The sequence below is a fragment of the Streptomyces sp. cg40 genome (assembly GCF_050320165.1).
GTDB lineage: Bacteria > Actinomycetota > Actinomycetes > Streptomycetales > Streptomycetaceae > Streptomyces > Streptomyces hokutonensis.
In genome coordinates, this window is the sequence record NZ_CP190128.1 from 7039438 (window position 1) to 7097108 (window position 57671).

General features: G+C 69.8%; 50 protein-coding genes and 2 tRNA genes (2 of these 52 only partly in view). 40 read left to right on the forward strand and 12 right to left on the reverse strand.

The window, feature by feature from the left end:
• On the reverse strand, positions 1–745 hold the 5' portion of the coding sequence (locus tag ACQHII_RS31680; protein WP_427922477.1) for an ROK family protein. 467 nt of this gene lie to the left of the window's left edge; the window shows 745 of its 1212 coding nt (coding positions 1–745); the start codon lies at positions 743–745; its stop codon lies off the left edge, out of view.
• Between the two features lie 394 nt (positions 746–1139).
• Between ACQHII_RS31680 and ACQHII_RS31685 the strand changes: the two genes are divergently transcribed.
• Positions 1140–1721: a biotin transporter BioY gene (locus ACQHII_RS31685; RefSeq protein WP_427922478.1), complete on the forward strand. Its 582-nt coding sequence runs from the start codon at positions 1140–1142 to the stop codon at positions 1719–1721.
• Positions 1722–1877: 156 nt separating this feature from the next.
• Here ACQHII_RS31685 and ACQHII_RS31690 read toward each other — a convergent pair whose 3' ends face one another.
• Both ACQHII_RS31690 and ACQHII_RS31695 read right to left on the reverse strand, forming a co-directional pair.
• Complete coding sequence (locus tag ACQHII_RS31690; RefSeq protein ID WP_427922479.1) at positions 1878–3200, reverse strand: FAD-binding oxidoreductase; 1323 nt, start codon at positions 3198–3200, stop codon at positions 1878–1880.
• 110 nt (positions 3201–3310) lie between these two features.
• Positions 3311–4051 (reverse strand): LPXTG cell wall anchor domain-containing protein, encoded by a 741-nt coding sequence (locus tag ACQHII_RS31695; protein WP_427922480.1) that lies wholly within the window; start codon positions 4049–4051, stop codon positions 3311–3313.
• Positions 4052–4280: 229 nt separating this feature from the next.
• On the opposite strand from ACQHII_RS31695, the gene ACQHII_RS31700 reads away from it, so the two are divergent.
• Entirely contained in the window at positions 4281–6041 is a 1761-nt protein-coding gene (locus ACQHII_RS31700) for a protein kinase domain-containing protein (RefSeq protein ID WP_427925453.1), read from the forward strand.
• A gap of 6 nt (positions 6042–6047) precedes the next feature.
• On the opposite strand, the gene ACQHII_RS31705 is transcribed toward ACQHII_RS31700, so the two are convergent.
• Positions 6048–7490, reverse strand: coding sequence for an amino acid permease (locus tag ACQHII_RS31705; protein WP_427922481.1), 1443 nt, complete (start codon positions 7488–7490; stop codon positions 6048–6050).
• Between the two features lie 119 nt (positions 7491–7609).
• Between ACQHII_RS31705 and ACQHII_RS31710 the strand changes: the two genes are divergently transcribed.
• Positions 7610–8095, forward strand: coding sequence for a ribose-5-phosphate isomerase (locus ACQHII_RS31710; protein ID WP_427922482.1), 486 nt, complete (start codon positions 7610–7612; stop codon positions 8093–8095).
• Positions 8096–8162: 67 nt separating this feature from the next.
• Complete coding sequence (locus tag ACQHII_RS31715; protein WP_427922483.1) at positions 8163–8978, forward strand: Fpg/Nei family DNA glycosylase; 816 nt, start codon at positions 8163–8165, stop codon at positions 8976–8978.
• 7 nt (positions 8979–8985) lie between these two features.
• Here ACQHII_RS31715 and ACQHII_RS31720 read toward each other — a convergent pair whose 3' ends face one another.
• Positions 8986–10245 (reverse strand): GNAT family N-acetyltransferase, encoded by a 1260-nt coding sequence (locus ACQHII_RS31720; protein WP_427922484.1) that lies wholly within the window; start codon positions 10243–10245, stop codon positions 8986–8988.
• A gap of 162 nt (positions 10246–10407) precedes the next feature.
• On the opposite strand from ACQHII_RS31720, the gene ACQHII_RS31725 reads away from it, so the two are divergent.
• Positions 10408–11607, forward strand: coding sequence for a PP2C family protein-serine/threonine phosphatase (locus ACQHII_RS31725; RefSeq protein ID WP_427922485.1), 1200 nt, complete (start codon positions 10408–10410; stop codon positions 11605–11607).
• On the forward strand, positions 11604–12059 hold the full coding sequence (locus ACQHII_RS31730; RefSeq protein WP_427922486.1) for an HD domain-containing protein: 456 nt from the start codon (positions 11604–11606) through the stop codon (positions 12057–12059). Before ACQHII_RS31725 ends, ACQHII_RS31730 begins: the two co-directional genes overlap by 4 nt.
• Here ACQHII_RS31730 and ACQHII_RS31735 read toward each other — a convergent pair.
• On the reverse strand, positions 12056–13195 hold the full coding sequence (locus ACQHII_RS31735) for an acyltransferase family protein (RefSeq protein ID WP_427922487.1): 1140 nt from the start codon (positions 13193–13195) through the stop codon (positions 12056–12058). The two genes, ACQHII_RS31730 and ACQHII_RS31735, sit on opposite strands and share 4 nt — an antisense overlap.
• 305 nt (positions 13196–13500) lie before the next feature.
• Between ACQHII_RS31735 and ACQHII_RS31740 the strand changes: the two genes are divergently transcribed.
• Both ACQHII_RS31740 and ACQHII_RS31745 read left to right on the forward strand, forming a co-directional pair.
• On the forward strand, positions 13501–13695 hold the full coding sequence (locus ACQHII_RS31740; protein ID WP_427922488.1) for a hypothetical protein: 195 nt from the start codon (positions 13501–13503) through the stop codon (positions 13693–13695).
• Complete coding sequence (locus ACQHII_RS31745; protein ID WP_427922489.1) at positions 13695–13895, forward strand: hypothetical protein; 201 nt, start codon at positions 13695–13697, stop codon at positions 13893–13895. Before ACQHII_RS31740 ends, ACQHII_RS31745 begins: the two co-directional genes overlap by 1 nt.
• Positions 13896–13949: 54 nt before the next feature.
• Here ACQHII_RS31745 and ACQHII_RS31750 read toward each other — a convergent pair.
• A tRNA-Gly gene (locus tag ACQHII_RS31750) sits at positions 13950–14023 on the reverse strand.
• A gap of 176 nt (positions 14024–14199) precedes the next feature.
• Between ACQHII_RS31750 and ACQHII_RS31755 the strand changes: the two genes are divergently transcribed.
• The 5 genes from ACQHII_RS31755 to clpX all read left to right on the forward strand — a co-directional run bounded on the left by ACQHII_RS31755 (position 14200) and on the right by clpX (position 18884).
• Positions 14200–14276, forward strand: a tRNA-Pro gene (locus ACQHII_RS31755).
• A 194-nt stretch (positions 14277–14470) separates the two neighbouring features.
• Complete coding sequence (gene tig, locus ACQHII_RS31760; protein ID WP_427922490.1) at positions 14471–15853, forward strand: trigger factor; 1383 nt, start codon at positions 14471–14473, stop codon at positions 15851–15853.
• Between the two features lie 249 nt (positions 15854–16102).
• Entirely contained in the window at positions 16103–16705 is a 603-nt protein-coding gene (locus tag ACQHII_RS31765; protein ID WP_093631861.1) for an ATP-dependent Clp protease proteolytic subunit, read from the forward strand.
• Between the two features lie 50 nt (positions 16706–16755).
• Positions 16756–17436: an ATP-dependent Clp protease proteolytic subunit gene (locus tag ACQHII_RS31770; protein ID WP_403648108.1), complete on the forward strand. Its 681-nt coding sequence runs from the start codon at positions 16756–16758 to the stop codon at positions 17434–17436.
• A 161-nt stretch (positions 17437–17597) separates the two neighbouring features.
• Positions 17598–18884, forward strand: coding sequence for an ATP-dependent Clp protease ATP-binding subunit ClpX (clpX, locus tag ACQHII_RS31775; protein ID WP_019065572.1), 1287 nt, complete (start codon positions 17598–17600; stop codon positions 18882–18884).
• 92 nt (positions 18885–18976) lie between these two features.
• On the opposite strand, the gene ACQHII_RS31780 is transcribed toward clpX, so the two are convergent.
• Positions 18977–19951 carry a hypothetical protein gene (locus ACQHII_RS31780; protein ID WP_427922491.1) on the reverse strand — a complete coding sequence of 325 codons (975 nt, stop codon included), beginning with the start codon at positions 19949–19951 and terminating at the stop codon, positions 18977–18979.
• Positions 19952–20086: 135 nt separating this feature from the next.
• Here ACQHII_RS31780 and ACQHII_RS31785 point away from each other — a divergent pair, with 135 nt between their 5' ends.
• The 14 genes from ACQHII_RS31785 (at position 20087) to ACQHII_RS31850 (ending at position 38428) form a co-directional block, all read left to right on the forward strand.
• Positions 20087–22711, forward strand: a complete 2625-nt coding sequence (locus ACQHII_RS31785; protein WP_427922492.1) for a valine--tRNA ligase — start codon at positions 20087–20089, stop codon at positions 22709–22711.
• Between the two features lie 105 nt (positions 22712–22816).
• The gene (folC, locus tag ACQHII_RS31790) at positions 22817–24304 is read left to right on the forward strand and encodes a bifunctional tetrahydrofolate synthase/dihydrofolate synthase (RefSeq protein ID WP_427922493.1); all 1488 of its coding nucleotides are present in this window, start codon (positions 22817–22819) and stop codon (positions 24302–24304) included.
• A 6-nt stretch (positions 24305–24310) separates the two neighbouring features.
• A complete protein-coding gene (locus tag ACQHII_RS31795; protein WP_427922494.1) occupies positions 24311–24676 on the forward strand; it encodes a DUF4233 domain-containing protein in 366 nt (121 codons plus the stop codon).
• A gap of 78 nt (positions 24677–24754) precedes the next feature.
• Positions 24755–25168, forward strand: a complete 414-nt coding sequence (gene ndk / locus ACQHII_RS31800) for a nucleoside-diphosphate kinase (RefSeq protein WP_019065567.1) — start codon at positions 24755–24757, stop codon at positions 25166–25168.
• Between the two features lie 276 nt (positions 25169–25444).
• A complete protein-coding gene (locus ACQHII_RS31805) occupies positions 25445–26464 on the forward strand; it encodes a rod shape-determining protein (RefSeq protein ID WP_019065566.1) in 1020 nt (339 codons plus the stop codon).
• Between the two features lie 169 nt (positions 26465–26633).
• The gene (gene mreC / locus ACQHII_RS31810; protein WP_262058170.1) at positions 26634–27575 is read left to right on the forward strand and encodes a rod shape-determining protein MreC; all 942 of its coding nucleotides are present in this window, start codon (positions 26634–26636) and stop codon (positions 27573–27575) included.
• Positions 27576–27594: 19 nt separating this feature from the next.
• Positions 27595–28263: a rod shape-determining protein MreD gene (gene mreD / locus ACQHII_RS31815; RefSeq protein ID WP_427922495.1), complete on the forward strand. Its 669-nt coding sequence runs from the start codon at positions 27595–27597 to the stop codon at positions 28261–28263.
• Positions 28264–28357: 94 nt separating this feature from the next.
• Positions 28358–30622 (forward strand): penicillin-binding protein 2, encoded by a 2265-nt coding sequence (mrdA, locus tag ACQHII_RS31820; protein WP_427922496.1) that lies wholly within the window; start codon positions 28358–28360, stop codon positions 30620–30622.
• A complete protein-coding gene (gene rodA / locus ACQHII_RS31825) occupies positions 30619–31815 on the forward strand; it encodes a rod shape-determining protein RodA (RefSeq protein WP_427922497.1) in 1197 nt (398 codons plus the stop codon). Before mrdA ends, rodA begins: the two co-directional genes overlap by 4 nt.
• A gap of 88 nt (positions 31816–31903) precedes the next feature.
• Positions 31904–33424, forward strand: a complete 1521-nt coding sequence (locus ACQHII_RS31830) for a CHAD domain-containing protein (RefSeq protein WP_427922498.1) — start codon at positions 31904–31906, stop codon at positions 33422–33424.
• 87 nt (positions 33425–33511) lie between these two features.
• Complete coding sequence (locus tag ACQHII_RS31835) at positions 33512–35485, forward strand: TIGR03960 family B12-binding radical SAM protein (RefSeq protein ID WP_427922499.1); 1974 nt, start codon at positions 33512–33514, stop codon at positions 35483–35485.
• Positions 35486–35854: 369 nt separating this feature from the next.
• On the forward strand, positions 35855–36250 hold the full coding sequence (locus ACQHII_RS31840; protein WP_427922500.1) for a hypothetical protein: 396 nt from the start codon (positions 35855–35857) through the stop codon (positions 36248–36250).
• Between the two features lie 418 nt (positions 36251–36668).
• Positions 36669–37511, forward strand: a complete 843-nt coding sequence (locus ACQHII_RS31845; protein WP_427922501.1) for an enoyl-CoA hydratase/isomerase family protein — start codon at positions 36669–36671, stop codon at positions 37509–37511.
• Between the two features lie 50 nt (positions 37512–37561).
• On the forward strand, positions 37562–38428 hold the full coding sequence (locus ACQHII_RS31850) for an alpha/beta fold hydrolase (protein ID WP_427922502.1): 867 nt from the start codon (positions 37562–37564) through the stop codon (positions 38426–38428).
• A 55-nt stretch (positions 38429–38483) separates the two neighbouring features.
• Here ACQHII_RS31850 and ACQHII_RS31855 read toward each other — a convergent pair whose 3' ends face one another.
• The gene (locus ACQHII_RS31855) at positions 38484–39461 is read right to left on the reverse strand and encodes a GlxA family transcriptional regulator (RefSeq protein ID WP_427925454.1); all 978 of its coding nucleotides are present in this window, start codon (positions 39459–39461) and stop codon (positions 38484–38486) included.
• Positions 39462–39616: 155 nt separating this feature from the next.
• Here ACQHII_RS31855 and ACQHII_RS31860 point away from each other — a divergent pair, with 155 nt between their 5' ends.
• Positions 39617–40468, forward strand: coding sequence for an MBL fold metallo-hydrolase (locus ACQHII_RS31860; RefSeq protein WP_427922503.1), 852 nt, complete (start codon positions 39617–39619; stop codon positions 40466–40468).
• A 62-nt stretch (positions 40469–40530) separates the two neighbouring features.
• Here ACQHII_RS31860 and ACQHII_RS31865 read toward each other — a convergent pair whose 3' ends face one another.
• Positions 40531–41472, reverse strand: coding sequence for a hypothetical protein (locus tag ACQHII_RS31865; protein WP_427922504.1), 942 nt, complete (start codon positions 41470–41472; stop codon positions 40531–40533).
• 300 nt (positions 41473–41772) lie between these two features.
• Here ACQHII_RS31865 and ACQHII_RS31870 point away from each other — a divergent pair, with 300 nt between their 5' ends.
• Positions 41773–42912: a glycosyltransferase gene (locus tag ACQHII_RS31870; protein WP_427922505.1), complete on the forward strand. Its 1140-nt coding sequence runs from the start codon at positions 41773–41775 to the stop codon at positions 42910–42912.
• Positions 42913–43000: 88 nt separating this feature from the next.
• Here ACQHII_RS31870 and ACQHII_RS31875 read toward each other — a convergent pair whose 3' ends face one another.
• Both ACQHII_RS31875 and ACQHII_RS31880 read right to left on the reverse strand, forming a co-directional pair.
• Positions 43001–43876, reverse strand: a complete 876-nt coding sequence (locus ACQHII_RS31875) for a hypothetical protein (protein WP_427922506.1) — start codon at positions 43874–43876, stop codon at positions 43001–43003.
• 85 nt (positions 43877–43961) lie between these two features.
• A complete protein-coding gene (locus tag ACQHII_RS31880; protein ID WP_427922507.1) occupies positions 43962–44510 on the reverse strand; it encodes a cysteine hydrolase family protein in 549 nt (182 codons plus the stop codon).
• Between the two features lie 116 nt (positions 44511–44626).
• Here ACQHII_RS31880 and ACQHII_RS31885 point away from each other — a divergent pair, with 116 nt between their 5' ends.
• The 11 genes from ACQHII_RS31885 to ACQHII_RS31935 all read left to right on the forward strand — a co-directional run.
• Entirely contained in the window at positions 44627–45271 is a 645-nt protein-coding gene (locus ACQHII_RS31885; RefSeq protein ID WP_427922508.1) for a TetR/AcrR family transcriptional regulator, read from the forward strand.
• Positions 45264–45743 carry a GNAT family N-acetyltransferase gene (locus tag ACQHII_RS31890; protein WP_427922509.1) on the forward strand — a complete coding sequence of 160 codons (480 nt, stop codon included), beginning with the start codon at positions 45264–45266 and terminating at the stop codon, positions 45741–45743. The genes ACQHII_RS31885 and ACQHII_RS31890 overlap by 8 nt, the downstream gene beginning before the upstream one ends.
• A gap of 69 nt (positions 45744–45812) precedes the next feature.
• Complete coding sequence (locus tag ACQHII_RS31895; RefSeq protein ID WP_427922510.1) at positions 45813–46877, forward strand: hypothetical protein; 1065 nt, start codon at positions 45813–45815, stop codon at positions 46875–46877.
• A gap of 46 nt (positions 46878–46923) precedes the next feature.
• The gene (locus tag ACQHII_RS31900) at positions 46924–47703 is read left to right on the forward strand and encodes a TIGR03936 family radical SAM-associated protein (protein ID WP_427922511.1); all 780 of its coding nucleotides are present in this window, start codon (positions 46924–46926) and stop codon (positions 47701–47703) included.
• Positions 47704–47965: 262 nt separating this feature from the next.
• The gene (locus ACQHII_RS31905) at positions 47966–52063 is read left to right on the forward strand and encodes an Rne/Rng family ribonuclease (RefSeq protein ID WP_427922512.1); all 4098 of its coding nucleotides are present in this window, start codon (positions 47966–47968) and stop codon (positions 52061–52063) included.
• A 228-nt stretch (positions 52064–52291) separates the two neighbouring features.
• On the forward strand, positions 52292–52612 hold the full coding sequence (gene rplU / locus ACQHII_RS31910; RefSeq protein ID WP_007381993.1) for a 50S ribosomal protein L21: 321 nt from the start codon (positions 52292–52294) through the stop codon (positions 52610–52612).
• A gap of 14 nt (positions 52613–52626) precedes the next feature.
• Positions 52627–52881 carry a 50S ribosomal protein L27 gene (rpmA, locus tag ACQHII_RS31915; protein WP_007381992.1) on the forward strand — a complete coding sequence of 85 codons (255 nt, stop codon included), beginning with the start codon at positions 52627–52629 and terminating at the stop codon, positions 52879–52881.
• Positions 52882–52985: 104 nt separating this feature from the next.
• Positions 52986–54422, forward strand: coding sequence for a GTPase ObgE (gene obgE / locus ACQHII_RS31920; protein WP_427922513.1), 1437 nt, complete (start codon positions 52986–52988; stop codon positions 54420–54422).
• Positions 54423–54616: 194 nt separating this feature from the next.
• A complete protein-coding gene (locus ACQHII_RS31925; RefSeq protein ID WP_427922514.1) occupies positions 54617–56176 on the forward strand; it encodes an alkaline phosphatase D family protein in 1560 nt (519 codons plus the stop codon).
• 87 nt (positions 56177–56263) lie between these two features.
• Positions 56264–57427, forward strand: a complete 1164-nt coding sequence (locus tag ACQHII_RS31930; RefSeq protein ID WP_427922515.1) for a hypothetical protein — start codon at positions 56264–56266, stop codon at positions 57425–57427.
• Between the two features lie 150 nt (positions 57428–57577).
• Positions 57578–57671 carry the beginning of an SDR family NAD(P)-dependent oxidoreductase gene (locus ACQHII_RS31935; protein ID WP_427922516.1) on the forward strand. 1400 nt of this gene lie beyond the right edge of the window, so only the first 94 of its 1494 coding nucleotides appear in the window; its start codon is at positions 57578–57580; the stop codon falls past the right edge of the window.

Genomic DNA, 57671 nt, shown 5'->3' on the forward strand with positions numbered 1-57671 from the left:
CGGCCTGCGAGCGGGGACCGTGGTGCACCTCGTCGTTGGTGGCGAAGGCCGCGTCGACCACGTTGCCGACGAAGAGATGCAGCACGCTGCGGCTGCCGCGGGCCCGCCCGAAGAGGCGCTCACCGTTGACCAACGCCCTTGCGTGGCCGTCCACATGGACCGGGAGACCGGTGCGGGCGCCGAGGATCTCGCGCACGGGCACCTCTCGCCAGCCGAGCAGGGGATGGTCGACGATGGTTCCGGAGTCCCGGTCGACCCAGCCGCCGGCGGCCACGCCGACGCCGAGCGGAAGGGCACCGGACGCGTCCGCGAGCAGGGCGTCCAGCCCTTCGGCGGCCCGTGCCAGCACGCGTGCGGGGTCGGTGGTGTCGTGTCCGATGCGCCGCTCGGCCAGCACCCGGCCCCGCAGATCGAGCAGGGCCACCGTCGTATAGGGCACGGCGACATGGACCCCGCCCACGATGAACCGTGAGTCGTCCAGGTCGACGGGCACATGGGGCCGGCCCACACCTCCGGATCGTTCGGGTGTGGCGGACTCATGGATCAGGCCGAGTCCGGCGAAGCGGGCGCAGTAGTCGGTCACCGACGCGGGGGACAGTCCGGTCAGCCGGGCGATGGTCGAGCGGGCCACCGGCCCGTGCTCCAGCACGGACCGCAGGATGACACTCGCGTTGGTGCGCCGCCGGTCGCTGTCGGCGGCGCGGGGTACGGGGGAGCGCAGAAGGGGTGCCGCGTTACGGGGCATGGGGATCTTCCTCGGGAACAGGTCCGACAGTGCGCCGTTCTACGATTCGAGGCGCACCGGATCCGCTCCGCCCGCCTCAGGGGCGGTAACAGGTCGCCGCGGCCTGGCGTCGCAGGTCGACATAGCGACGCGACGCGAAGTTCCGGGCCTGGGCAACCATGCGGTCGAAGCTAGCAAAACGGTCCACCGCTGCCCAGACGGTGACCGGTGTGCGAGACGGCACGGGGTCCGCGTGACCGGCATCACGCCCGATCGTGTGTAGCGGGCATCCTTTGTCCGGAGCCCACCAAGTCCGCGCCGAAGCCTTTGTCGGGCGCTGACGGTGATCGGCCGAAGGGCCCTGGGATAGCGTCACCGAGTCCCCCTGTACCCCCGTCAACCTGCGGAGTTCCCCTTGAGTACCGCCGTCGCCACCGCCCGCCCCGGACAGGTCCTCGCCGATCTGCTGCCCGCCTCCCGCGTCCGGGACATCGCCCTCGTGCTCGGCGGCGCCGCGCTCACCGGCCTCGCCGCCCAGCTCTCCGTGCCCGTGCCGGGCTCCCCGGTCCCGGTCACCGGCCAGACCTTCGCCGCGCTCCTCGTCGGCACGTCCCTCGGCGCCGGCCGCGGCTTCCTCTCGCTCGCGCTGTACGCGCTGCTCGGCCTGGCCGGCGTGCCGTGGTTCGCCGGCGGCACCCACGGGAGCGGCGCCTCCTTCGGCTACATCGTCGGCATGCTGCTCGCCTCCGCCGCCGTCGGCGCCCTGGCCCGCCGCGGCGCCGACCGCTCGGTCCTGCGCATGGCGGGCACGATGATCCTGGGCGAGGCGATCATCTACGCCGTCGGCGTCCCGTACCTCGCGGTCAGCCTCGACCTCTCGACGAGCGCCGCGATCGCCGCCGGCCTCACCCCCTTCCTCCTCGGCGACGCCCTGAAGGCGGCCCTGGCGATGGGCGCGACCCCGACCGCGTGGAAGTTCGTCAACAAGCGGCGGTAGTGCCTGTGCGGCGGAGCAGGTCGCAGGAAAGCATCGGCGTCTGATCGGCGCCGGAGAGCGGGGTCCGGTGCGCGTCCAACTGCAAGGCGGCGGAGGACGCCGACGCCCTCAGTGCGCCCTTGCCGCTGGACGCCATCGCGACCGCGTGGAAGTTCGTCAACAAGCAGCGGTAGGGCCGTAGTTCCGCCGGAAGAGGTTCGCCGGGTCGTACTGCGACTTCAGCCCGGCGAGCCTCTTCCGCGTCTCCGCGTCGTACAGGCCATCGGTCCGGTCACCGGCCCCGAACGCGAAGTTGAGCGCCCGGCCGAGCGTCACGGGCGCGAGCAGGGCGAAGGCCGGGTCGAGCCGGGCGCGGGCGGTCGCCCGGTCGCCGACCGCCAACAGCCGTACCAGGAAACGCCCTTCGCGGTACGGCACCGAGTTCGGCGCGGACTTCGCGAGGGCCCCGCCGAGATGATTGACCTGGACGACACACATACCGGGCGCGTCGGGACCGACGAGGGCCAGCACCTCACCCACCCGCGCCACCTCCAGCTCGCTCAGCACCGCGCTGTCGCCGTAGTACGCGTGCGGCTCCGGCGGATCACTGTGGATCGTGTGACTCTCGGCGTACGGCATCTCCCGCAACGAGTCCGCGAGCACCGGCCCGAACTCCCGCAGCGGGGCGACGACTTGATCGCCGTCGGCGCCCGTGTACGCGATCCGCACGGAGAGGACGTACCGCCCGCGCAGGTGCGGCGGCAGCGCCGGGACGTCCGGGTACGGCACGGCGGCGAAGGACGAGGTCAGCCCGTCCGGCACGGTCCGCGTCCACTCCTCGTACGCCCGCAGCAGGGCGGTGGGATCCACCTCCCGCCCGTCGAAGGCGAGCGAGCCGCCGTAGAGCGTCCGCACGGGGACGAGGCCGATCTCCAACTCCGTGACGACACCGAAGGCATGCCCGCCGCCGAGCAGCGCCCAGTACAGGTCCGGCTCCGACTCCCTTGTCACCCGCCGGAGTCGACCATCGGCCGTGACGACGTCGAGCGAGCGCACATGGTCGGCCGCGTACCCGAACTCCCGTGCCAGGATGCCGAGTCCACCGCTCACCGTGTACGACACGGCACCCAGGCCCAGCGACGACCCGTTCAAGGGCGCCAGCCCGTACGGCTCCGCCGCCGCCACGACCTGCGCCCACCGCACACCCGCCTGGACCCGGACGGTCCGTGCCCGCGGATCGACCCGTACCCCGTCCATCCGCCGCGTACTGATCAGCACCCCGCCCTCCGATCCACCCGGCATCCCGTGCCCGGTGGCCTGCACCCCGACCGGCAGCCCGGCGCCGGCCGCGTACCGTACGGCGGCGATCACGTCGTCGGCCGAGGCCGCGCCGAAGACCACGGCGGGGCGCTGGGCGAACCCGGTCTGGAATCCGGCGAGTTCGGCGTCGTAGCCGGGGTCGGTGGGGCGGAGGGTGAGGGGCTGTGTGCGCTGGCTCATGCGGTCATGCTGGCTCCATAACCTGACAGGTGCCGTCAGGCTTTCCGGGGGAGGCCGGCAGGAAGGGCCGGGTGCTCCCGCGACCCGGCCCTTCCCTGTCCGAGCTCCCCTCAGCCCCGCTCGGCCTGCCGCCTCGGCGGTCGCTGCGACCAGTACAGGCCCGCCGCGCCCGCCGCGATCAGTGCCGCCCCGGCCGCGCCCAGCGGCAGCACGTCACTGCCGACGCCGGTCTTGGGCAGGGTGTCGCCGCCCGGCGCCACCGGCTTGTTGTCGGTGCCGAGCAGCAACGGCGTGGCCGGGGCGTTCGGCGACGGGTTCGTCGTACCGAACGGGACCGGGCCCTGCTGCCAGAACGTCTTCTTGCCGTCGGCGGACATCACCGGCAGACAGATCTTCCCGGCCTTGCTCAGGTCGTACGTCGCGTCGACGGCGTACGACTTCGACTTCCCCGCGGCGAGCGTGCCGACGGGGCACTTGAATCCGCTGTTCGAACCTGGCGGCAGATCCTTTGCGGCGATCGCCGAACAGCCCTGCACGCCATTGACCTTGAGGCCGTCGAAACCGACGACCAGGAGATTGAGTTCGCCGCTCTCCTTGGTTCCCTCGTTCTTCACCGTGGCGGTGATGGCCGTCTTTTTCGAACTGTTGTCGACAGAAATCCTCTCCGGCAGGAGCGTGGTCAGTTTCACACCCGCCGGTGCCGCGTCCATCGCCTTTCCGCCCTTGCTGCTTCCCGGTCCCTGGTCGTCCGCCGAAGCGGTGAAGGAAAGGATCATCACCGCCGAGAAAGATGCCGTGAGCAGCGATCCTGTGATGGCCGTCGCGATGGCCGTAGCGCGACGAGAACTCATGTTCGTCCCCCTTGCGTTCCCCTGTATCCCCCTGGACTGCGCCTGAATTCGCAGTACTTGAAGAGGTACCACAAGATTTCTCCGCACTATGCTGGTACGGCATGAAGTGTGACCATTGTGGGGGTGCAGCGGATTGCCGGGGAATACGGGGAACTTGAGGGACGGCGGAACTCCGGGGCTATTGGTGACCGGGCGATATCGGCTGGTCGAAAGCATCGGCCAGGGGGGAATGGGGCGGGTGTGGCGGGCCGCCGACGAAATGCTCGACCGGCAGGTCGCGGTCAAGGAGATGCGCATCGACGGCCTCGACCCGGAGGACACCCGCACCCGCCGCGAGCGCACCCTGCGCGAGGCCAGGGCCACGGCGCGGATCGACCATCCCAACGTCGTACGGGTCTACGACGTCGTGGACGAGGGCGAACGCCTGTGGATCGTCATGGAGTTGGTGGCCGGCCGCTCGCTGGAGCGGATCATGGCGGAGGACGGTCCGATCGGCCCGCGCGAGGCCGCCCGCATCGGGCTGGGGCTGGTGGCGGCGCTGCGGCAGGTACACGCGGGAGGCGTCCTGCACCGGGACATCAAACCCGGCAACGTACTCGTCGAGAGCCGTGCGCGGCGCGTCGTGCTCACCGACTTCGGCATCGCCGCGATCCAGGACGCCAAGGCGCTCACCATGGTCGGCATGCTCGTCGGCTCGCCCGACTACATGGCACCCGAGCGGATCTCCGGCCGCCCGCAGGGACCGCCCTCGGACATCTGGTCCCTGGGCGCGACCCTCTGCGCGGCCCTCGGCGGCCGCTCCCCGTTCTCCCGCGACACCACCCTCGCGACCCTGCACGCGGTGCTCTACGAGGAGCCCGAACTCCCGCCCGCCGCAGGCCCGTTGCGGGAGGTGCTGGCCGCGCTGCTGGAGAAGGAGCCGTCGGTCCGGCCGGGGTTGGAGGAGGTGGAGGAGGCGCTTGCCCCGGTCGCGTTTCCGACGGAGGCCGAGAAACTCGGTGCAGTGGAAACGCGGTTGGTGGCGGAGCCCGAGAGGCCGGAGGGACCCGAGGCCCATCAGGAGTCGCCCACTCCGGTCTTCCTGGAGCCGTCGCTGATCAGGGCGGCACGGGATCCCCGCGTCCACGAACCCGCCCCCGAACCCCACCCCGATCCCGAGCCCCACCCCGATCCCGCCCCGCCCGTCGAGAACCCGATACCGACCCAGCGTCCGGCGGCGGCAGGCGTCTCCCTCGCACGCGCCGAGCGCCCGGTACCACCGCAGCCGGCCCACAGCCCACGCCGGGACCTGGGCCCCCACCCGGCCCGGCTGCCCGGCCCCGCGCAGCCGTTCACCACCCGCTCCCGCTCCCGCCGCCGTACCGGACTGATCGCCGCAGCGGCCGTGGCCGTGGTGGGCGCGGTGGTCGCGGCGATCCTCGTGAACGGGAACGGCTCGTCCGACGACACGGCCACGGGTGCGCAGTCGAAGGCGTCGACCAGCGCCTCGTCGACTCCGACCGAACCCTCCGCCTCCGCCACCCCGTCCCCCTCGCCCACCGTCGAAGGCACCTCCCGCCCCCCGAGCCTGCCCCCGGGCACGCACCAGGAGGCGGGCGGGTTCGCGTGGGCGACGCCCGCCGGCTGGCGGCGGGATCTGAAGACGGGCGCCGAGGTCCACTACACGTCACCGGACGGCGGCCAGGAACTCGTGGGCAAGTCCTCCCTCGCCCGCGGCGATCTGATGCAGACGTGGGAGGCCTCGGAACGGAACGCCCACCAGGGGCAGGACTACCGCAAGATCCGGCTCGCCGGCACGACGTTCCGCGGCTACCCGGCGGTGGTCTGGGAGTACACCTTCACCCTCAAGGGCACCCCCTGGCACGCCCGGCTGCTCGGCTTCGACGCGGACGGGAAGTCGTACCAGATCAACACCTGGTACCGGCCGGACGTGGAGACCCAGGCCGTGAAGACCTACGACAGGGTCAAGAACAGCTTCGTCGTCCTGTGAACTCCCTTAACCCACCGACACCTTGTCCGTGTCGGTGTCCGATGCGGCGACCGCGGCCGGCCGCCCGCCCCGCACCCGCTCCTTGACGACCGAGACCGCCACCACGGCCAGCGCGACCAGCAGTGACAGCAGGACCGTCGTACGGCCGCTGCTCTCGCCCTTCGTGTCGGTGAGCATGTAGCCGAGGACGAACACGATCAGGGCGATCGTCGCCCAGGTCAGATACGGGTACAGCCACATCCGTACGACGAGCTTCTCCGGCGACTCGCGCTCGATGATCCGGCGCATGCGCAGCTGGGACGCGCAGATCACCAGCCACACGAACAGGGCCACCGCACCCGAGGAGTTGACCAGGAAGAGGAAGACGGTGTCCGGGAAGGCGTAGTTGAAGAACACGGCGACGAACCCGAAGACGACCGACGCGACGATCGCCGCCATCGGTACGCCGCGGGAGGTCGTCCGGGCGAACGCGGCCGGGGCGTCGCCGCGGCCGCCGAGCGAGAAGGCCATGCGGGAGGCCGTGTAGAGGCCGGAGTTGAGGCAGGACAGCACCGAGGTCAGCACGATGAAGTTCATGATCTGGCCGGCGTGCGCGATACCTAGGGAGTCGAGCGCGGCGACGTACGAGCCCTGCTCCTTGATCGAGGGGTCGTTCCAGGGGAGCAGGCAGACGACGACGAGGATCGAGCCGAGGTAGAAGACGCCGATGCGCCAGATGATGCTGTTGGTCGACCTGGTGACCGCGCGCTGCGGGTCCTCCGACTCGCCGGCGGCCAGCGTCGCGATCTCGCTGCCCATGAAGGAGAAGACGACCAGCAGGACACCGGTCAGGATCGCGCCGGGGCCGTTCGGCAGGAAGCCGCCGTGGTCGGTGAGGTTGCCGAGGCCTGCCTTGTCGGTGTGGGCGCCGGGCAGTACGCCGAAGACCGCGAGCGCGCCGACGACGATGAACGCGCCGATCGCCACGACCTTGATCCCGGCGAACCAGAACTCGAACTCGCCGTAGGAGCCCACCGATACGAGGTTCGTGGCGGTCAGTACCACCATCACGAGCAGGGCCCAGCCCCACTGCGGTACGGCGGGGATCCAGCCTTCGAGGATCTTGGCGCCGGCGGTCGCCTCGACGGCGAGCACGACGACCCAGAAGAACCAGTACAGCCAGCCGATCGAGAAGCCGGCCCAGCGGCCGAGCGCGCGGTCGGCGTGCGCGGAGAACGAGCCGGACGTGGGGTTCGCGGCCGACATCTCACCGAGCATGCGCATCACCAGCACCACGAGCGTGCCGACGAGCGCGTAGGAGAGCAGGATGCCGGGGCCCGCGGTCGCGATGCCGGAACCGGACCCGACGAACAGACCGGCGCCGATGACGCCACCGATCGCGATCATCGACAGATGCCGGTTCTTGAGACCTGCCTGGAGGCCGGAACCATCGGTCTTGGGGGCAGTCATGGGGGGAGTTCCTTCACACCGGGTGCTGTGTCGCACACGCGATCACGTGCGAGGGCTCGTACGAGGGGTGCGCGAGCCCCCGGGCTGCTGCCCCGAAACAGGCATGTCACACTCGACCCATGCGCGTGTATCTCGGCTCCGACCATGCGGGCTTCGAACTCAAGAACCACCTCGTCGAGTGGCTGAAGGAGGCGGGGCATGAGCCCGTCGACTGCGGGCCGCACATCTTCGACGCACAGGACGACTACCCGCCCTTCTGCCTCCGCGCCGCCGAGCGCACGGCCGCCGACCCCGAGGCCCTCGGCATCGTGATCGGCGGCTCCGGCAACGGCGAGCAGATCGCGGCGAACAAGGTCAAGGGTGTCCGTGCGGCCCTCGCCTGGAGCGAGGAGACCGCGTCGCTCGGCCGGCGGCACAACAACGCGAACGTCGTCGCGGTCGGCGCGCGGATGCACTCGCGCGACGAGGCGACGAAGTTCGTCGAGACGTTCGTGTCCACGCCGTTCTCCGAGGACCCGCGGCACATTCGGCGGATCGACATGCTGACGGAGTACGAGACGACGGGCGAGCTGCCGGAGATCCCGGCGCACCACCCGCAGCAGTAGAAGGCTTTTCGAGGCCCACCCGTCGAGTGACCGAGGCGGGTGGGCGGGTGGGAAAGGAAATGCGGTAGTGCCAGAGGGGCACACGATTCATCGGCTGGCGCTGGACTACGGCGGTCGTTTCAGCGGCGGTTCCGTGCAAGTCACCAGTCCCCAGGGCAAGTTCAGTGACGCCGCCGCGCTGCTGAACGGTTCGGAACTCACCCGCACCGAAGCCCACGGCAAGCACCTGTTCCTCGGCTTCCGGGACGCCGACTGGATCCACATCCACCTGGGCCTGTTCGGCAAGGTCAACTTCGGCGACGCCCCGGCGCCCCCGCCCACGGACACCGTCCGCCTGCGCCTCGCGAACGACACGTCGTACGTCGATCTCCGCGGCCCCACCACCTGTGCCCTGATCACGGACACCGAGAAGCGGGCGATACACGACCGCCTCGGCCCCGACCCCCTGCGCCCGCCGGCCGACACCGACCCGGGCGCGGCGTACCGGCGCGTCTCCCGCAGCCGTACGACGATCGCGGCCCTGCTCATGGACCAGAAGGTCATCGCCGGGGTCGGCAACGTCTACCGCGCCGAGGTCCTCTTCCGGCACGGGATCGACCCGTACCGCGCGGGCAAGGACATCACCCCCGCCGAGTGGGACGCGATCTGGGCCGACCTGGTCGGCCTGATGCGCGAGGGCGTCCGCAACAACCGCATCGACACCGTCCGCCCCGAGCACACCCCCGAGGCGATGGGCCGCCCGCCGCGCGTGGACGACCACGGCGGCGAGGTCTACGTCTACCGCCGCGCCAACCAGCCCTGCCATATCTGCGGCAGCGAGATCCGCACCGCCGACCTCGCCGCCCGCAACCTGTTCTGGTGCCCCAACTGCCAGCGGGCGTAAGGCGGTTCTAGAACCCGTGCGGCAGCCAGGGCGCGACCGCCGACGCGAAGGCCAGTGACGCCTCCGCCAGCGCGCCCGCCCGCAGCTCCCGCACCCGGCCGGCCCCCGCGAGGGACGCGAGGGAGAAGCCGCCGAGATACACGGACCCCAACTCCCGTACGGACAGGGCGAGATCGGCCGGCTCCTCGGTCCGCTTGCAGGACGCGCCCTTCGCGTCGCCGGTGAGCCGCCAACGCCCCTCGTTCCAGGGGCAGAAGGCGTCCTCGACCTCGAACACGACGTCCACCGGCGTCTGGTAGGTCCGCGCCTCCAGCGCGGCCCCCAGGTCCACCAGCCGTACGTGCAGCGAGTCCTGCTGCCGCAGCCCGCACCGGCGGAGGTCGGAGACGAGATGCTGCCAGGAGTCGTCCACGGGACGGCTGCGCAGCGACAGCTTCGACGTCAGGTCGATGCCGAAGAGGAATCGCCACAGCGCCGCGTACGCCGCCGGATCCAGCGCCTCCAGATCGCGCAGCAGGACCTCGCCCTTGGGGACGGAGTCCTCCCACTCGGGCTTCACGAAGTAGCGCGCGTAGCCCACGACTTCGTCCTCGCGCTCCGCGATCACGCACTGCAGCGGTGACGTGCCCTGCCGCTCGCTCTCCGGGTCCAGCAGCGGCAGGTTCTCCCACCCGGGCCGCCGCGCGAGCATCCCCGGCCGCCCGGCCACCTGCCGCGCGTACACCGCCTCGCACTGCTCGCGCACGGCGCCGGGGTCGGCGTAGCGCAGCCGTACGTCCTCCGTGCCCGGCGGCACCGTCAGCCGCACCCGGGCGGTGTCGATCTCGGCGCTGCCGCGCAGCGTGGCGATGCCGTAGCCGAACCGGCCGTAGATCGCGGGCTCGGAGGCCGTCAACACGGCGAGTGGCTCGCCCCAGGACCGTACGTCGTCCAACTGCCGCCGCATCATGGACGTCAGGAGGCCGCGGCGCCGATGGGTGGCGGCCACGCTGACCATCGTGACGCCCGCGGCCGGCACGGAGGCGCCGCCGGGCACGGTCACCCGGAAACTGAACGCGCCCGCCGTGCCCACGCACGCGTCGCCGTCCCAGATGCCGAGGGAGCGGTCGACCTCGGTGAGCCCGTCCCACAGCTCACGTTCCTCGGCCGACTCGGGAGTCCCGCCGAACGCCGTGATCAGGGCGTCGTACCAGGTGTTCCACTCGTCCCGCCGCAGCACCCGCAGCTCGGTCCGGTCGGCCCGCGTGTTTCTCGCAACAGTCCCCATGGACCATGCCTATCAGCGCATTGCGGGACGAGCCAGGGAATTTCCGCCGGGTGGCCGCACAGGGGCTTCTGGTGAAGTTCACTGTGAAGTTGAACCTCGCAGGGGGGACAAGTGGGACCTCCCGTGCCAAGCGGCTGGTCGGATGGATAGGGTCCCGAACTAATGGCAGCAGGACGAGAGCGGCGCGCGGAGGCCGACACGTTCATGGCCCGGTTGAGGAAGCTGGTTCACCGGGTCCGCACCGGCCTGCGCAGAAGTGCCGTCGACTACTTCCGCGGGGACGGCTCGGACTGGGTCGCGCTGGCCGGACTGCTGCTCACGATCCCGGTGATCGCGGCCACGACCCTCGCCAACGCGGTGTGGTTCTCACCGGCCGCGCTGGTCCTGCCGATCGTCGCGGGCGGCCTGCTGCTGCGGCCCGCGAGCCTGCTCGGGCTGTACGCGGCGGCGGCCACCGCCCTGATCGTGGAGTCGGTGAAGCTCGGCCCGTACACCGAGGGCCCGGCGCGGGTGACCCCGGGCGTGGTGCTCGTGGTGGCCGCGTGCGGCTTCTTCGGGCTGCTGATCGCCCAGTTCCGCAGCCGGGTCGGCGTGCCCTGGCGGCGCGGCGGCACCATGCTCTTCGACCTGCGCGAACGCATCCGGGTGCAGAGCAAGCTTCCGCAGCTGCCGCAGGGCTGGCACCGGGAGATGGCGCTGCGGCCGGCGGGCGGGCAGTCGTTCTCGGGGGACTTCGTCGTCGCGGCCCGGACGAACGGTGGTCGGACCATGGAGGTGGTCCTCACCGACGTCTCCGGCAAGGGCATGGACGCGGGCTCCCGCGCCCTGCTCCTGTCCGGCGCCTTCGGCGGCCTGCTCGGCTCCCTGCCCCCGCACGCCTTCCTGCCCGCCGCCAACGGCTATCTCCTCCGCCAGGACTGGGACGAGGGCTTCGCCACCTCGATCCACCTCGTCCTGGACCTCGACTCCGGCGACTACGAACTCTTCTCCGCCGGACACCCGCCGGGCCTCCAGCTCAGCGCGGGCAGCGGCCGCTGGGAGGAGAAGGCGGCGGAAGGGCCCCTGCTGGGGGTCTACGACGGCGCCCAGTTCGACCCCGTGAAGGGCTCGCTGCGCCCCGGAGACGTGCTGATGCTCTTCACGGACGGCCTGGTCGAGACCTCCGACCGGGACATCGTCGAGGGCATCGACCGCCTCACCGGCGAGGCCGACCGCTATGTCGCCGGCGGCTTCCACGGCGCCGCCTGGCACCTCATCGAGGCGGTCGCCAAGGACGTCAACGACGACCGCGCCCTGCTCCTGGTCTGCCGGGAAGGTCCTACGGCGTCGGCCTCGGCGTCGGCGCAGGGGCTGTCGACGTGACCCCGCTCCTCACGGTGGCCGAGGTCGAGGCCATCGCCCGCGCCGCGCACGAGGGCCAGACCGACAAGGCGGGCCGGCCCTACGCCGAGCACCTGAGGGCCGTGGCAGAGGGCGTGCGGGCGCGGGGCGGGGACGCCGAACAGATCGCGGCGGCCTGGCTGCACGACTCCGTGGAGGACGACGCGCTCACCGGGCGATGGCTGGACGAGGCCGCGCTGACCCGCCGTACGAAGGACATCGTGCTGGCGCTCACCAAGCGGCCGGGGGAGACCCCGGAGGCGTACGCCGGGCGCGTGCTCGGGACCCCCGGCGCGCTCCTGGTGAAGGAGGCGGACCTGGCGCACAACGCGGACCCGGCCCGCCTCGCCGTCCTCGACGAGGCGACCCGGGCCCGCCTGACCGAGAAGTACGCACGGATGCGCGCACTTCTCGGACTCGGCGTCCCCGACTAGGCGTTGGCCTTCTCGCGTACGACGGGCCGCGCGAACTGCGCCCGGTCGCGGGCCGGTTCGGCCGCGTCCCGCCGGAACGCCCACTCCATGCGCGGCTCGACCGCGAAGCGGAACACCCGTCGTACGGGCGGGGTGCACAGCAGGGTGACGGCGGTGACGGCGAGGGCGCTCACGAGGAGCACGCCGAACGGCCGGTGCAGCCAGGTGTGGTGGAACAGGCCCGCGTAGCCGGCGCCCTTGATCAGGAAGCCGTGCAGCAGATAGCCGTACAGCGTGCCCGCGCCGAGCGCCGTGAACCACGTCCGCCGGCCCGGCACCCAGGAGTAGAAGCCGGCCGTCAGCAGCAGCGAGCAGGCGAACATCAGGAGCATCATCACCGGCCCCGCCCACCAGGGCGCGCCGAACTCCTGCGCGGAGTCGTGGTGGTAGAACCAGCCGGCGTTCATCCGCGGCACCGCCCAGTAGCCGACGGCGAGCGCGCTCACGAACACCGGCACGGCCAGCACCCGCACCGCGCGCCGGCGCACCCACCGGAAGTGCTCGGGCCGCAGGACCAGGCCGAGCACGAAGTACGGCAGGAACTGCGCCAGCCGCTGGAGGTCGAAGTCGTCGGTCATGTCCGGGGTGCAGGAGGCGAGCATGGCGATGCCGAGCGCGAACGGCAGCGGGTGGCGGAGCAGTTTCCAGATCGGGGTGGTCAGCCGCCAGATGAACAACGCGCAGAGGAACCAGGTGAGATACAGCGGGTCGAGGAGGGTGATCTTCTGGTGCGGGTCGTCGTTGGCGTACCGGCTGAAGAGCGAGTAGGCGATCTCGAAGACGACGTACGGCACGGCGACACCGGTGAGGAGCCGCTTCAGGCGGTCGGGGCGGAGGTCGAAACTCCGGGAGAAGTAGCCGGAGATGACGATGAAGGCCGGCATGTGGAAGCTGTACACGACCATGTACAGGCCCTGGAGCGCTCTGTCGCCGCCCTTGAGGGGCTCCCAGGAGTGCCCGACGGCGACCAGCAGGATCGCCAGGTACTTCGCGTTGTCGAAGAACGCGTCGCGGTGTCTGGGCAGTTCGTTCTGTTCGTACTGTTCGTTCTTTTTGCTCTGTTCGTTCTGGCCCGAAGGCGTGGCAGCGTGGAACATCTGAGGCACCTTAGCGTTGCCTGTGGGAATCGGTGAAACCATCGGACGCGCGTCCGAAAAGTTTCTGAGATGTCATGATTCATCCCGAACAAAAGGCGCAAACAGCCGTACCGGGAACGCCTGTTCGTGTGCTGCCGCCAATCATTCGAACGACCTGCGAACGTTCCTCTTCCGAACCTTTGCTACCTACGATGCGTCACCCGCCGCATAGATGGGCCGGGTTGGTGGCACGATGGTTCTGGCGGGGGTGCGCGCGGTGGCGTCCCCGGGCCGGGAGAGCGGACCGACCGAGGGTGTGATCAGTTGTGGCCATTTCACTGTCTGTGGTGCTGCTGTTGGCGATCATCCTGGTGGTGTTGATCCGAGGGGGATCGATCAAGACCGGGCCGGCCATAGTCGCCATCCTCTTCGGCTTCTTCCTCGCCTCGACCGGCATGGCACCGTCCATCAACCGGTTCATGAACTCGATAGCGGAGACGATCAACTCGATCAGCTTCTGATGGGGCACCGCTTCACGAGGCAGTCCGCGGGCGCCATGTTCGCGGCCGTCGCCGCCTTCCTGCTCACACGTGACGCCACGTTCGGCTACTTCCGGCACGCGCTGCCCGACTGGGCGTACCGTGCCACGGCACTCGCCGGCCTCGCCGCGGCGGCCGTCGCCTACGGCCTCGCCACGCTCTGGCTCCGCCGCCTGCCCTGAGACGAGTCAGGACCAAGTCCGAGGAATCGCCCTCCGACCTGGCCCTGAGTCATCTGGAGCGGGCGACGGGAATCGAACCCGCGTAGCTAGTTTGGAAGACTAGTGCTCTACCATTGAGCTACGCCCGCACACGACGCGCCGCAGGTCAGACGACCGCGGCACAGAGAGCATCGTAGCGGGTCGGGTGCCCTCGGCGCACACCGCCTCTTCCGTGCCCCGCCCTCTGCCCCGCCCCGCACCCCGGCGCTCGTGAAATGCGGCGGCTCCACTGCCTGCGGGCATGTACCCTACGTGTCGCACCAGACGGGGTGTGGCGCAGCTTGGTAGCGCGTCCGCTTTGGGAGCGGAAGGCCGTGGGTTCAAATCCCGCCACCCCGACCACCTGCCGGACCTCCGGGACCGGTACCACACCAGTACCTCGCGCGATCGCCTTTTGGGGCGTCCAGCCGCTGCGGCTACTATGCAAGCTGCGCGCCCGTGTGTCTCTCACACTCTGAAGTCCTCCGGGCGACCAGAAACCGCCGGACCTGTCTGGGTCCGCAACCCAAGAAGTCAGCCCCCAAGGAGACCGAACCGTGAAGAGCGCCGTGGAGACCCTGAACCCGACCCGGGTTCGGCTCAGCATCGAGGTGCCCTTCGAGGAGCTCAAGGACAGCCTCGACGCGGCGTACAAGAAGATCAACCAGCAGGTCACGGTGAAGGGCTTCCGGAAGGGCAAGATCCCGGCGCGCGTCATCGACCAGCGGTTCGGCCGCGGTGCGGTTCTGGAGGAGGCGGTCAACGACGCGCTCCCGAAGTTCTACACCGAGGCGGTCAACGAGGCGGAGCTCAACCCGCTCGGCCAGCCCGAGGTCGACATCACGGAGCTGAAGGACGGCGAGACGCTGAACTTCACCGCCGAGGTCGACATCCGCCCGGCCATCGAGATCCCGGACTACTCGGGCATCGAGGTCGAGGTCGACGCCGTCGAGGTCAGCGAAGAGGACATCGACAAGTCCGTCGAGCAGCTCCGCGAGCGCTTCGCCTCGACCTCCCCGGTCGAGCGCGCCGCCGCCGACGGTGACGTCGTCACCCTCGACCTGGAGGCCAAGGTCGACGGCGAGGTCCTGGAGGACGGGGTCGCCGAGGGCGTCTCCTACACCATCGGTTCCGGCGAGCTCCTCGACGGCATCGACGAGGCCGTCACGGGCCTGGAGGCCGGTGGCGAGGCCACCTTCGCCTCCGAGCTCAAGGGCGGCTCCGCGGCCGGCCAGGAGGCTCAGGTCACCGTCAAGGTGAGCCAGGTCGCCGCTCGCGAACTCCCCGCGCTGGACGACGAGTTCGCCCAGCTCGCCTCCGAGTTCGACACCCTGGAGGAGCTGCGCGCCGACAGCCGCAAGCGCCTCGAGAACATGAAGCAGTACGACCAGGCCACGCAGGCCCAGGAGCGCGTCCTGGACAAGCTGCTGGAGCTCGTCGAGGTGCCCGTCCCCGAGAAGCTCCTTGAGGACGAGATCAACACCCGCAAGCACAACCTGGAGCACCACCAGCTCGGCCAGATGGGCCTCGACCTCGAGAAGTACCTCGAGATCCAGGGCAAGACGGCCGAGGAGTTCGACGCCGAGACCAAGGAAGCCGCGGTCAAGGGCATCAAGACGCAGTTCGTCCTCGACGAGCTCGTCAACAAGGAGAAGCTGAACGTCAACCAGGAGGAGCTCACCGAGCACCTCATGCGTCGCGCCGCCTCCTCCGGCATGTCCCCCGACCAGTTCGCCCAGGCCGTCGTCGAGGGCGGCCAGGTTCCGCTCCTGGTCGGCGAGGTCGCCCGCGGCAAGGCCCTGGCCGTCGTGGTCGAGGCCGCCACCGTGAAGGACACCAACGGCGAGATCGTCGACCTCGACGACGAGGACGAGACGGAGGCCGCCATCGAGACGGTCGAGACCGTCGAGGCCGCCGCCGAGGAGCCCGCCGAGGCGTAGGCGCGGCACGCAAAGGCACACAGGGGCCCCGGGGACATCGCACCCCGGGGCCCCTGCCCTTACCCGGGGTCTCACCAGCGCGGTACATGCGCTGACAGCGAACAGTTCCCTTTGCGGGATTCCCCGAAGGGACCCGCGCGTTAGGGTCCATGAATACGAGGGCAGGGGAGTCCCCGTTGCCCCCGGCAGTACACGTGAGACGGCCCGGCGCCGTCGTAAAGACGAGCAGGTGGATACGTGACGAATCTGATGCCTACAGCCGCCGGCGAGCCCTCTTTCGGTGGCCTCGGCGACCAGGTCTACAACCGACTGCTCGGTGAGCGGATCATCTTCCTCGGCCAGGCGGTCGACGACGACATCGCGAACAAGATCACCGCACAGCTCCTCCTCCTTGCCGCCGACCCCGACAAGGACATCTACCTCTACATCAACAGCCCCGGCGGCTCGATCACGGCCGGCATGGCGATCTACGACACCATGCAGTTCATCAAGAACGACGTGGTGACCATCGCCATGGGCCTCGCCGCCTCCATGGGCCAGTTCCTCCTCAGCGCGGGCACCCCGGGCAAGCGCTTCGCCCTCCCGAACGCCGAGATCCTGATCCACCAGCCCTCCGCCGGCCTGGCCGGTTCGGCCTCCGACATCAAGATCCACGCGGAGCGGCTGCTGCACACCAAGAAGCGCATGGCCGAGCTCACGTCCCAGCACACGGGACAGACCATCGAGCAGATCACCCGCGACTCGGACCGCGACCGCTGGTTCGACGCGCTGGAGGCCAAGGAGTACGGCCTCATCGACGACGTGATCCCCACGGCCGCCGGTATGCCGGGCGGCGGCGGCACCGGGGCCTGAGGCCCCAGGACAGCCCCCAGCCGACCGCCACAGCCCCCAGGAGAGAGACAGTGAACAACTTCCCCGGCAACGGCCTGTACGACCACGCACGCGCCGAATACACGGCCCCCGCCGCCGAGTCCCGTTACGTGATCCCGCGCTTCGTGGAGCGCACCTCGCAGGGCGTGCGCGAGTACGACCCGTACGCGAAGCTCTTCGAGGAGCGCGTGATCTTCCTCGGTGTCCAGATCGACGACGCGTCGGCCAACGACGTCATGGCGCAGCTGCTGTGCCTGGAGTCGATGGACCCCGACCGTGACATCTCGATCTACATCAACAGCCCGGGCGGCTCCTTCACGGCCCTGACCGCGATCTACGACACGATGCAGTTCGTGAAGCCCGACGTCCAGACGGTCTGCATGGGCCAGGCCGCGTCCGCCGCCGCCGTCCTGCTGGCCGCCGGTACGCCGGGCAAGCGCATGGCGCTGCCGAACGCCCGCGTGCTGATCCACCAGCCCTACAGCGAGACGGGCCGGGGCCAGGTCTCCGACCTGGAGATCGCGGCCAACGAGATCCTCCGCATGCGCGGTCAGCTGGAGGACATGCTGGCCAAGCACTCGACGACCCCGCTGGAGAAGATCCGCGAGGACATCGAGCGCGACAAGATCCTCACGGCCGAGGACGCCCTGTCGTACGGCCTGATCGACCAGATCATCTCCACCCGGAAGATGAACAACGCCGACGTCCGCTGACGCGGACCCTGTATCGTCCACCACCCCTCGGCACGGTCCACGTGGAAGTGAACCGTGCCAAGGGGGGCCCGAACGGGGGGCCCGGCAAGGTACCGTCGGACATAAGGCAGCACCAGGAGCCGCTGTACCCAGGCGGCTCCCAGGCGAAGGGGAAGCACACCGTGGCACGCATCGGTGACGGCGGCGATCTGCTCAAGTGCTCGTTCTGCGGCAAGAGCCAGAAGCAGGTCAAGAAGCTCATCGCAGGGCCCGGTGTGTACATCTGCGACGAGTGCATCGACCTCTGCAACGAGATCATCGAGGAAGAACTCGCGGAGACGAGCGAGGTGCGCTGGGAGGAACTGCCCAAGCCCCGCGAGATCTACGAGTTCCTCGAGGGGTACGTGGTCGGTCAGGAGTCCGCCAAGAAGGCGCTCTCCGTCGCGGTGTACAACCACTACAAGCGCGTCCAGGCCGGTGAGAACGGCGGCGGCCAGAGCCGCGAGGACGCCATCGAGCTGGCGAAATCCAACATCCTCCTGCTCGGCCCCACGGGCTCGGGCAAGACCCTCCTCGCACAGACCCTGGCCCGCATGCTGAACGTGCCGTTCGCGATCGCCGACGCGACCGCGCTCACGGAGGCGGGCTACGTCGGCGAGGACGTCGAGAACATCCTGCTGAAGCTGATCCAGGCGGCGGACTACGACGTCAAGAAGGCCGAGACCGGGATCATCTACATCGACGAGATCGACAAGGTGGCTCGTAAGAGCGAGAACCCCTCGATCACCCGTGACGTCTCCGGCGAGGGCGTCCAGCAGGCCCTGCTGAAGATCCTGGAGGGCACCACGGCCTCGGTCCCGCCGCAGGGCGGCCGTAAACACCCCCACCAGGAGTTCATCCAGATCGACACGACGAACGTCCTGTTCATCGTGGGCGGCGCCTTCGCGGGCCTGGAGAAGCTCATCGAGTCCAGGGCCGGCGCCAAGGGCATCGGCTTCGGGGCGACGATCCGCTCCAAGCGGGAGCTCCAGTCCAAGGACCAGTTCGAGGACGTCATGCCCGAGGACCTGGTCAAGTTCGGCATGATCCCCGAGTTCATCGGGCGCCTGCCCGTCATCACCTCGGTGCACAACCTGGACCGCGAGGCCCTGCTCCAGATCCTCATCGAGCCGCGCAACGCACTGGTGAAGCAGTACCAGCGCCTCTTCGAACTCGACGGCGTGGAGCTGGACTTCGAGCGCGAGGCCCTCGAAGCCATCGCCGACCAGGCCATCCTCCGCCAGACCGGAGCGCGCGGCCTGCGCGCCATCATGGAGGAAGTCCTCCAGGGCGTCATGTACGAGGTCCCGTCCCGCAAGGACGTGGCCCGCGTGGTCATCACGGCGGACGTCGTCCTGTCGAACGTCAACCCGACCCTCATCCCGCGCGACGCACGCGGCCGGGGCCCGGGCGAGCAGAAGACGGCGTAACCACGGCAGTCCCGCATACGCGAGGGGCCCCGGTCAGTCCAACTGACCGGGGCCCCTTCGTAGTTGGAGCCTCTTGAACCGTGTCTACGCCATCAGGCCTTGACCCGGACGTCGTTGCGGAGCTTCGCGGCCAGGGCTGCCGTGCTCTCGACGGTTCCGCCGTTCCCCGCGGCGAGTTCGGCGATCCCGAACGCGCTGACGACGGCGACGGTGCTGTGGTCGCCCCAGATGCACATCGGCAGCTTGATGGTCTTCGCGGCACCGGCGGCGGTGCTCGACGAGTCGTTGTTGGCGATCTCGGCGACCTGGCACTTCATGATGCCGTTGGAGAAGCCCGCCGGAGTGACCTTCTCCGGGCTGCCGACCAGCTTGCCGTCGTTGCTGTCGCTGCCCTGGTCCTTCTCCGACTCCGTCTTGACCTTCGCGAACATGGCGTCCACGACGGCCTCCGGGTCGTCGATCGTGCCGTACACCCCGTCGAAGGAGAGGGTCTTCTGCGCCAGGCCGCTGCCGTTCTCGTAACCGGCGCTGACCTCCACGGGGTTCTTCACGCCCCACTTCTCGAAGTCGGCCTTGTCGTCGTCGGTCATCGAGCTCGCGGAGTCGGCGTCGCTGTCCGACTTCTTGTACGTCCCGTTGAGGACCGTCGCCGGCGCCGTCAGCTTGTGCGCGCCGTCGTCGGCCACACCGCCACTGCCGCCGCTCCCGCCCCCGATCACGAAGTACGCGCCGACCGCGACGGCGGCCACGACCGCCACCGCGCCGATGACCAGCCCCGTCCGCTTCTTCCCGCCGCCGGGCGCCGGGGGCTGCGGGACGCCGTACGGCGGCTGCCCGTAAGGCGGTTGCTGCCCGTACGGCGGCTGCGGCTGGCCGTAGGGGGTCTGCGGGGGCTGCTGCGGGTAGCCGTAACCGGGCTGGGCGGGCGGTTGCTGGGGGTAGCCGTAGCCGGGCTGGGGGGCGCCCTGCGGCGCCTGCTGCGGAGGCGGACCGTAGGGACCCGGCTGGCCGTACGGCCCGGGCTGCTGCGGCTGCCCGTCGTACGGGCCCGGCTGGTTGTAGCTCATTCTGGGTTCCCCTCCAGATACTTATGTGTTCCCGACATCCTGGCTCAGTCACAGGAACCGCACGGCATCGGGGGTCGCACCGTTACAGAACAAACGCGTTTCGGGACACCCCCGCGACACCCCTAAACTGGGCCCGTGACCGAGAACGCTCATCAGCAGCCATCAGCGCCCGACTCCGAACTGCCGACCCAGTACGCGCCGGCCGACGTAGAGGGGCCGCTGTACGAGCGCTGGGTGGAGCGGGGTTACTTCGAGGCGGACGCGAAGAGCGAGAAGCCGCCGTACACGATCGTCATCCCGCCGCCGAACGTCACGGGCAGCCTGCACCTCGGGCACGCCTTCCAGCACACGCTGATGGACGCGCTGACCCGTCGTAAGCGCATGCAGGGCTTCGAGTCGCTGTGGCTGCCGGGCATGGACCACGCGGGCATCGCCACGCAGAACGTCGTCGAGCGCGAACTCGGCAAGGAGGGCAAGTCCCGCCACGACCTGGGGCGCGAGGCCTTCGTCGAGCGCGTCTGGCAGTGGAAGGACGAGTACGGCGGCAAGATCCTCGGCCAGATGCGCCGCCTCGGCGACGGCGTCGACTGGACCCGCGAGCGCTTCACCATGGACGAGGGCCTCTCCCAGGCCGTCCAGACCATCTTCAAGCGGCTCTACGACGACGAGTTGATCTACCGCGCCGAGCGCATCATCAACTGGTGCCCGCGCTGTCTCACCGCGATCTCGGACATCGAGGTCGAGTACCAGGACGACGACGGCGAGCTCGTCTCCATGAAGTACGGCGAGGGGGACGACACCATCGTCGTCGCCACGACCCGCGCCGAGACGATGCTCGGCGACACCGCCGTCGCCGTCCACCCCGACGACGAGCGTTACAAGCACCTCGTCGGCCGGCACATCAAGCTGCCGCTCACCGACCGCACCATCCCGGTCGTCGCCGACACCCACGTCGACCCGGAGTTCGGCACGGGCGCCGTCAAGGTCACGCCCGCCCACGACCCGAACGACTTCGCCATCGGCCAGCGCCACGACCTGGAGTCGCTGACCGTCATGGACGAGCGCGGTGTCATCACCGTCCACGGCCCCTTCGAGGGCCTGGACCGCTTCGAGGCCCGCTCCGCGATCGTCGCCGCCCTGCGCGCCGACGGCCGGATCGTCGCCGAGAAGCGACCGTACGTCCACTCCGTCGGCCACTGCTCGCGCTGCAAGACGACCATCGAGCCGCGCCTGTCCATGCAGTGGTGGGTCAAGGTCGCCCCGCTCGCGAAGGCGGCCGGCGACGCGGTCCGCGACGGCCGCGTCAAGATCCACCCCCAGGAGATGGAGAAGCGCTACTTCGACTGGGTCGACAACCTCCACGACTGGTGCATCTCACGGCAGTTGTGGTGGGGCCACCGCATCCCGGTCTGGTACGGCCCGGACGGCGAGGTCGTCTGCGTCGGCCCCGACGACGAGCCGCCCACCGGCGAGGGCTGGACCCAGGACTCCGACGTCCTGGACACCTGGTTCTCCTCCGGCCTGTGGCCCTTCTCGACCCTCGGCTGGCCCGAACAGACCCCGGATCTCAAGAAGTTCTATCCGACCGACGTCCTGCTCACCGGCCACGACATCATCTTCTTCTGGGTCGCCCGGATGATGATGTTCGGCCTGTACGCGATGGACGGCGAAGTCCCCTTCAAGACCATCGCGTTGACGGGTCTGGTCCGCGACCAGTTCGGCAAGAAGATGTCCAAGTCCTCGGGCACGGCGGTCGATCCGCTGGACTGGATGAACGCGTACGGCTCGGACGCCGTCCGCTTCACCCTGGCCCGCGGCGCCAACCCCGGTACGGACGTCCCGATCGGCGAGGACTGGGTCCAGGCGTCCCGCAACTTCGCCAACAAGATCTGGAACGCCACGCGCTTCGCGCTCATGAACGGCGCGACGATCGAGGGCGAACTCCCGCCCGCCGAGCGGCTGTCGGCGACGGACCGCTGGATCCTCTCCCGCCTCAACAAAACAATCTCCCAAGTCGACGCGCTCTACGACGACTTCCAGTTCGCCAAGCTCTCCGACGCGCTGTACCACTTCGCGTGGGACGAAGTCTTCGACTGGTACGTCGAGTTGTCGAAGACCACGTTCATGGCGGGCGGCGAGCCCGCGAAGGTCTCCGGCCGCGTTCTCGGTGAAGTCCTCGACGTCACCCTGAAGTTGCTGCACCCGATCGTCCCGTTCGTCACGGAGACCCTCTGGACGACCCTCACGGGCGGCGAGTCGATCGTCATCGCGGACTGGCCGAAGGACAGTGGCTTCCGGGACGACGCGGCCGAGAAGGAGATCGAGACCCTCCAGCAGGTCATCACCGAGGTCCGCCGCTTCCGCGCCGACCAGGGCCTCCAGCCCGGCCAGCGCGTCCCGGCCCGCCTCACCCTGACCGGCACGGCCCTCGCCCCGCACGAGGCCGCGATCCGCCAGCTCCTCCGCCTCCAGCCGGAGGGCGACGCCTTCGCGGCGACGGCGACCCTCCCGGTCGGCGGCGCCACGGTCGCCCTCGACCTCTCCGGCACGATCGACGTGGCGGCGGAGCGCAAGCGTCTGGCCAAGGACTTGGCCGCCGCGGAGAAGGAGAAGGCCCAGGCAGCGGCCAAGCTCGGCAACGAGGCGTTCCTGGCCAAGGCCCCGGACAACGTGGTCGACAAGATCCGCGGCCGCCTGTCCAAGGCGGACGAGGACATCGACCGCATCAAGGCCCAGCTGGAAAGCTTGCCTCAGCAGTAGCCAACCCAGGGGCGCGGGGAACTGCGCGACCAGCCACACTCCTCCCCGCGCCCGCCAACCAGGACCAGCCACCCCCATCCTTCGGCGCACCCCTAAACTGGCCCTGTGACTGACAGCGACCCGTTCGACGAGATCATCGAGGCCGAGACAGACCGCGACCCCGACCTCGCGGTCATCGAGGCCGGCAGCCGAACCCTCCGCGCCCAGGGCACCGGCGCCCCTCAGGCCGACGTACCCGGTCGCCCCGAAGACCCCCAGGTGGACGCCGCCCTGCGCGAGGTCGAGGCAGAGCTGGCCACCCGCTGGGGCGAGACGAAGCTGGAGCCGTCGGTCAGCCGTATCGCCGCGCTGATGGACGTCCTGGGAGACCCCCAGCGCTCGTACCCCTCGATCCACATCACCGGCACGAACGGCAAGACCTCCACGGCCCGCATGATCGAGGCCCTCCTCGGCGCCTTCGAACTCCGCACCGGCCGCTACACCTCCCCCCACGTCCAGTCGATCACCGAGCGCATCAGTCTCGACGGCGCCCCGATCTCCGCCGAGCGGTTCATCGAGACGTACCACGACATCAAGCCGTACATCGAGATGGTCGACGCCCAGCAGGAGTTCCGGCTGTCGTTCTTCGAGGTGCTGACGGGGATGGCGTACGCCGCCTTCGCGGACGCGCCCGTCGATGTCGCCGTGGTCGAAGTGGGGATGGGCGGCACCTGGGACGCCACCAACGTCATCGACGCGGATGTAGCCGTGGTCACCCCCATCGATCTCGACCACACCGACCGCCTCGGCGAAACGACCGGTGAGATCGCGACCGAGAAGGCCGGCATCGTCAAGCAGGACGCGACCGTGATCCTGGCCCAGCAGCCGGTGGACGCGGCGCAGGTGCTGCTGAAGAAGGCCGTCGAGGTGGACGCGACCGTGGCCCGTGAGGGTCTGGAGTTCGGGGTCGTGTCCCGGCAGGTCGCCGTCGGCGGCCAGCTGATCAACCTGCGCGGTCTCGGCGGCGAGTACGAGGAGATCTACCTCCCCCTCCACGGTCCGTACCAGGCGCACAACGCGGCCGTCGCCCTCGCCGCCGTGGAAGCGTTCTTCGGGGTGGGTGCCCAGCGACCCGATCCGCTCTCGATCGACACGGTCCGGAAGGCCTTCGCGTCCGTCAGCTCGCCGGGAAGGCTGGAGGTGGTGCGGCGGTCGCCGACCGTCGTGCTCGACGCGGCGCACAACCCCGCGGGCGCCCGTGCAACCGCGGAGGCGGTCGCCGAGGCCTTCGACTTCAGCCGGCTGATCGGCGTGGTCGGGGCCAGCGGCGACAAGAACGTGCGCGGGCTGCTCGAAGCCTTCGAGCCGCTGTTCGCCGAGGTCGTCGTCACCCAGAACTCCAGTCACCGCGCGATGGACGCGGACGAGCTGGCCGCGATCGCCGTCGAGGTGTTCGGCGACGAGCGGGTGCAGGTCGAGCCGCGGTTGCCGGACGCGCTGGAGGCGGCGATCACGCTGGCCGAGGAGGACGGCGAGTTCGCGGGCGGCGGTGTGCTGGTCACCGGTTCCGTCATCACCGTGGGTGAGGCCCGACTGCTTCTCGGGAGGGGCTGAGTTTCCGTGCGTACGCTCTGTTCTTCGACGTTGCTCGGCGAGTTCTTCGTGATCGGTTTCGCCGGTCTGGTCGCCATGAAGGACCCGGATCTGACCACGTCCACGGTGTGGACGGTGTGCGGGATCGCGATGTTCCTGTCGGTCGCGCTGTGCGGAGTGGTGACCCGGCCGGCCGGCATCGCGCTCGGCTGGGCGCTCCAGATCGCGCTGATCGCGGCGGGCTTCGTGGTGCCGTCGATGTTCTTCCTCGGGGTGGTCTTCGCGGCCCTGTGGTGGGCGTCGGTGCACTACGGCCGGAAGATCGACGAGGCGAAGGCGAGGTTCGCGGCGCAAGCGGCGCAGGCCGCCCCCACTACACCTGACGCTGCGTAACGGACGCATGGACACGCCCTGTAGCCTCGGGTTTGTCGTGAGCCGCCCCGCACCATCATGATCAGAAGGAGTCCCGTCGTGACCCAGCGCACCCTCGTCCTGCTCAAGCCCGACGCCGTACGTCGTGGCCTGACCGGCGAGATCATCAGCCGGATCGAGCGCAAGGCCGACTGGCGGATCACCGCGCTGGAGCTGCGCACCCTGGACCAGGACACCCTGGAGCAGCACTACGGCGAGCACAAGGGCAAGCCCTTCTACGAGCCGCTGGTGGAGTTCATGGCCTCCGGCCCGGTCGTCGCGCTGATCGTCGAGGGCGAGCGGGTCATCGAGGGCGTGCGCGCGCTGGCCGGTCCGACCGACCCGATCGCCGCCGCGCCGGGCTCGATCCGCGGGGACTTCGGTGTGATCGTGCGGGAGAACCTGATCCACGCCTCGGACTCGGAGGAGTCCGCCGAACGCGAGGTGAAGATCTTCTTCCCGGGACGTTCCTGAATCTCCATCAGTAACCCACATGCCTGACCAGGGGCGGCCGCGATTTTCCGGCCGTCTCTTGGCATATGCGTGCCGATCGGGGGAACGAGTGCCCCCGTTGGGCCGTCTCCACAAGCGAGGCCGCGCCTCACATGCTGACAATGGCGAAGACCCTCGCGCAGTGTTCGTGATGGCGCGTCTACGATGGAAGCCTTCACGTCACTGCACCCACTTCGCCGACCTGAAAAGCCCTCAAAAGCTCCCGGGAAGGCCAGACGAATCCTGATGGGGAACTCAATGTCGTTCATCGGCCGTGACATGGCTGTCGACCTCGGGACCGCCAACACGCTGGTGTACGTCAGGGGTCGCGGGATCGTACTCAACGAGCCGTCCGTCGTCGCGATCAACACCAACACCGGTGGCATTCTCGCGGTCGGCTCCGAAGCCAAGAAGATGATCGGGCGCACGCCCGGCAACATCGTTGCCGTACGTCCGCTGAAGGACGGTGTCATCGCCGACTTCGAGATCACCGAGCGCATGCTCCGCTACTTCATCCTGAAGATCCACAAGCGGCGCTATCTCGCCCGCCCCCGTGTCGTCGTCTGTGTGCCCTCGGGCATCACGGGCGTCGAGCGCCGTGCCGTCATCGAGGCGTCGTCCCAGGCCGGCGCCCGCCAGGTGCACATCATCGAGGAGCCCATGGCCGCGGCCATCGGTTCCGGCCTGCCGGTCCACGAGGCCACGGGCAACATGGTGGTGGACATCGGCGGCGGCACCACGGAGGTCGCGGTCATCTCGCTCGGTGGCATCGTCACCGCCCAGTCCATCCGCGTCGCGGGCGACGAGTTGGACAACGCGATCATCCAGCACATCAAGAAGGAGTACTCGCTCCTTCTGGGTGAGCGGACGGCTGAGCAGATCAAGATCACGATCGGTTCCGCGTACGACCTCGACGACGACCAGCACACCGAAATCCGCGGCCGGGACCTGGTCTCCGGCCTGCCCAAGACCGTCGTCATCTCCGCCGGCGAAGTCCGCAAGGCGATCGAAGAGCCCGTCAACGCGATCGTCGACGCGGTGAAGACGACCCTCGACAAGTGCCCGCCGGAGCTGTCCGGGGACATCATGGACCGCGGAATCGTTCTGACCGGCGGTGGAGCCCTGCTCAAGGGCCTCGACGAGCGGCTGCGCCGGGAGACCGGAATGCCGATCCACATCGCCGAGGACCCGCTGGACAGCGTGGCGCTCGGCTCCGGCAAGTGCGTCGAGGAGTTCGAGGCGCTCCAGCAGGTTCTGGACGCCCAGCCGCGCAGATGACGTAACACTTCGATTCCGCCGTACGGGATGATCTCTTCTCGTGCGGCGGATCGTTGATACGGAGGCATAGGCTCCGTCATAGGCCTTCGTTCACATCTGACGGGCCCTCCTACACACCTGCATACCCGAACCTCTGCACATTTCTATGAGGAAGGCACGGCCGCCGCACGTGAGGGACACACGAGAGAGCCGGCTGCTCCTGGTGCTGCTGATCGCCGTCGCGTTCGCGTTGATCACGGTGGACATCCGGGGAGGGCAGGACTCGCCGGTCGAGGGTGCCCGCCGGGCCGCGGCCACCGTGTTCGGCCCGATCGAGAACGGCGTGTCGTCCGCCGTGAACCCGGTCGGCGACGCGATCTCCGCGGTCCGCGACTCCGGTGAGCGGCACGACCGGCTCGCGCTCCTGGAGAAGGAGAACGCGGCCCTCAAGGCGAAGCTCGGCAGCGACGACCGCAACCGCAGCCGCCTCAACCAGCTCGACAAGATGATGAAGGTGGCCGGCGAGGGCCAGTACGGCATCAAGGGCGCCCAGGTCATCGCCATAGGAGCCGCGCAGAGCTTCTCCTGGACGATCACCATCGACGTCGGCGCCAACGACGGCATCAAGCGCGACATGACCGTCCTCAACGGCGACGGACTGGTCGGCCGCGTCACGACCGTCGGCCCGGACGCCTCGACCGTCCTCCTCGCCAACGACCCGGACTTCACCGTCGGCACCCGCATGGAGGGCAACGACGAACTCGGCTTCGCCTCCGGCGAGGGCGACGGCCCGCTGCGCGTCGAACTCCTCAACGGCAAGGCGGAGGTGCAGAAGGGCGACCGGCTGGTCACCTTCGGCTCGCAGGCCGACAAGCCGTTCGTGCCCGGTGTCCCGGTCGGTGTCGTCTCCCGCGTCGACCCCTCCGGCGGCGGCCTGACCCGCACGCTCTACGTCACGCCGTACGTCAACTTCACCAAGCTCGACATCGTCGGCGTGGTCGTGGAGGCCCCGAAGAAGGACCCGCGCGACACGGTCCTGCCGGCGAAGCCCAAGCCGACCCCGATCCCGACGGTGACCGTCACGGTCACCCCGTCCGCGAACGCGCCGGTCGACGGCCAGCAACAGCAGTAGGAGCTAGGAGCCCTTCCCCATGCGTGTCAACCGGATCCTGCTCTCCGTGCCGCTGGTCGTCGTCGCCATGGTGATCCAGGTGAGCGTCCTCGCCCGCCTCCACCTCCCGGGCGCCGTCCCCGACCTGCTCCTCCTCACGGTCCTCGGCCTCGCCATGGTCTACGGCCATGTCACCGGCGCCCTCATCGGCTTCGGCGCGGGCCTCCTCGCCGACCTCGCCCCGCCCGCCGACCACGCGGCCGGCCGCTACGCGCTGGTGCTCTGCGTGATCGGCTACCTCGCGGGCCTCGCGAAGCCGGAGAACGGCCGCCTCAAGTCGGCGAGCGGCCCGATGGCCGTCGTGGTCGCCGCCGCCCTCGGCTCCACCCTCCTCTACGCCGGTGTCGGCGCCCTCGTCGGCGACACCGCCGCCCGCCATGTCGGCCTGCCCAGCCTGCTGTTCACGGCCGCCCTGTACGACCTGCTGCTCGCCCCGTTCATCGTCCCCGGCGTCATGGCGCTGGCCCGCCGCGCCGACAACGACCCCCTTGCGGAGACGAACGCCGCCAAGTCGGCCGACATCTCCTCGGGCTGGCTCTCCTCCGGCACCGGCCTGAAGATCGGCGGCCAGCGCGGTGGCCTGAAGCTGAGGACGGCTCGCGCGCGGGTGGCCCGGGCCGGGCGCATCAAGGGGGTCAAGCGGCTTTGAGGGCGCGGGAGTTGGCGGCACGGGAGTCGGTGTACGGCCACACAGGTAGGTCGTATATGACTCATACACACATCGAGAGGGGGAGGCAGCACCAATGACCAACATCCCGGAGACCGGACGGACTCCACGGGTCCAGATCAGGCTCGTCGTCATCCAGATCCTCGTCCTCTCCCTCCTCGGCACCCTCGGCGGGCGCCTCTGGTATCTCCAGATCCGGGAGGGCGCCGCGTACCAGAAGGAAGCGTCCGGCAACCACGTCCAGCAGGTCGTCGAGCCCGCGGTGCGCGGTTCGATACTGGACGCGCGCGGTGTGCCCCTCGCGGACAACGAGACCCGGCTCGTGGTCTCCGCCTCCCGCACCGACCTGCTGAAGCAGGCCGACGACGGCAAGGCCGTCCTCACCAAGCTGGCCGGCGTGCTGGGCCTGAAGCCCGAGGACGTCATCCAGAAGGTCCGGCTGTGCGACGCGAAGACCCCGCAGCCCTGCTGGAACGGATCGCCGTACCAGCCGATCCCGATCACCGACGAGGCCACCGCCAAGCAGGCCCTCCAGATCCGCGAGCGCGCCGAGGACTTCCCCGGCATCACCGCCGAGCCCGAGGCCGTCCGCCGTTACGCGGCCCCCGGCGACGCCAACGCGGCCCAGGTCCTCGGCTATCTCTCGCCGGTCACCGACGACGAGATCACCCAGGCCAAGGACTCCGACTCGCCGTACCTGCGCTCCGACCAGGTCGGCCGCTCGGGTCTTGAGCGGGAGTACGACAAGGAGCTGCGCGGCAAGGCCGGCGTCACCCGCTACGAGGTCGACAACCTCGGCCGGGTGATCGGCAAGGCCAAGTCCGATGCCCCGGAGCCCGGTTCGAACCTCGTCACCAGCATCGACGCCCGGGTGCAGCGGGTCGCCGAGTACCAGCTCGACAAGGCGATGAAGACGGCCCGCCAGCAGTTCGACAAGATCACCGGCGAGAACTACAAGGCCGACTCCGGTGCCGTGGTCGTGATGGAGGCCAAGACCGGCCGGATCGTCGCCATGGCGTCCGCGCCGACGTACGACCCGAACGTCTGGGTCGGCGGCATCTCCGCCAAGGACTACAAGCAGCTCACCGGCAAGAACTCCGACTACCCGCTCCTCAACAGGGCCATACAGGGTCAGTCGGCGCCCGGTTCGACGTTCAAGGTGGTCTCCACGGCCGCCGCGGTCGAGGCCGGCTACGCGTGGGACGGCGGCTACCCCTGCACGAGTTCGTACTCGGTGGGCGGCCAGGTCTTCAAGAACTTCGAGGGCGAGAACTTCGGACCCATCTCGCTGGGCCGCGCGCTCGAGGTCTCCTGCGACACCGTCTTCTACGGTCTCGCCGACGCCCAGTGGAAGAAGGACGGCGGCATCAACCCGAAGAAGGGTGAGCCCAAGGACTACTTCTACAAGGCGGCCCACCAGTTCGGCCTCGGCAAGACGACCGGCGTCGACCTCCCGAACGAGGTCACCGGCCGGATCCCGGACCGCAAGTGGAAGCAGGAGACCTGGGAGGCCAACAAGGCCTACTGGTGCAAGACCGGCAAGAAGGGCGGCACGTACGTCCAGCAGATCGCGTACGAGAACTGCCTCGAAGGCAACAAGATGCGTGAGGGCGACTCGATCAACTACTCCATCGGCCAGGGCGACACCCTCGTCACGCCGATCCAGGAGGCCATGATCTACGGCGCCCTCGCCAACGGCGGCACCGAGTACGTCCCGACCATCGGCAAGGCGATCGTCAGCGCCGACGGCAAGACCGTCACGGAGATCAAGCCGAAGGTCAAGGCCAAGCTGCCGATCAGCGCGGCCACGCACAAGGGCATCGACAAGGCCCTCGCGGGCGTGGTCACCAGCGGTACCGCGGCCTGGAAGTTCCAGGGCTGGCCGCAGGACAAGATCACGCTGCACGCCAAGACGGGTACCGCCGAGGTCTACGGCAAGCAGACCACCTCGTGGTTCGCGACGTACACCAAGGACTACACGGTCGTCATGACGATCGCCCAGGCCGGTACGGGTTCGGGCGCCTCCGGTGAGGCCGTGCGCAACATCTACAACGCGATGTACGGCGTCCAGGCCGACGGCTCCATCGACAAGAAGAAGGCGCTGCTGCCCACCCCGCAGACCAGCCTCCCCAAGGTCCGCGCCGACGGCACGATCGCCTCCCCGAAGATCACCGCGGACCCGGCCAAGGAGCTGGAGAAGCAACAGGAGAAGGCGACCCAGGGCGGTGTCACCGCCACGGACGACACCCAGCCGCCCGCCACCTCGCCCTCGCCGACCACCACCAACAGCAACACCCGCAGGCGCCCGCGCAGAAGGGGAAGCCGGAGGATGCTCACATGACCGGCAACAGCTTCTCCGTCTCCGGATACGGCCCCGAGCGGGCCGGCTGGACCCGGGTCTTCGCCCGTGACTCGCTGGCCCGCCGACTGGACTGGCCGATACTGCTCTCGGCGATCGGCCTGTCCCTGATCGGCTCGCTGCTGGTCTACTCGGCGACCCGCAACCGCACCGAGATCAACCAGGGCGACCAGTACTACTTCCTGCTCCGGCACCTGATGAACACCGGCATCGGCATCGCCCTGATGATCGGCGTGATCTGGGTCGGCCACCGCACCCTGCGCGTCGTCGTCCCGTTCCTCTACGGCGCCTCGGTGTTCGGCATCCTGCTGGTGCTCACCCCGCTCGGCTCCACGGTCAACGGCGCGCACTCCTGGATCGTGCTCGGCGGCGGCTTCTCGCTCCAGCCCTCCGAGTTCGTGAAGATCACGATCATCCTGGGGATGGCGATGGTGCTCGCCGCCCGGGTCGACGCGGGCGACAAGCCCTACCCCGACCACCGCACGGTCCTCCAGGCCCTGGGGCTGGCCTCCGTCCCGATGATGATCGTCATGCTGATGCCCGACCTCGGGTCGGTCATGGTCATGGTCATCATCGTGCTCGGCGTGCTGCTGGCCTCCGGCGCCCCGAACCGCTGGATCTTCGGCCTGCTCGGCGCGGGCGCGATCGGCGCGATCGCGGTGTGGCAGCTGCACATCCTGGACGAGTACCAGATCGCCCGCTTCGCCGCCTTCGCCAACCCGAGCCTCGACCCGGCGGGCGTCGGCTACAACACCAACCAGGCCCGCATCGCGATCGGCTCCGGCGGCCTCACCGGCGAGGGCCTCTTCCACGGCTCCCAGACGACCGGCCAGTTCGTCCCCGAACAACAGACGGACTTCGTCTTCACGGTCGCGGGCGAGGAACTGGGCTTCGTCGGCGCGGGCCTGATCCTCGTCCTCCTGGGCGTGGTCCTGTGGCGCGCCTGCCGCATTGCCCGCGACTCGACCGAGCTCTACGGCACGATCGTCGCCGCCGGAATCGTCGCCTGGTTCGCCTTCCAGTCCTTCGAGAACGTCGGCATGACCCTCGGCATCATGCCCGTCACCGGCCTGCCACTGCCCTTCGTGTCCTACGGCGGAACGTCGATGTTCGCGGTGTGGATCGCGGTGGGTCTGCTCCAGTCGATCCGGGTCCAGCGCCCCATGTCCGCATAGCCGTTACCTGCGGGTTCGCCGTGATTTCCCCAGGGTTCATTTGGGACGCCCTCTGCCATCCCGGCTCGTCAGCAACTAGATTCGGTTCATGGCGGACACAAAGCGCGAGATCGAGCGTAAGTACGAGTCCGACGAGAGCGGTCTGCCCGACCTGACCGGCGTCGCCGGTGTCCGGGCCGTCATCGACAAGGGCGTCGCGAACCTGGACGCCGTCTACTACGACACGGCCGACGAGCGCCTGGCCAAGGCCTCGATGACCCTGCGCCGGCGCACCGGCGGTTCCGACGCGGGCTGGCACCTGAAGGTGCCGGTCGCGCCCGGAGTCCGCGACGAGATCCGCGAACCGCTCTCCGACACCGTGCCGCGCACCCTCGCCGGCCTGGTCCGCTCCCGGGTCCGCGAGGCGGAACTGCTGCCCGTGGTCCGGCTCCGCTCCGACCGGGACGTACGCCATCTCGTGGACGCGGACGGCGCGCTGCTCGCCGAGGTCAGCGTGGACGCCGTGCGCGCCGAACGCCTCGCCGACGGCGGCGGCACCGCGCAGTGGACCGAGATCGAGGTCGAGCTGGCGGACGACGGCGACCCGGTCTTCCTCGACAAGGTGGAGAAACGGTTGCGCAAGGCGGGCGTACGACCGTCGATGTCCGCGTCGAAGCTCGCGCGGGCACTGGCGGAGACGGCTCCCGAGCAGCCGAAGAAGGCGAAGAAGCGCAAGGCGTCCCCCGCCCCCGAGGAACCCCGGACCGCGGGCGACCACGTCCTCGCCTACGTCCGCGAACAGCGCGACGCGATCCTCGAACTCGACCCCGCCGTACGACAGGACGCCTACGACTCCGTGCACCGCATGCGGGTCGCCACCCGCCGGCTGCGCAGCACGTTCCGCTCCTACGGCAAGGTGCTCGACCGCACGGTCACCGATCCTGTCGGCGAGGAACTCAAGTGGCTGGCAGGCGAGTTGGGCGTGGACCGGGACCGCGAGGTGATGACCGAACGCCTCACCGCCGTCCTTGCCGAACTGCCCCGCACCCTGGTCTCCGGCCCGATCCGCACCCGGATGCGCACCTGGGCCAACGCGAGGCGCGGCGGCTCGCGCCGCAGGCTGATCGGCGTCCTGGACTCCAAGCGGTATCTCGCGCTGCTCGACACCCTGGACACGCTGGTGGCCGAGCCGCCGCTGCTGCCGGACGCGGCCGGCACACCCGAGAAGGTGATCGGCAAGGCCGTACGCAAGGACTTCGAAAAGGTCTCGGCGCTCGTCGAGGAGGCGATCGGGGCCCCGCCCGGCGCGGACCGCGACCTCGCGCTGCACGAGGCCCGCAAGAAGGCCAAGCGCACCCGGTACGCGGCGGAGGCGGCGAGCCCCGCGCTCGGCGCTCCGGCCCGCGGGCTGGCCAAGTCCATGAAGTCCCTGACCAGCCTGCTCGGCGAGCACCAGGACAGCGTCATGGTCCGCGAGACCCTGCGCGAGCTGTCCGCGCTGGCGCACGCGGCGGGGGAGAGCTCGTTCACGTACGGCGTGCTGTACGGGCGGGAGGAGCAGCGGGCGGCGGCGGTGGAGGCCGCGCTGCCGGGAATGTGGGAGGAGATCGGGTCCGGGATGCCCGGCTGAGCCGTACGGGGGACCGGGGGACCTCCGGGATCGCGTTAGTCTGGATGGTCACCCGTCCGTTCAGTACCGCTCACGAAGGTTCGCGAGATGCCTGCCGAAGTCGCTGCGGCCGCAGAGTCCGTGTTTCCGCAGCTCGAAGCCCTGCTCCCGCAGGTGCAGAAGCCGATCCAGTACGTCGGAGGCGAGCTCAACTCCACGGTCAAGCCGTGGGAGTCGTGCGACGTCCGCTGGGCGCTGATGTACCCGGACGCGTACGAGGTCGGCCTGCCCAACCAGGGCGTCATGATCCTCTACGAGGTCCTGAACGAGCAGGAGGGCGTCCTCGCCGAGCGCACCTACAGCGTGTGGCCCGACCTGGAGGCGCTGATGCGGGAGCACCGCGTCCCGCAGTTCACGGTCGACAGCCACCGCCCGGTGGGCGCCTTCGACGTGTTCGGGCTCTCCTTCTCCACCGAACTCGGCTACACGAACATGCTGACGGCCCTGGACCTGGCGGGTATCCCGCTGGAGTCGAAGGACCGCACGCTGGACGACCCGATCGTGCTGGCGGGCGGCCACGCGGCCTTCAACCCCGAGCCGATCGCCGACTTCGTCGACGCGGTGATCATCGGCGACGGCGAGCAGGCCGTCCTCGACATGACGAAGATCATCCGCACCTGGAAGGCGGAGGGCCGCCCGGGCGGGCGCGAGGAGGTCCTCTTCCGCCTGGCGAAGACGGGCTCGGTCTACATCCCGGCGTTCTACGACGTCGAGTACCTGCCGGACGCCCGCATCGCGCGCGTGGTCCCGAACAAGTCGGGCGTTCCGTGGCGGGTGTCGAAGCACACGGTCATGGACCTCGACGAGTGGCCGTACCCCAAGCAGCCCCTGGTCCCGCTCGCCGAGACGGTCCACGAGCGCATGTCCGTCGAGATCTTCCGCGGCTGCACGCGCGGCTGCCGCTTCTGCCAGGCGGGCATGATCACGCGCCCGGTGCGGGAGCGGTCGATCACGGGCATCGGCGAGATGGTCGAGAAGGGCCTGAAGGCGACGGGCTTCGAGGAGGTGGGCCTCCTCTCCCTGTCCTCGGCGGACCACTCGGAGATCGGCGAGATCGCGAAGGGCCTGGCGGACCGTTACACCGAGGACAAGATCGGCCTGTCCCTCCCGTCGACCCGCGTGGACGCCTTCAACGTCGACCTGGCGAACGAACTGACCCGCAACGGCCGCCGCTCCGGCCTCACCTTCGCCCCCGAGGGCGGCTCGGAGCGCCTGCGCAAGGTCATCAACAAGATGGTGTCGGAGGACGACCTCATCCGCACGGTCTCGACGGCGTACGGCAACGGCTGGCGCCAGGTGAAGCTGTACTTCATGTGCGGCCTCCCGACGGAGACGGATGACGATGTCCTCCAGATCGCCGACATGGCGATGAAGGTGATCGCCGAGGGCCGCAAGGTCTCCGGCCAGAACGACATCCGCTGCACGGTCTCGATCGGCGGCTTCGTCCCCAAGCCGCACACCCCCTTCCAGTGGGCCCCGCAGCTCTCGGCCGAGGAGACGGACGCCCGCCTCACCAAGCTCCGCGACAAGATCCGCGGCGACAAGAAGTACGGCCGCTCGATCGGCTTCCGCTACCACGACGGCAAGCCGGGCATCGTCGAGGGCCTGCTCTCCCGCGGCGACCGCCGCGTCGGCGCGGTCATCCGCGCTGTCTACGAGGACGGCGGCCGCTTCGACGGCTGGCGCGAACACTTCTCCTACGAGCGCTGGATGCGCTGCGCCGAGAAGACGCTGCCCGCGTTCGGTGTCGACGTCGACTGGTACACCACCCGCGAGAAGACCTATGAGGAGGTCCTCCCCTGGGACCACCTCGACTCCGGCCTCGACAAGGACTGGCTCTGGGAGGACTGGCAGGACGCCCTCGACGAGACAGAGGTCGAGGACTGCCGGTGGACGCCGTGCTTCGACTGCGGGGTGTGTCCTCAGATGGACACGTCCATCCAGATCGGCCCCACGGGGAAGAAGCTGCTGCCGCTGACGGTGAAGCAGCCTGCGGGGACGGGCGGCGGGCACTCGCACTGACGTGAGTGAGGTGTTGGGGGCCGGCGGCGAGGTAGAGGTGGCTGTCGGCCTCGGGGCGCTGGGTGTGCGGAGCACGCGGCGGGCGGTCGTGGGGGAGGTGGTGCGGACGCCTCTGCCGGTGTCTGAAGGGCTCTTCGGCTGTCGAGCCTGAGGTGTGAGTGGGTCTGAGGGCCGACGGCCCAGGAGGCCGCCATGCCAGCGAGTCAGCCGTCGGCGAATGGTCCTCGGTGGGGGAATCCGGACAGTGGCCCTCCCCCTTCCGGGCAGTGGGCACCTCCCGCCGGGCCGCCGCAGAACAAACGGCGGGGGCGTGGCTGTCTTTGGGGGTGCGCTGGAGCCCTGGCCGCGGTGGTTGTCATCCTCGTGGTCGTGACGGTGATCGCGGTGGGCGGTGGAGACGAGAGCACCACGCCTGCGCCCAGCGGGACCGCCACCAGGAAGGCGCGGCAGGAGGCGAAGCGGACGCCTCAGGGCAAGAGCGAACGAGCGGACCTCGTGAGCTTCCGACTGGACGACCGCTCAGAAGCCGGCATCGCCAGTATTTGGATCGTTTGGACGATCAAGAACAACAGTAGTGAGAAGTCCGACTACTCATGGGATTGGGAAGCGGTGGACGCCAGTGGCACTCGCCTGGCGAACGGCACCCAACTGGACACTGACGTCCGACCCGGCCAGACCGCCCGGGGTGAGTACCCCACGACGCTCAAGAGCGTGAAGGGCATGAAACTCGACATCACCAGCTTCGATCGGACCGCGAGCTACTGAGAGCTGGGCGGCCGACAGCAGCTACTGACCTTCAAGCCGGCTCCTTTGCCAGGCGTCGAGCGTCGACGAAACCGGCGTACGCCAGGACGTCGGCTCGGAGAATGTCGGCACCGGTTCACCGACGCTCCCCTTCACCTCGGCACCCGTCACCTGGAAGTCGGCCGCCCTGACGGGGGCGACGGGCACACTTGTGTGACGTGGACGGCGACCAGTGCAGCGTGCGTGTCACCGGTCGCATGGCTCGTTTTCAGCGGTTATTGGCACTTCCGCCATGGGCGGTGCGGCAATGCGGCGGGGAGAGTGTGACGTGTGCGGTGTTCGCCGACGCGCGAACTGTCGGCACCCGACGAGGGATCACTCTCCGACGGGCAGGTGTGCCGCCCGTAATTCTCGTAGCCTACGAACCAGGAACACCCCCATGTCGAACAACACAACGGCTTCTGCCCATGCACCTGTGCGTGCCGAATTGCAGAGTCCGGGTTATTGGCGCGTCACCTTCGACAATCCTCCCCTCAACCTGTACGAGCCCGAGGTGGAGACCGCTCTCGCTGAAGTCGTCGGCCGGCTCGAAGCGGATCCGGACGTCAAGGTCGTCGTCTTCGACAGCGCGGTTCCCGAATTCTTCATCGCCCACCTGAATCTCGGCAGGGCCGCGGAGTTCGGTGAGGGAATGCCGACCTGGTTCGACATCATCGGCCGCCTCGCGAAGGCGTCCTTCATCACGGTGGGCTCCCTCCGGGGCCGTGCGCGCGGTATCGGAAACGAGTTCCTGACCACCCTCGACGTTCGTTTCGCCAGCCGCGAGAAAGCCGTCCTGAGCCAATTGGAGATCGGCACGGGCGTCATCCCCGGGTGCGGTGGAATTCAGCGTCTGGTGCAGCTCACGGGGCGTTCACGGGCACTGGAGATCGTCGCCTCCGGTGAGGACTACGACGCCGGGACCGCCGAACTGTACGGGTGGATCAACCGCGCCGTCCCGGACGCCGAACTGGACGCCGTAGTCGACCGCTTCGCGCGCCGGATCGCCCACTTCGACACCGACGCCCTTCGTGCGGTCAAGGAGATCATCAACGAAGAGGCACCCCTGCACGACACCGCCCACCTGGCAGCCACACACGCGCGCTTCGCCGGGCTGCTCGCCAGGGACGTCGTGCAGGACAGGCTGAGCCGTTCGGCGAAGGCGAGCCCCGAGGTCGTCTACGACCTGGAACTGAACATGGGCGAGCGCCTCGGGCCGCCCGACCAGTCTCCCCGCCGGTGACCCCACCTACTTCCACGACACCAGCGACACCAGTACGAGAGGGATGTGCCGTGCCCATCGAAACCGTTCAGAGCCAGATCGGGACGCCCAATCTCCATGTGGAGGCCGCGGACGGCGTCACCTACCGCTATCGCCGCTTCGGCCGGGCCAGTACGAGCGACCTGCCGCTGGTCTGCCTGGTACATTTCCGCGCCAACCTCGACAACTGGGACCCGGAACTTGTCGACGCCATCGCCGCCGAGCGTGAAGTCGTCCTGGTCGATCTCGCCGGCGTCGGAGGCTCCACGGGCACCACGCCGAACAACGTCGAGGAAATGGCGTACAACGCGATCGCCTTTCTCGACGCCATCCACCTGAGCCGTTACGACTTGCTGGGATTCTCGCTCGGCGGTTTCATCGCTCAGGAGATCGTCCTCTTCCGTCCGTGGCAGGTGCGCCGTCTGGTCCTGGCCGGTACGGCCCCTCGGGGCGGGCATGACATCCACCTGTACACGGCGGGAGCCATCCGTGACGCGGCCTTCGGAGACGCTCCCACGCCCACTGACCTGCTCACCCTGTTCTTCGAGAAGAGCGCGTCCAGCCAGGCCAAGGGTGTGGAGTTCCTCAAACGCCTGGGTCTGCGCTCCGCGGAGCGGGACGCTTCGACGGATCTGCTGGTCCGTGACGCACAGTTGACCGCGATCTCCGCGTGGGGTGTGCGCGACGACTCGCGCCTCCAGCGTCTGGAGTCCGTCCAGCAGCCCGTTCTGGTGGCCAACGGCGACAACGACGAGATGATCCCCACCAAGAACACCTACCTGCTGGCCGAGCACCTGCCCAATGCGAGGCTGAGCATCTACCCGGATGCCGGTCACGGGTTTCTCTTCCAGTATCCGGTCGAGTTCGCCGCCGAGGTCAACGCGTTCCTGGGCGGCTGACGGCGCGATCACCGCGAGCGCTGCGCGGCCACCAGGGCAACGGCCCGCCCCGGACCTAGGCCGTGCCCGCCCGCACCGGCCCACCCGCCGGGGTGGCCGCCCGGAAGGTCCGTCGGTAGGCGGCCGGGGAGACGCCCAGTTCGGCGTGCATGAGCTGGCGCAGAGAGGCGGCGGTGGCGAACCCGATGTCCGTGGCGATCTGGTCGACGGTCATGCCGCTGGACTCCAACAACTGACGGGCGCGGTCCAGGCGTTGCCTGATGAGCCACTGTCTCGGCGTCACTCCGGTCTCGTCCCGGAACCGCCGGCTGAAGGTGCGCGGACTCATATGGGCGTGCTGCGCGAGCTGCGGCAGAGTCAGGGGTTCGCCGAGCCGCTCGAGTGCCCACTGACGCGTGGCGGAGGTGGACGCGGCATCGCCTTCGGGGATCGGACGCTGGATGTACTGGGCCTGACCGCCTTCGCGGAAGGGCGGCACCACGCAGCGTCGGGCGGCGACGTTGGCCAGACGGATTCCGTGGTCGATCCGGATCAGATGCAGGCACAGGTCCACCCCCGCAGCGGCACCGGCGGAGGTGAGCACGTCTCCGTCCTCGACGAACAGCACCCCCTCGTCGAGACGGATGTGCGGGAACCAGCGGCGGAACACCGGCGCGCACTCCCAGTGCGTTGTCGCGGTCCGGCCGTCGAGCAGTCCGGCCGCGGCCAGGACGAACCCGCCTGTGCAGATGGAGGCGAGCCGGGTTCCGGGACGGCACCTGGTGAGCGCGGCGGTGACCTCCTCCGGCAGTTCCCGGGTCAGTCTGCTCGGATCCACCGGAGTGACGATCACCGTGTCAGCCGATTCGAGAAGCTCCGGGCCGTACCGCACCGTGATCGAGAACCCGGCATTCGTCTCGACCGGGCCGCCGTCGACCGAGCAGACATCAACCTCGTACCGGCCGTCGGCAGCTCCCAGGATGCGTGCCGGGATGCCCAGCTCGAACGGATACACACCGTCCAGCGCGAGAACGGCGACTCGGTGTCGGTCCATACGGTCCATGGCGCGATTCTATCGGTAAGTGCCTTCTTGGCCATGGATCGAGCGTCCGCAACAGACTGAGGCCGGTGGCCGAATCCCCGCCCGGCTGCATGACCGGGCTCCGCCCATAGGCATTCCCATTTCTCACCCACGCGAATGGAACACCAATGACAGCTCTCGGCTTTGCCGTACACGTCAGCCCCATGCAGCCGTTGTCGGCGGGCGCCCTGCCTCCTCGGCCCGACGGCGGGCCCCTGCTGTGGTCTCCGTTGTCCACGACGATTCTCTATGGCCCTCGCGAGGCCATTCTGGTCGACCCCGGGTTGACGACCGAGCAGGGAGTCGCCGTCGCCGATTGGGCCGCCGGGTTCGATCGCACGATCACCGGAATCTACGTGACCCATGCGCACGGCGACCATTGGTACGCGACAGCGCCCGTACGTGAGCGATTCCCCGACCTCAAGGTGTGGGCCACCACCGAAACGCTCGCGGAAATGCACCGGACCACCCCCGGTGGGAAGCCGAACCCGTTCTGGCGAACGGCGTTTCCGGGACTGATCGGCGATACCCCGGTCATCGCCGAGGCCGTACCGGAAAGCGGACTCCAGGTCGACGGGGAGCCGGTCGTTCCCCACGCCGCAGGACATACCGACACCGAGCACACGACGTTCCTGCACATCCCCTCGCTGGACCTGGTCGTGAGCGGAGACGTCATCTACAACCAGGTGCACCAGTATCTTTCCGAGGCCGGCGAACACGGCATCGAATCCTGGCTCAGGGCGATCGATGCCGTGGACGCGGTCAACCCGACCACCGTCGTGGCCGGCCACAAGAATCCCGAGCGCGGCGATCCCTCATCGATCATCGCCGACACACGCAACTACCTCGAAGCTGCCGCAGAGACCTTCACCGGCGCCGCCGGCCGGGCGGAGTACTTCGGCGAAATGGTGCGGCGCTTCCCGAACTGGCTGAATCCGGGGATCGCGTGGCTGACCGCGGTAGGACGCTGGGCCGAGTAGAGCCGCGGGGATGCCCGGAGGTCTGTCGGCCGACCTCCGGGCACCGTGTGGTGCGGGGGCGGTCAGACCCCGCCGTTGGTGACCCCGGGCGAGGGCTGCAGCGTCACCTTGGTCCAGGGGTTGGGGACGTTTCCGGTGTTGCAGTTCAGCGTGGCGGGGTTGGTGCTGTTGACCTCGACACAGGTGGTCTCCCAGACCTGGCCCGTGGTCGTCATGACGTCGAACTTGATGGGCTCGCCCGCGTTGGCGCTGTGCCCGTTGATGGCGACCCCGCAGGGGGTGCCGGCCGCGCCGCCCGCCGGGTAGTTGGCGTGGGTGCTGAGGTCGGTCCAGAGGAAGTTGCGGGGGGTGGTGCCCCGGAGGTCGTGGATGCCCGCGTAGGTCTTTCCACCGGTCAGCGCGGCTCGCAGCTCGAAGTTGTTCGAGTCCTGCTGGGCGTCGATGTCGGAGCACGGCCCGGCCGCGCCTGTTGCCCCGGTGGCTCCGGTCGCGCCTGTGGCTCCAGGCTGTCCCGGTGTCCCGTTGGCGCCCGTGGGTCCAGTCGGGCCCGTGGGGCCCTGCGCGCCGGTTGCGCCGGTGGCTCCGGTCGCACCAGGTGTGCCCCCGGAGGGACCCGTGGGGCCGGTGGCACCGGGTGTGCCGGGCGTGCCTGTTCCGGTCGCACCTGTCGCTCCGGTCGCACCCGTCGGTCCCGTGGGTCCGGTCGGGCCGGTGGCTCCCGTGGTGCCCTTCGGGCCGGTGGGCCCGGTCGGTCCCTTGCAGTCGCCCTTGCCGCCGCCCTCGGTCACGCGTGACTTGTGGTGGTGGTGCGGCTTGCAGTGGTCGCCGCCGTTGCCCGCGGCGGCTCTCGCCTGGTCGGTCATGCCGCGAGCGGCCGCGGCGGCCGGATCGACGACGCCGGCCGCCAGCACCAGCGACAGCGAGGCGACCATGCCCGCCTTCTTGAACCGGTCCCGGGCCAGCGGTCCCAGTGGTGCTGTCCGGAACTCAGGACTCATCCTCATCTTCGTGCTCCCTGCTCGACCGGTTCGGGTGATGTCCCGAATCCGAGTGCGAGTGTGATGTGGGGGATGTGAGGTGACCGGCGTGGCGGTGCGGACGCGCCCATTTATCGTCGTATCGGACTAATCGATGCGTGCCGATGGGGCATTTTTTACCTGTGATCACCCGTCCGGGCCAAGCCGCCGCTGTTCGGGGGCTCTCGGGCGCGGTCCTCCGCGTGGATGGACGGGCGGGGAGCGGGCGCGTGTCACTGTGGCGCGCGAGTTTCCGACGGGACGCCGGCGTCCGGGACGGGTGAGGCCGTGAAGCAGCAACAGACTCTCTGCCTGTGCATGATCGTCAAGAACGAGTCGCTCGTGATCGAGCGCTGTCTGGAGGCCGTCCGCCCGCTCATCGACTATTGGGTGATCTCCGACACCGGCTCCACGGACGGCACGCAGGACCTGATCCGCAAGGTGCTGGACGGTGTTCCGGGCGAACTCCACGAGGAACCCTGGGTCGACTTCGGGCACAACCGCACCCGGAACATCCAGCTCGCCCGCGGCAGGGCCGACTATCTGCTCACGCTCGACGCCGACCACGTCCTGCGGCAGGACGCTCCGCTGCCGCGGCTGACGGCGGGCTCGTACATGCTGCGCTACGACGGCCCCGGCACCCAGCACCGGTTCAAGCACCTGATGCGGGGCGACTGGCTGTGGCGCTACGAGGGCGTCACGCACGAGTACCCGTGTACCGACGAGCCCGACACCCAGGAGAACCTGGGTGCCCTCGTCATCGAGGACCAGGCCGACGGCGGCTGCCGCGGCGACAAGTTCGAGCGGGACGCGCGCCTGCTCCGGCGCGAACTGGACCGCGACCCCGACAACCCGCGCACCGTCTTCTACCTGGCCAACACCGAACGCGATCTCGGGCACGCGGAGGAGGCGATCGCCCTCTACGAGCGTCGCGCCCGGATGGGTGGCTGGGGCGAGGAGGTCTACTGCTCGCTCCTGGAGGCGGGAGTCCTGCGGGCGGAGCGGACCGACGACTGGCCGGGCGCGATGGACGCGTTCTCCCGGGCGTGGGACGGACGCCCTCAACGACTCGAAGCCTGCTACGAGTTGGCGTCCCGACTGCGCCTCGCCGGCCGCTACCGCACCGCGTACGCCCTGCTCGTCGACGCGGTCGGCAGACCGGCACCCGACGACCTGCTCTTCACCAAACCCTGGGTGTACCGGTGGGGGCTTCTCTTCGAGTTCTCGATCGCCGCCTACTGGGTGGGCGAGCATGCGGCCGCCGTCGAGGCCTGCGACAGACTGCTGTCCCTGCCGGACCTGCCCACCGCCGTCCGCCAACAGACCCTGGCCAACCGGGAGTTCTCCGCCCCGCACCTCGCCACGGTCCCCGCACGTAGGCCGAAGGTCTCACGGGCCGGCAAGGCGGCCAGGGGGAGGAAGAAGTAGGCGCCCGGTACTTGTCCGCCCGGTGGCGTTCTCGTCGGCCCAGCCCGGCTTCTTGAACTCCCCCGTTCTTGGCGTGTGTTGACCAAGGCTACGGGGTGGGTGCGGTCGTGGTCGCCGAAGCCGACGGCGGCGGATAGCTCGGGTGCAGGGAGGCGGAGAGCGGGGCCAACGCCGCGCACAGTGCCGTGGGGAACTCGGGCTCCGCGCGTTGTATCGCCTTGCAGCCGCCGGTCGCGCTCTCCGTGATCGTCTTCCAGCCCGCGGGCTCGGCGCGGAAGAACACGCGGTCGCCCAGCCGCGAGGTGCAGCCGGACGGGGTCGCGGTCGTGTCGCCGCAGACCGGGCCCGTACGCCACGAGAAGTCGATGACCAGCCACTTGCCGTCGCAGTGTTCCGCGTCACGGTAGCTGTGCTCGGGGGCGTCGGCCGCGATCATCGCCTGCTCGTACGAGGCGGTGGTGCAGCCGGTGGGCGCCGGGTGACAGCCGAGTTCCCCGCACAGCCGCAGGGCGGGCGGCTTGGCGCCGTCGGCGGTGAACTGGGTGTCGTTGTCGACGATCAGCTGCCGGCTGCCCAGGGGTTCGGGCAGTCGCATGCGCGTCGAGGCCGTACGTTGTCCGGTGCAGCCGGAGCGCTTGTCCCCGGACGGCGTGGTGAAGGTGATCTGGACCCACATGTTCTGCTGCGAGGTGCCGGTGAGCGCGGTTTTGAGTGCTCGCACGCACGGTTTCTTGCCGTCGGGCACCTGGGCGGTCAGGGTCAACGTCCGCCGGTCGGCGGCGAGTTGGGCCGCCGTGACCTCGAAGGGCTGCGACAGGGTCCAGGGCAGCGATCCGGTCGGCGCCGGGTCGCCCGTGCCGTCCGCGGCACCGGCCACCCGCGTCCCGCATCCGCCGAGCAGCAGTACGGCTACGGCACAGAGGGCGCCGACCACCGCCGCCCCGAGTGTTCTGTCTGGTCGCACGAGCGCTCAATCCCCCCGGATCGCACGGACATTGACTCCGGCACGTCGAGCACCGGCGTCAAGTACGGGGATCAATATAGGGAGTTCACTGCGCGGCGACCCACTCCGCCACCGTCGTGACGTCCGCCTGCATCGGGAACACCTTCTCCGTGAGGACCCGGTGCACCTCGGGGTCGTTGTCGAGGCAGCCGTCGGACAGGACGGTGAGGGTGAGGTCCAGGTCGGACGCCTGGCGGAGCGTCGACAGGACGACACCGCTGGTGGCGATGCCTGTCAGGACCAGGTGGTCGAGGTCGTTCGCCCGCAGCACCATGTCGAGGTCGCTGCCGGCGAACGCGCTGACGCGGCGCTTGGTGACGAGGATGTCGCCGGGTTCGGGGGCCACGTCCGGGTGGATCTCGTTGGCCCGGGCGGCGGCCGGCAGCTGGACGCCCGCGAGCCTGCCGAACATCTTGTTGCGGGCGCTGACCTCCGGAGCGCCGGGGCGGAAGCCGACGGTCACGTAGATCACGGGGACGCCGGCCGAGCGGGCCGCGCCGATCGCCTTGCTCAGGCGCGGCAGATAGGCCGGGTCGGGATAGCGGTCGACGATGACGCGCTGGACGTCCATGACGAGGAGGGCTTGCTTGGACACCGTTGTCCTTTCGGACGGGAGGCATAAGTCATCAGGTGATTACTTGCCTAACGTAACCATGCCCTGTAGTCATGTCAACGAGTGATTACTTGAGCTGGTCCAGGGAGGCCCCGGTGGTGACGAGTGAGAGCGACGAACCCCGTCGACGCGACGCGGCGGCGACCCGGCAGGCCCTCCTGGAGGCGGCGAGCAGCCGGTTCACTCGGCTCGGGTACGACCGCACGACACTGCGGGACGTGGCCGCCGACGTCGGGGTCAACCTGGCGCTCATCAAGCGGTACTTCGACTCGAAGGAAGGGCTGTTCAAGGCGGCGCTGGCCTCGACTCCCCGATTCCTGGGCCGGGACGAGCACTTCCCGCAGGACCGGGAAGGCCTCGCCGAGGCACTCAGCCACCAGCTCTCCGCCGGTGCCTGGCCGGAGTTCGGCGAACACCCCGTGCTGATGCTGCTGCGCGGCTCCGGCGACGAGCGGGTGGACGCGCTGCGCCGCAAGGCCCTCGACGAGTTCGGCCGCCAGATCCTTGCGGCGTCCGGCGGGGGAGCGGCGGGGGAGGGGGACGACGACGAACGGCTGCTGCGGGCACAGCTCCTGGTCGCCCTCGGCGTCGGCGTCGCCGTCGTACGGTCCGCCGTCGGTCTGCGGCCCCTGCGCGACGCGACCGCCGGTCAACTGGCCGCGCCCCTGCGGGAGATCGTCGACGCGCTGTTGACGCCCCCTGCCGACGACCGCCCGACTCCCGCACAATGCACGGGTGAATGACTTGGTGATCCGCCCCGCCGAACCCGCCGAGCTGGATGCCGTCGCAGGGCTGCGGTGGCAGTGGATTCTGGAGGGCGGCGACCAACCCGCCACCACCCGCGAGGAGTTCGTACGACACTTCGTCGACTGGGCGGCGGAGCACGCCGGTTCGCACCGCTGCATGGTCGTCGTACGGGACGGTGCGGTCATCGGAATGGCCTGGCTGGCCGTGGTGCAGAGGGTGCCGAGTCCGCGCGCCCTGCACCGGGCCTCCGGTGACTTGCAGTGCGTGTACGTGATCCCCGGCGAACGGGACAGCGGGGTCGGCGGGCGGCTCGTGGAGGCGGTGCTGGGCCGTGCCCGGGAACTCGGCCTCGAACGCGTCACCGTCCACTCCTCGCCCCGGGCGGTCCCCGCCTACGCCCGACGCGGCTTCGCGCCCTCGCCCCGGCTGCTGCACACCCACGTCTCCCGCGCGGACTCGTACCCCTGACCCATGAGGAGGGTGCCGTACCGCATCCGTACGGGGTGTTGAGGCGTCTTGCCTGATATGAACGCGCCTGTGAACTTCGAGAAACCGTCCGCGCAGCCCGCGCCGCAGTCGCCCGAGGGGTGTCTCGTCGTCGCGATCCGTGTTCCCGTGCGGATCGTCGTTCTCGTGCTGGTCGTGCCGGTGCGGATGGTGTGGGACGCGCTGGTGGCCGGCGGGCGGTTCCTGTGGCGGACCGTGCTGCGGCCGGTGGGGCGGGCGTTGTTCGTGTGGCCGTTGGTCGCGCTGTGGCGGTACGTCGTCGTACCCGGCGCGAAGGCGGTCGGATGGCTCGTGAACATGCTCGTCCTGGTGCCCCTGGTCTGGTTGTACCGGCAGGTGCTGACCCCGCTCGGGCACGCCCTCGGATGGAGCGCCCGGCAGATCGGGAACGGCCTGGCGTGGGTGTACGCGCGCGTGCTCACTCCCGTCGGGCACGCGTGCGTGTGGGTCGTCGACGGGCTGGCTGCCGGCCTGGCCTGGCTCGGGCGGTATCTGCTCGTCGTACCCGCCGGGTGGCTGTACGCCTGGGTGCTCGCGCCGGTCGGGCGCGCGCTCGCCTGGTGCGGTCGGGGGCTGCTGTGGCTGGCGAGGACCGTCGGTACCGGTGTGGGTGTCGTCCTCTACTGGACGGCCCGGATTCTGCTCGTGCTGCCCGCGGTCGCGCTCTGGCGCTGGGTCCTGGCACCGGTCGGACGGGTCCTCGCCGTCGTGGGGCGCGAGGTGTGGGACGCCCTCGGGCACGCCTGGCGGATCGCCGGGCACATCTCGCTCGCCGTGGGGCGGGCACTCGCGACCCTCTTCCGGTGGATCTTCGTGGCGCCGGTGAGCTGGGTGTACCGGACCGTCCTCACCCCGGTCGGACACGTCGTACGGGACCTGGTGCTGCGGCCCGCCGCCGAGGCCGCGCGCGCCGTGGGCCGGGTCACCCGGCAGGCGCTGACCGCCGCGCGCGAGTCCGCCCGGCAGGCGCGCGCCGACTTCCGGCGGATGGTCTTCGGCGAGTCCCGGCAGCCGCAGCCGGTGGAGCGACGGGAACCGAGGGGCGACGACACACGTACTCTTGGTAGAAGTACGACCGTTCTCACGAAGGACTAGGACACTGGGCAAGCGACAGCCCGAAGGCCCGCCGCCCGCACCCGCGGTGCAGCGCATCCGACTGCGTTACACCAAGCGCGGCCGCCTCCGGTTCACCAGCCACCGTGACTTCCAGCGCGCCTTCGAGCGTGCGCTGCGCCGCGCCGAGGTGCCGATGGCGTACTCGGCCGGGTTCACACCGCACCCGAAGGTGTCGTACGCCAATGCCGCACCCACCGGCACGGGCAGTGAGGCGGAATACCTGGAGATCGCGCTCACCGCCGAGCGCGACCCCGACAAGCTGCGCGAGCTGCTCGACGAGTCGATGCCCGTCGGCCTCGACATCGTCGACGCGGTCGAGGCCCGGACCTCCGGGCTCGCCGACCGGCTCACGGCTTCCGTGTGGGAGCTGCGGCTCGACGGGGTGGCTCCCGAGGATGCCGAGCGCGCGGTGGCGGCGTTCAACGCGGCCGAGAGCGTCGAGGTCCAGCGCATGGCCAAGAACGGCCTGCGCACCTTCGACGCCCGTTCGGCCGTAGCGAGCCTCGAAGCCTCTTCCGGGACGATCGGTCCCCAGGCTGATAGGCCTACCGACCAGGCCTGTGCGATACTGCGGCTGGTTGTTCGGCACGTGACGCCTGCCGTTCGACCCGACGACGTCCTGTCCGGTCTTCGCGCCGTGGCCGACCTGGCGCCGCCGGTCGCCGTAGCGGTGACCAGGCTGGCGCAGGGGCTGTTCGATGAAGAGACCGGCACGGTGACCGACCCGCTCGCGCCCGACCGCGAGGCAGCAGTGACCGGGAATCCCACGGTCGCCGAAGCTGCCGCCGCGAAGGCGCCGGCGTAGGGAAGGTTCCGCGTAGGACGGACGTCGTAGCGCCGCCCTCGGACTCGGGAGCCACCTGGGTCGGGCAGCGCACCGACCACAAGACTTTCGCCAGGCCGTCCGCAACTGGGCGTACGGAACCGGCGAGACAGGACACAGAGAGCTCCCGTGCGGCGCCCGCGCCCCGGACGGCGGCACCGCGCAACGCGCGAGCCGCGGACGTCACCGGCATCCGAGCCGGACCAGGCGCGGCGCCCGGGAGCCTGACGGGAGAAACGCCCGCATGCTCGAACCGACCGAACCCATCGAGGGTTCCGAACCGAACACCCCCAGCGACACGCTGCCGCCGCGCCGCAGGCGCCGCGCCGCGTCTCGCCCGGCGGGACCGCCGACCGCCCCCGAGGGCGCGGTCGAAAGCAGCGCTCCGGCCATACCGGCCGAGGTGAGCGACGAGAAGCACGAGACCGACGAGAGCGTCGTCGAGGTCACCGCGGTGGCCGCCGAGGCGCCCGCCGTCGTAGCAGCCGCAGAGGCTGAAGAGGCCGCGCCCGCCGGGCGTACGCGCCGTCGTGCGACCCGCCGAGTGTCCGCGCCCGCCGGTGCGCCCGAGGCGAGTGCGGTGGCCGAGGCGGCCGAGACCGTGGTGCCGGCTGTTGCCGCCGCGCCTGAAGAGACCGCCGTGGCGGAAGAGGCCGCGCCCGTCGTGTCCGGCGAGGACGCGGCTCCGCGCCGTACCCGCCGCCGGGCCACGCGCAAGGTGACCGCGCCCGAGGCCGTCGTCCCTGAGACCGTGGTGGAGCAGGCGGAGGAGCCTGTTGAGCCGGCCGTCGTCGAGGAAGCCGTAGCTGTTGAAGCTCCGGTGGAAGAGGCCGAGGGCGCGCCCGCCGGGCGTACGCGCCGTCGTGCTACCCGGCGCGCCTCCGCGCCCGCCGGTGCGCCGCAGGCCGCCGAGGCCGTCGGGAACACCGACGTGGCCGAAGCCGCCGAAGAGACCGAAGCGAGCGCAGCGCCCGCTGCCGCCGCAACCGAAGTGACCGAAGGTGCCGCGCCCGCCGCGTCCGAAGAGGATGCCGCGCCGCGCAGGAGCCGTCGTCGCGCCACGCGCCGTGTGTCCGCGCCTGCCGGGACGCCCGTGGGCGAGGAGACCCCTGTGAACGACGAGACCGCCGCGGACGCCGCGGAGCAGAACACCACCGCCGACGCTCCCGCCGAGGACTCCGGACCGCGTCGCCGGCGCCGGGTCGCGCGGACCGCGGCCGGCGGGTTCTCCGCGCCCGCACCCAAGAACGGCAGCGCCGCCGAGGAGGACGAGGGGCCGCGCCGGCCCGCACGTCCCGCCGTGGCCGTGTTCCGGGCGCCCGTCTTCACCGAGCCGATGTTCCAGACGCCGGAGCGCGCCGCGGCCGCTGCCGCCGAGGCCGTGGAGGACGACGAGGAAGAGATCGTCGTCGCCGAGCCCGTGGCCGCGGAGGTCGTCGAGGAGGAGACCGGCGGGCGTCGTCGGCGTCGTCGCCGCGGTGCCGCCTTCGAGGCCGAGCCCGTAGCTGCGGCGGTCGTCGAGACCGTCGTCGCCGAGGAGGAGCCGGAGGAGGCCGACGAGGCCGCCGAGGACTCCGCCGACGGTGACGAGACCGAGGAGACCGGTTCGCGCCGCCGCCGTCGCCGTGGCGGCCGTCGCCGTCGCCGTGGCGAGTCCGTCGGCGGTGAGGACGAGGCCGAGGACGGCGAGGAGTACGCCGCCGAGCAGGCCGCCGAAGACGCCGAGGACACCGCCGAGCAGGTCGAGGAGGACGCCGAGGAGGCGGACGAGGACCAGGGCGGTTCCGGGTCCAGCAGCAGCCGTCGCCGGCGCCGCCGTCGTCGTCGCGCCGGTGACTCGGGCGGCGAGAGCGAGTCGGCCTCGTCGTCGGACGACCCCGAGCGCACCGTCGTCAAGGTCCGCGAGCCGCGCGCCAAGAAGGACGACCACCCCAGCGACGAGGTGCAGTCCATCAAGGGCTCCACGCGTCTCGAAGCCAAGAAGCAGCGCCGCCGCGAAGGCCGTGAGCAGGGGCGCCGCCGCGTCCCGATCATCACCGAGGCGGAGTTCCTGGCCCGCCGTGAGGCCGTCGAGCGGGTGATGGTCGTCCGGCAGAGCGGTGAGCGCACGCAGATCGGCGTCCTGGAGGACGGCGTGCTCGTCGAGCACTACGTCAACAAGGAGCAGTCGACCTCGTACGTCGGCAACGTCTACCTGGGCAAGGTCCAGAACGTGCTGCCCTCCATGGAGGCCGCGTTCATCGACATCGGCAAGGGGCGCAACGCCGTCCTGTACGCCGGTGAGGTCAACTTCGAGGCGCTCGGCATGGCCAACGGGCCGCGCCGCATCGAGTCCGCCCTCAAGTCCGGCCAGTCGGTCCTCGTGCAGGTCACCAAGGACCCGATCGGCCACAAGGGCGCGCGTCTGACCAGCCAGGTCTCCCTCCCGGGGCGCTACCTCGTGTATGTCCCCGAGGGCTCGATGACCGGCATCAGCCGCAAGCTGCCCGACACCGAGCGGGCCCGGCTGAAGACCATCCTCAAGAAGATCGTCCCCGAGGACGCGGGCGTCATCGTGCGCACCGCCGCCGAGGGCGCGAGCGAGGACGAGCTGCGCCGTGACGTCGAGCGGCTCCAGGCGCAGTGGGAGGACATCCAGAAGAAGTCGAAGAGCGGCGGCGGTTCGAACGCCCCGTCGCTGCTGTACGGCGAGCCGGACATGACCGTCCGCGTCGTGCGCGACATCTTCAACGAGGACTTCACCAAGGTCATCGTCAGCGGTGACGAGGCGTGGGACACCATCCACGGCTACGTCTCGCACGTCGCCCCCGACCTCGCCGACCGGCTGTCCAAGTGGACCTCCGAGGTCGACGTCTTCGCGACGTACCGCATCGACGAGCAGCTGATGAAGGCGCTGGACCGCAAGGTCTGGCTGCCGAGCGGCGGTTCGCTGGTCATCGACAAGACCGAAGCGATGATCGTGATCGACGTCAACACCGGCAAGTTCACCGGTCAGGGCGGCAACCTCGAAGAGACCGTGACCAGGAACAACCTGGAGGCGGCCGAGGAGATCGTGCGCCAGCTGCGGCTGCGCGACCTGGGCGGCATCGTCGTCATCGACTTCATCGACATGGTGCTGGAGTCCAACCGGGACCTCGTCCTGCGCCGGCTCCTGGAGTGCCTGGGCCGCGACCGTACGAAGCACCAGGTGGCCGAGGTCACCTCGCTCGGTCTCGTGCAGATGACCCGCAAGCGTGTCGGACAGGGCCTCCTGGAGTCCTTCTCCGAGACCTGCGTCCACTGCAACGGCCGCGGTGTCATCGTGCACATGGAGCAGCCGACCTCGGTCGGTGGCGGCGGCAAGCGCAAGCGGCGCGGACGCGGCGGCGACGGGCAGGACGCCCACGACACGCACGACGGCCACGAGACGCACGAGCACGACCACGACTCCGACGAGGTCGAGACCGAGGCGGAGGTGGCGGCCGAGGTCGCGATGCCGGTGCCGTTCGCCGAGACGGAGTTCAGGCCCGACGAGGACCTGTACAGCAGCGCCGCCGAGGCGGAGGCCGCGGCCACCCGCGGGCGTTCGCGGCGCCGCACGAGCCGGCGGGCGTCGGCTCCGGCCGGTGCGCCGAGGGCGGAGTCGCGTGAGTCGCGGCAGCCGCGCGAGGTTCACGAGGCGCGTGAGGTCCACGCGGAGGCCGAGCCGGTCGCCGTCGCGCAGGCCGGGCCCGTCGCCGTGGAGGACCCGGTGGTCGAGACTCAGGTCGCTGCCGAAGCCCCCGTTGCCGAGGCCGCCGAGGTTGCCGACGACGCCGCGCCCAAGGGCCGTACGCGCCGTCGTGCGACCCGTAAGGCCACCGCGCCCGCCGGGTCTCCGGCCGGGTCCGAGGAGGCCGCCGTGGTGACGGTCACCGAGGCTTCCACGCCGGTCGTCGTCGAGACGCCCGCGCCGGCCGCCCCGGTCGAGCAGCCCGAGGTGCCCGCCGAGAGCGCGGCCCCGGCCCGCCCGCGGCGTCGTGCCGTGCGCAAGGCGACCGCGCCCACCGCGTCGGAGGAGGCGGCCGTCGTGGTCGTACCGTCGACCGTGGCGGAGCCGGCCCCGGCCGCCGCGGAAGCAGTGACCGAGGCCGAGGCCGACGTCGAGGCTCCGGCCAAGAAGACGGCCGCGCGCAAGGCCGCCAAGAAGGCCCCGGCGAAGAAGGCGGTCGCCAAGAAGGCGGCGGCCACCAAGACCGCGGCCAAGAAGACGGCCGCGAAGAAGACGACGGCCAAGAAGGCCGCCAAGACCACGTCGAAGAAGACCGCGGCGGCGGAGCAGACGGGCCCGTCCTCCGTCACCGCCTCCACCGACGAGGGCTGAACCCGGGGTGGGTGCGGCCGGTCGATGTGACCGGTCGCACTCCCACGGGCCCGGTTTGACCCGTTCGGCCGCGGCCCCGTAACCTTGACTGTCGGCGTGTCCACTGGTGACACGCCACATCCCCGTAAACCTCTTCCTCCCGGGTGTGTTCCATCGGGAGAGGCCGTCTGCTCTGCAGGGCGGCTGGACTGCGGGGGTGCCGTTCCCGAGCGAGAGAGTGAGATCCGCGTGTACGCCATCGTGCGCAGCGGTGGTCGCCAGCACAAGGTTGCTGTCGGCGACATCGTTGAGGTTGACAAGATTTCCACTGCCAAGGTTGGCGACACGGTCGAGCTCTCGACCCTGCTCGTTGTCGACGGCGACGCTGTGACCAGCGACCCGTGGGTCCTGGCCGGCATCAAGGTCCAGGCCGAGGTCGTGGACCACCACAAGGGCGTCAAGATCGACATCCTTCGCTACAAGAACAAGACCGGTTACCGCCGTCGTCAGGGCCACCGCCAGCAGTACACGGCGATCAAGGTCACTGAGATCCCCGCGGCTGCGAAGTAAGGGACTGAGGAGAGATGGCACACAAGAAGGGCGCATCGTCCACCCGGAACGGTCGCGACTCCAATGCCCAGCGGCTCGGCGTGAAGCGCTTCGGCGGTCAGGTCGTCAACGCGGGTGAGATCCTGGTCCGCCAGCGCGGCACCCACTTCCACCCCGGTGCGGGCGTCGGCCGTGGCGGCGACGACACGCTGTTCGCGCTGAACGCCGGTGCGGTGGAGTTCGGTACCCACCGTGGCCGCAAGGTCGTGAACATCGTTCCGGTCGCCTGATCGGAAGCTTTCGCGAGGCGGACCTCACTTCCCCTGGTGGGAAGCGGGTCCGCCTTTCGCGTGTTAGTACAAAGACACCCCGTAAGTAACTGGAGGCACATCCCATGACCACCTTCGTGGACCGCGTCGAGCTGCATGTCGCCGCGGGTAACGGAGGCCACGGCTGTGCCTCCGTCCACCGTGAGAAGTTCAAGCCGCTCGGCGGCCCGGACGGCGGCAACGGCGGGAGGGGCGGTGACGTCATCCTCGTCGTCGACCAGTCCGTGACCACGCTGCTGGACTACCACCACTCCCCGCACCGCAAGGCCACCAACGGCAAGCCCGGCGAGGGCGGCAATCGCTCCGGCAAGGACGGCCAGGACCTGGTCCTGCCGGTGCCGGACGGCACGGTCGTGCTCGACGGCGCGGGCAACGTGCTCGCCGACCTGGTCGGCCACGGCACCTCGTACATCGCCGCGCAGGGCGGCCGCGGCGGCCTCGGCAACGCGGCTCTCGCGAGCGCCCGTCGCAAGGCCCCCGGCTTCGCGCTGCTCGGCGTGCCCGGCGACCTCCAGGACATCGTCCTGGAGCTGAAGACGGTCGCCGACGTCGCTCTCGTGGGCTACCCGAGCGCCGGCAAGTCCTCGCTGATCTCCGTGCTCAGCGCGGCCAAGCCGAAGATCGCCGACTACCCCTTCACGACCCTCGTCCCGAACCTGGGCGTCGTCACGGCCGGCGAGACCGTCTACACGATCGCCGACGTCCCCGGACTGATCCCCGGCGCCAGCCAGGGCAAGGGCCTCGGCCTCGAGTTCCTGCGCCATGTCGAGCGGTGCAGCGTCCTCGTGCACGTCCTGGACACCGCGACGCTGGAGTCCGAGCGCGACCCCATCTCCGACCTCGACACGATCGAGGAGGAGCTGAAGGAGTACGGCGGTCTCGGCAACCGGCCGCGCATGGTCGTCCTCAACAAGATCGACGTACCGGACGGCAAGGACCTCGCCGAGATGGTGCGGCCGGACCTGGAGGCGCGTGGCTACCGCGTCTTCGAGGTGTCGGCCGTCGCCCACACGGGACTGCGTGAACTGTCCTTCGCCATCGCGGAGTTCGTCGCCGAGTCGCGCGCCGCGAAGCCGAAGGAGGAGGCGACCCGGATCGTCATCCGCCCGAAGGCGGTCGACGACAGCGGCTTCACCGTCGTACTGGAGGAGGACGGCCTCTTCCGCGTGCGCGGCGAGAAGCCCGAACGCTGGGTGCGCCAGACCGACTTCAACAACGACGAGGCCGTCGGCTATCTCGCCGACCGGCTCAACCGCCTCGGTGTGGAGGCGGAGTTGATGAAGGCGGGAGCCCGCTCCGGCGACGGTGTCGCGATCGGCCCCGAGGACAACGCGGTCGTCTTCGACTGGGAGCCGACCGTCATGGCCGGCGCCGAGATGCTGGGCCGGCGTGGCGAGGACCACCGGCTCGACGAGCCGCGGCCCGCGACCCAGCGGCGCCGGGACCGGCAGGCCGAGCGGGACGAGGCGGCGCAGGAGTTCGAGGAGTTCAAGCCCTTCTGAACCGTCGGCGTGGCACTCTGACGGACCGTCAGGCGTAACCCAGACTGGCTGAGACCCGTTGCTCTCGAAGCAACGGGTCTCTTGCTGTGTGCCGATTTGTCATGGACGCGATACGTACTGTTCAACAGGCGGGACTCCGCGCACTGTGAGGCTTCCAAGTGACCCAAGAGGCCAACGTCGCAAGGGAGTTCACGATGACCGGAGCCGTATCACCCGATCGACGACGTTTTCTCACGGCAGGCGCGGCAGTGCTCGGGGCCGCCGCCTCGGCCCAGTTGTGGCTGCCGACCTCCGCCCGGGCGGCCGAAACCCCGCTGCCCGACGGTGTGTTCAGCCTCGGCATCTCCTCGGGCGACCCGCTGCCCGACGGCATCGTGCTGTGGACGCGCCTCGCCCCGGACCCGCTGAACGGCGGCGGGATGCCCGACCGGGTGGTCCCCGTGGAGTGGGAGATCGCGGAGGACGCCCGTTTCAGAAAGCACGTGCGCCGCGGAGTCGCGCCCGCGCGGCCCGAGTACGGGCACAGCGTTCACGTGGATGTACGGGGACTGCGCCCGGGCCGTGACTACTGGTACCGCTTCCGTGCCGACGGCCAGCTCTCCGCCACCGGCCGCACCCGCACCGCGCCGCACCCGGACAGCTCGGGCGGCCGGCTGCGCGTCGCGCTCGCCTCCTGCCAGAACTGGCAGAACGGCTACTTCACGCCGTACGCCGACATGCTGTCCCAGGACCCCGACTTCGTGCTCTTCGTCGGCGACTACATCTACGAGTCGACGCCGTCGAACGCGGGGCCGCGCCGCCACGAGGGGACCGGGGAGCCGTACAGCCTGGTGCAGTACCGCAACCGGTACGCGCAGTACCGCAGCGACCCCGATCTGCTGGCGATGCACGCCAACACCCCCTGGGTGGTGACCTTCGACGACCACGAGGTGGACAACGACTGGGCGGGGGAGGTCCCGCAGGACCCCGCCCAGCAGTCGCACGACGCGTTCGTGGCGCGGCTGACGGCGGCCTTCCAGGCGTACTACGAGCACATGCCGGTGCGTGCGAGCGCCGTGCCGGACGGGCCGCACATCCAGATGTACCGGCGCCTCGAATTCGGCCGCCTGATGCGCCTGAACGTCCTGGACACCCGGCAGTTCCGCAGCGACCAGGCCACCACGCAGGCCGGCGCCGAGGACCCGTCGATGACCATGATGGGCGCCGAGCAGAAGGCCTGGCTGCTGAAGGGGCTGCGCCACTCGCCGGCCCGCTGGAACGTGATCGCCTCGCAGATCATGATGGCCGAGACGGACATCCTGCTCGGCGCGGGCAAGCAGTGGTTCTACGACGCCTGGGACGGCTACCAGGTCGAACGCAACGCCCTGCTGGAGGACTTCAAGAGCGTCCGCAACCCGGTGGTGCTCAGCGGCGACCGGCACCTGACGATGATCAGCGACCTCAAGGAGGACTTCGCCGACCCGGCCTCCGCCGTCGTCGGCGCCGAGTTCGTCGGCACGTCCATCTCCAGCAACGGCGACCAGGACCAGGCCGCCTTCCACGCCCAGTGGGACCCGCTGATGGCGGACAACCCGCACTGGAAGGTGATCGACGCCCACCGCGGCTACCACCTGTTCGACATCCGGCGGGACGGCATCGACGCGCAGGTGCGGGTCGTGGACACCGTGCTGAAGCCGACGGCCGTGCCGAGCACCTACGCCTCGCTGCGCGTCGAGGCGGGTGATCCCGGGGTCCAGGTGGTCCGAGGTTCGTGAAGCCTGTGTGACCGGAGCCTGGGACTCATCTGTGTCCCAGGCTCCTCTCAGGTCAAACTCAGGAACAACTCTTACCTTCCATTAACCATGGAGACGGACTGTATTAAGGAAGCGCTGCCCTCCGGGACCCGGCTGCTGCACATCGGCCCGCACAAGACCGGGACCACCGCCATCCAGGGCGCGCTGTTCGCCGCGAAGGACGCGATGCCCGAGCACGGCGTCGACTTCCCCGCGCACAGCAGGCACCCGATGGAAGCGGCCCTCGCCGCCTGCGCCCGGCCCGCGATGATGGGCGACACCGTGCCCACCGACAAGCACTGGACGCGGCTTCTCGACGCCGTGCGTGCCACGGGCGACCGCACCTCGGTGATCAGCAGCGAGTTCTTCGCCGACGCCGAGGACGACGAGACGATCGCGCGGATCGTGGAGCAGCTCGGCGGCGAGCGCGTGCACATCCTGATCACCCTGCGCCCGCTGGCGAGGATCATGCCCTCGCAGTGGCAGCAGTACGTGCAGAACGGCCTGCGCATGGGCTACGACAACTGGCTGGAGCACATGCTCCGCAAGGCGCCCTACGAGCAGCCCAACCCCAGTTTCTGGCGCCGGCACCGGCACGACCGGCTGGTGGAGCGCTGGACGCGGGCCGTGGGCCCCGAGCGGGTCACGGTCGTGGTGGTCGACGACGGCGACCGGGACGGGCTGCTGCGCACCTTCGAGGCGCTGCTCGGACTGCCCGCGAATCTGCTGCGGCCGGTTCCGGACGCGGCCAACCGCTCTCTTACCCTCGCCGAGACCGAAATGCTGCGGAAACTCAATGTGGAATTCCGCGGCAATGGGCTCCCCGACGAGCTGTATTCCAAGCTCGTGCGCAACGGCGCCGTCATGCATATGAAGAATTCGTGCAGCCCGACCCCGCAGGACGTGAAGATCACGACACCGCGGTGGGCCGTCGAGGCGGCGGGCTCGATCGGCGCCGAGATGGCGGGCACGATCGCCGCCACGGGCGTCCGGATCGTCGGCGACACCGCGCTCCTGTCGGCCGTACCGAAGGCTTCGGAGCAGGTGCCCGCGGCGCCGCGGATCGCGCCCGAGGTGGCCGCGCAGGCGCTGTACGGGGCGCTCGCGGCGGCGGCAGCGGCGCCGGTGCGGCACACCGCGCCGGCGAAGGCGCGGACCGTTCACCAGACGTCGTCGAAGGAACTCGTACGCGTTCTCGGCCACCGTTGTCTGAAGAAGCTCCGGCGCCGCTGAGAGGTGTCGTCGCGCGGTCACCAGCAGTGCAAGATGAATGACAGGTGTCGCTCACATATGCGGCGGAGGTCACTCGCCTTGCACTGCGGTAACCGTGAGTGGGACCATTTGCCAGTTCCCCCGTTGTCCCGAGGTAGGTCAAGGTCGCCTGTGTCGCACATAGCCAAGCCCCGCACCACCGCAGTGATCCTGGCCGGCGGTACCGGCCAGCGCGTGGGTCTCTCGATCCCCAAGCAGCTGCTGA

Coding starts and splice junctions, on each gene's coding strand:
- ACQHII_RS31690 (WP_427922479.1), bottom strand. CDS start 3,200: ATGAGCCAGCGCACACAGCCCCTCACCCTCCGCCCCACCGACCCCGGC.
- ACQHII_RS31695 (WP_427922480.1), bottom strand. CDS start 4,051: ATGAGTTCTCGTCGCGCTACGGCCATCGCGACGGCCATCACAGGATCG.
- ACQHII_RS31700 (WP_427925453.1), top strand. CDS start 4,281: ATGGGGCGGGTGTGGCGGGCCGCCGACGAAATGCTCGACCGGCAGGTC.
- ACQHII_RS31705 (WP_427922481.1), bottom strand. CDS start 7,490: ATGACTGCCCCCAAGACCGATGGTTCCGGCCTCCAGGCAGGTCTCAAG.
- ACQHII_RS31710 (WP_427922482.1), top strand. CDS start 7,610: ATGCGCGTGTATCTCGGCTCCGACCATGCGGGCTTCGAACTCAAGAAC.
- ACQHII_RS31720 (WP_427922484.1), bottom strand. CDS start 10,245: ATGGGGACTGTTGCGAGAAACACGCGGGCCGACCGGACCGAGCTGCGG.
- ACQHII_RS31725 (WP_427922485.1), top strand. CDS start 10,408: ATGGCAGCAGGACGAGAGCGGCGCGCGGAGGCCGACACGTTCATGGCC.
- ACQHII_RS31735 (WP_427922487.1), bottom strand. CDS start 13,195: ATGTTCCACGCTGCCACGCCTTCGGGCCAGAACGAACAGAGCAAAAAG.
- ACQHII_RS31745 (WP_427922489.1), top strand. CDS start 13,695: ATGGGGCACCGCTTCACGAGGCAGTCCGCGGGCGCCATGTTCGCGGCC.
- ACQHII_RS31765 (WP_093631861.1), top strand. CDS start 16,103: ATGCCTACAGCCGCCGGCGAGCCCTCTTTCGGTGGCCTCGGCGACCAG.
- ACQHII_RS31780 (WP_427922491.1), bottom strand. CDS start 19,951: ATGAGCTACAACCAGCCGGGCCCGTACGACGGGCAGCCGCAGCAGCCC.
- ACQHII_RS31805 (WP_019065566.1), top strand. CDS start 25,445: ATGTCGTTCATCGGCCGTGACATGGCTGTCGACCTCGGGACCGCCAAC.
- mreD (WP_427922495.1), top strand. CDS start 27,595: ATGCGTGTCAACCGGATCCTGCTCTCCGTGCCGCTGGTCGTCGTCGCC.
- mrdA (WP_427922496.1), top strand. CDS start 28,358: ATGACCAACATCCCGGAGACCGGACGGACTCCACGGGTCCAGATCAGG.
- rodA (WP_427922497.1), top strand. CDS start 30,619: ATGACCGGCAACAGCTTCTCCGTCTCCGGATACGGCCCCGAGCGGGCC.
- ACQHII_RS31830 (WP_427922498.1), top strand. CDS start 31,904: ATGGCGGACACAAAGCGCGAGATCGAGCGTAAGTACGAGTCCGACGAG.
- ACQHII_RS31835 (WP_427922499.1), top strand. CDS start 33,512: ATGCCTGCCGAAGTCGCTGCGGCCGCAGAGTCCGTGTTTCCGCAGCTC.
- ACQHII_RS31845 (WP_427922501.1), top strand. CDS start 36,669: ATGTCGAACAACACAACGGCTTCTGCCCATGCACCTGTGCGTGCCGAA.
- ACQHII_RS31855 (WP_427925454.1), bottom strand. CDS start 39,461: ATGGACCGACACCGAGTCGCCGTTCTCGCGCTGGACGGTGTGTATCCG.
- ACQHII_RS31860 (WP_427922503.1), top strand. CDS start 39,617: ATGACAGCTCTCGGCTTTGCCGTACACGTCAGCCCCATGCAGCCGTTG.
- ACQHII_RS31865 (WP_427922504.1), bottom strand. CDS start 41,472: ATGAGGATGAGTCCTGAGTTCCGGACAGCACCACTGGGACCGCTGGCC.
- ACQHII_RS31905 (WP_427922512.1), top strand. CDS start 47,966: ATGCTCGAACCGACCGAACCCATCGAGGGTTCCGAACCGAACACCCCC.
- rpmA (WP_007381992.1), top strand. CDS start 52,627: ATGGCACACAAGAAGGGCGCATCGTCCACCCGGAACGGTCGCGACTCC.
- obgE (WP_427922513.1), top strand. CDS start 52,986: ATGACCACCTTCGTGGACCGCGTCGAGCTGCATGTCGCCGCGGGTAAC.
- ACQHII_RS31925 (WP_427922514.1), top strand. CDS start 54,617: ATGACCGGAGCCGTATCACCCGATCGACGACGTTTTCTCACGGCAGGC.
- ACQHII_RS31930 (WP_427922515.1), top strand. CDS start 56,264: ATGGAGACGGACTGTATTAAGGAAGCGCTGCCCTCCGGGACCCGGCTG.